The following is a 57,671-nucleotide window of genomic DNA, read 5'->3' as shown; positions in this document are numbered from 1 at the left end:
AAAATCATAACATGAGTCACTTCATCACTATCCAAAAACGAAGGAATCATTCTGACCCCACCCCAAACATTTTCCTTTATTTCAAATTCAAATTCTATTTTCTCTCCATTATCAAAACATCTATTCAATTGCTCACTTATAAATGACTGGTCTTTTTCGGCTAAAATTTCAACACAATTCTTTCCAATAAACTCTTTGGCAGGTGTATCATTAATTATATTTTTGTTTATATTTTCAATTATAAAATCTCTATTAACATAAAGAATTGTATCAGGACTGTTTTCATAAAGATGCCTAAACATTTCTGTAGCCTGTTTTTTTTCAGTTGTCAATTCGATAAACATCATGATACCACCAATTTCGCCAGTAGCTTTATGCCAAGGATGAATTTCCCATCGTTGCCACTCAGCTTTACCATCAGCACGAATTATCACATCATCATCTGATTTTTCGGTAGCCCCCTTCAAACAACGCTGATGTACATCTTTCCAACGTTGCGGAATTTCTGGAAATAACTCATAATGATTCTTACCAATTATAGATTCCTTTATTGAATAGTCCTCTAACCACTTATTACTAGATGCAATGTATCGCATATCGTTATCAAACATTGCCAATGAAACAGGACTATGTTCTACGAATAATTTCAAAAGCTCTTTATTTTCAATAAGTTCAGCCTCTATCCTTTTTCTATCGGTTATATCCCTGTAATTCACCATATAACAACCAACATTCTTGTTATCAAGTAAATTAATGACCGTGCCTTCAACCCAAACCACCTGTCCTTCTTTTCCAATAAGTCTAAATTGTTGTTCGGTTGAAACTTTGGTCAAACTATTAACTGATGCTAAAAAATGAATAGCATTTTCAAGATCATCAGGATGAAAGAAATCTAATAAAATTTTACCTTTCTTCTCTTCAAAACTGTAACCAGAGATTCTTTCTGCTACTGGACTTTGGTAAATTATTTCTAATTTCTCATTGAATAAAACAATGGCATCCGTAATGTTTTCCGTTAAGAGACGATATCTTTCTTCGCTTTGTTTTAATTCTTTTTCTGCTTTTAATCTTTCAGTAATATCGGTAGAAAGTGATAAGATGGCATTTCTATTATTGTAAACAATCTTATGAGAAAAAACATTCATATCTATTTCTTCTCCATTTTTCATTACATGTTTCCAATTACCGTTAAAAACAGTTTGATCAACATTAACAGCAAATTGAATGTAATCTTTTATGCGTTGATGTTCCTCTTTTGGTCGATAATCAAGTAAACTCATTTTCTCCCACTCCTCTTTGGAATAGCCATATTTATTGAGTACTGTATTATTTACTTCTAACACCTCTAGGTTTTCAATATCCCAAACAATAGCATAAATAGGGCTGTTATCAAATAAATAACGATACTTATCTTCGCTCTGTCTTAATTCATTTTCTGCTTTTACCTGTTCCGTAATTTCATGGCCAATGGACAACATTGCTTTTTGGCTATTATATAAAATTTTATGAGAAGTCACGTTCATAAACATTTCCTCTCCATTTTTCTTTAAATACCTGCCATTTGTGTCAAAAACAGTCTCTTCACTATTATTAATTATCTCAACAAAATCCATTGTTTTATAATGAACTTCTGTAGGACGATTATCCAGAACTGTCATGTTATCCCAATCTTCTTTGCTATAACCGTGATTATTCAGTACAGTATTATTTACTTCCAATACCTTCAAAGTTTCAGGATCCCAAATAATAATATGCCCTGGGTTATTATCGAATAAATAGCGATACTTTTCTTCAGATTCTTTAATAAGTTTTTCAGATTTTTTTCTTTCGGTGATATCGCGAATTATTGCAATATAATGGTCTCCTTCATATTTCTTTCTATTAATTTCAACCTCAATAATGGCTCCATCTTTTGTCTGTAATTTTGTTTCATCTATAAGAGTATCTCCCCTTTTAATCAAATCAATATCTTGTTGTAACAATCGCATACTGACCCATGGACAAATGTCAGAACTATCCATCGATAAAAATTCTTCCTTTGAATACCCTAGTAATTGACATGCACTTGTGTTTGCCATACGAATATTAGAATTTTCGTCAATTACAAGAATTGCATCTCCGGCTTGTTCAAATAATGAATGGTATTTACTTTCTGTTTCGACCAATTTTTTATCAAAACGGTTTCGATCTCTGATAATCGTATAATTTTTCTTTAATAAGTAAATCAGATATGGAACTGAAAAAATTAAAACTATTAATAATAAATAGGTGAATTTTTGTTTTGAGGCTTCGTAAACTTTAGAATTGCTAACAAAGATATTTTTGGATTCGTTTGTCTGAAAAAAAATCAAATCATATATTTCATTTGAAAGGGCTTGGGTATTTATATTAAGTTCACTTTGACGAATACTATTAAAAGTTTTAAAGTCGTTTCGTTCTAAACACAGTATTAATTTGTTTACAGTTTGTGAATATTTATCTAATGCTACCTCGGTTTCTGAAATTTTTGTTTTTTCAGTAATGGTCAAGTTTGTATTTTTATACTTTTCCCAATCAATTATTATATCCTCCAGATTTTTTTTCAAGTTATCACTGGCTTTTAATAAAACCATCTGTTCTTGTGATCGCATGTTTGTAATAATAAACACATCAGATATGGCACGACGCATTTTTACCATTTGTTGCACAGGAATCATCCTATCTTGATATAGTTCTTCAGAACCTTTGTTTAGTGTACTAATTTCTCTAACAGCATATGCTCCAACACAAATTGCCAGTATAGACAACACAAATGCAAAAAAAGTTAATTCTAAAGACGCTTTAAACTTGTTAATCATAAAACACATTAATTATTCATTAGTGTATTCAATACAAAAAGTATCAAACACATAAAGTTTATTAAAAACTATTATTTATGTTTTTTTTTGTCATATTTCTATACAAAAAAATTCAAATAAATGTCTTCAATTAATTATAAAAGGGTGGGGGAAATAATTCTGAAATAGAATCGTTAGCTAAAATATAATTTTATCGATAAAACAGAAAATCTTATCGATAAAATACGCTAATTTTAAAAAAAATAAGAGTTAAAACTTACAAATGTTATAGTTGCAAAAGTAAAAACTAAAAATCTTTGACGATTAGTGCTGAATTTTAGATTTATGTTCAGACAGTAAAAATATAAAAGAGGCACTGGAGTGCCTCTTTATCCATTACCATCAACAACTTTTATTTATTGCTAGGAATATTATTATTAAAATAAGATTTTCTTCTGAGTTTTATTTTAATTTAAAAAACCTTTTACAATCTCTTTCAATAGATTATCTAATTCCTGATTTGAAATTTTACCCTTTTCCACATCAAAGTTATCGTTGAAGTTTGGTAACGAAAAAACCGCTTTAATTTCTGTATTGAAGCGTGGAAAGTTATTTTGCGCAATTTCAAGAACACTAGCGCCACCTCGTGCACCAGGAGAAGTTGCCATTAACAACATTGGTTTGCCTTGAAACACTTTTGGATTTATACGTGAACACCAATCAACTGTGTTTTTGAAAGCGGCACTGTAATTTCCATTATTTTCAGCAAGTGAAACCACCAAAAAATCGGCAGTAGCAATTTTATCTATAAAAGCTTGGGCTAATGAATGATGACCAATTTCAGCTTCTTTATCCACGCTGAATAATGGCATTTCGTAATCATTTAAATCTAAAATCTCAGTTTGAGCATTTTCGAATAGACCAGCCGCATAAGTGGCTAGTTTTTTATTGATTGATTTTTTACTTGGACTTCCTGCAAAGGCTATTATTTTCATGGGTCTTTATTTAAAATTACTATTCTATTCCTAAAACTTGTTTTGCTAAATCAATCATTTTTGGAGTTCCCGTATGTTTGTTTTTTTCGTCAGATAATTTTACAGCACCTTCCCAATGACTGTTTTCGGGTTTTGTATCTGTAAGTTTGATTACCATATTCATAGCGGGTAAACCTACGTCATTACTAAAATTAGTTCCAATCCCGAACGACATTTTTATTTTTCCACGACAATAATCGGCAATGACTTTGACCTTATCAAAATTTAAAGAATCTGAGAAAACAATAATTTTCGATTTAGGATCGATTCCCATTTGTTCGTAATGTGCAATTGTCTTTTTGGCAAACTCAATTGGATCGCCACTATCATGACGAACACCATCAAAAAGTTTGGAATATTTTTTATTAAACTGCTCAAAAAATACAGCTGTAGTATAAGTATCAGTCAATGCAATTCCGAGATCACCTTCGTAAACTTTTGTCCAATTTTCGAGACTTATGGCGTTGGCAACTTTAAATCCGTATTGGGATGCATGATACATAAACCATTCGTGAGCATGCGTTCCCGATGGTTTTCGATTTTGAAGCATTGCTAAATGCACATTACTTGTTCCTAAAAAACTACTTGTGCCAAAAGCATTCAAAGTTTCGTTAACCAGACTTTGCACTTTATAGGAATGACGACGGCGAGTTCCAAATTCTAAAATTACCACTCCCAAGTCATTGTATTTTTCTATTTTTTCTTTAGTGATGCGTTTTACTTCATCATCGCTAATTCGAATTAAATTTTGAGAAGCATAAAAAAGCTCTGAAATCAAAGCCATCAAAGGAACTTCCCACAATATAGTTCGATACCAATAGCCTTCGATGGTTACTTTTAATTCACTTCCCTCCTGCTCGATTGTAACTTCGGTTGGGTCATATTGATAACCTTGCAGAAAATCCAAATATGTTGGGTCTAAATAAGGACAATTGTCTGCTAAGAATTTCTTTTCCTCGACAGTTAATTTTAAATAAACCATAGCATCAACAGCTTCACGAAGTAAAATAGCAAAGTTAGGAGGAAAAAGATGCTTGCCCCGATTGATAAATGCGTAACGAACTTTTGCGTTTGGAAAAAGCTTAATTACTGCATGTTGCATGGTCAACTTATAAAAATCATTATCTAAAATTGACTGTAGTTTAATTGAACCCATATTCATTATAAATTGATTTTTTATTCTAGCCCAAACACAAAACAATGCTTTTCAGCGATATAGTCTAAAGTAAATTTAAACTTAAAAATTGAATTTTCTATATTGAAAATACTATCAGTGAAATTAACTATAAAATTATAATAACTTATTTAATGGCTGGATAGTATAAAAAAGAAGGAGAAACGACAAATCATTTCTCCTTCTTTTTGATAGTAAAATTAAGTTATAAAGTACCTTATTTTTTAATTACTTTATTAGTTGTAATGCCTTTATCAGATATTATTTTAATAAAATAAACACCATTGCTTAATTTTTTTAAACTAATAATGTTTTGAGTTTGGCTTACGTTTTCTGAAAATAATTTTCTGCCATTCAGATCATATATTTCAGCCGTCGCATTAAATGTATTAAAGCCTTCAACATTCACAAAATCTGATGTTGGATTTGGCGAAATGTTTAATTTCACAGCATTATCAAATTGTTTTGTACTTAATGCTACGTAATTTTTGTCTAACCAGTTTGATGAATTTCCATTTAAAGCAAAATTATACAGTATTCCATCGTTGGGATTGATATAAGAATCATGCAAAGTTGTAACAGTATCATTATTTCCTGAAGCTGTCCCTTGATTAAAGCTATAAAGTGCCAATAAATTAGCTTCATTTCCATTTAATACAGCATTCATATTTGTAGTAATTTCAGCATCCGTGGCTGCTTTTTTCCAAATACGTACATCATATAAGTCTCCAGAAAACTTTTCGTCAGGAAAACCATCACATCCAATGTATACTATGCTTGATGAATTTGGCAAAGATGACATTGAACCAGTGCTGTTAGTTCCTTGTAATACGCCATCAATATAGATTTTAATTGAATTCCCATCATATACACCTGCGATATGTTGCCATACCCCTTGTTTTAATGAATTTTCTGGAGTAGTAATAGCATAAATTCCAAATCCAATAAAAAATTCATAGCCGGTTTTCAAAGCTCTCAATGCAAATTGTGTATTGGAACCATGATTACTTACAATTGCACCAGAGGTAGGATAATTTGCTAAAGCGGGTTTTACCCAGGCTTCCACAGTTAGGACATTTGAGCCGCTTAAGCTATTTGGCACAAAAAAACTTGGAACTAAAACCTCATCATCAACTCCATCAAAATTTAAAGAGTTTTGTTGACCATAAAAAGGCAGGACTAAAAATAATCCAATAAATAAGTAGATTTTCTTCATAAAATCGGGGGTTAAGGGGTTAAATTGAGGCGCAAAACTATTATTATTTTAAAAAAAAACAAAAGACAAAAAAGATAAAATATATCCTTGAAGAATATTGAAATTTACTGCCAAACAATAAAAAATTTAAAATCAATTAATTACAGATTTCAGAAAGCACAAAAAAAAACCGTCTCGTTTTTTTTTTGACGAGACGGTTGTTCATAATTCTATTTTCTATTTTCTTCTTAAACGTTGAAACGGAAATGCATTACATCACCATCTTTTACAATATACTCTTTTCCTTCAACTTTAAATTTACCTGCTTCTTTGGCTTTCGCTTCTGAACCGTAATGAACGTAGTCTTCGTATGAAATAACCTCAGCACGGATAAAACCTTTTTCAAAATCAGTATGGATAACTCCAGCAGCTTGTGGCGCAGTTGCTCCGATATTGATAGTCCAGGCACGAACTTCTTTTACACCAGCTGTGAAATAAGTTTGTTGTTTCAATAATTTGTAAGCAGCACGAATTAAAACTGATGAACCTGGCTCTGTTAACCCCATATCTTCTAGGAAAACCTGACGTTCTTCATAGCTTTCAAGTTCAGTAATATCAGCCTCAGCTCCTACAGAAAGAATGATTACTTCAGCATCTTCGTCTTTTACTAATTCACGAACTTGATCAACATATTTATTTCCACTTACCGCTGAATTTTCATCAACATTACAAACATACAAAACTGGTTTTGTAGTAATTAATTGGAAACTTTCCATCAAAACTTCTTCGTCATTGTTTTGAGGAATTACTGTTCTAGCTGATTTTGCTTGCAAAAGAGCTTCTCTGATTCGGTCTAAAAGTGCTTTTTCAGTTTGCGCTTCTTTGTTTCCGGTTTTAGCTGCACGATTTACTTTTTCCAAACGTTTTTCAACTGTCTCTAAGTCTTTTAATTGCAACTCAATATCAATCGTTTCTTTATCACGGATTGGATTTACATTTCCATCAACGTGAACAATATTATCATTGTCAAAACAACGCAAAACGTGAATAATCGCGTTGCATTCTCTGATATTTCCAAGAAATTGGTTTCCCAAACCTTCACCTTTACTAGCTCCTTTTACCAAACCTGCAATATCCACAATATCGACAGTCGCCATTTGAACACGCTCTGGTTTAACTAATTCTTCCAATTTATTGATTCTTGGATCTGGAACGTTTACAACTCCAATATTTGGTTCAATAGTACAAAACGGAAAGTTGGCACTTTGCGCTTTTGCATTCGATAAACAATTGAATAATGTTGATTTTCCAACATTTGGTAATCCTACAATTCCTGCTTTCATGGTATATATATTTACAAATAACAGTTTGCTGTTACTCGTTTTTTAGTTATTCCTTTTTTAAAGTCTGCAAATATAAGATTTAAAAATGCTTGTAAAACAATTTTTTAAGATTAATAATTTTTATTCGTTTATCAATATTTTTCGAATATATTTCAATGTTTTTGTTAAAATAGTCTTATATTTAGACAAAAATTCAATCAATACTAACAAATCAAACCAATTATGAAAAAAATTATGCAATTATTCTTTTTGTTAAACGTCACATTGATGTTGGGACAAAAAGAAGTGTCAGGAGTTGTGAAAGACAAAAGTGGCAATCCGCTGCCTAGGGTAAATGTTATTGAGAAAGGAACTAAAAATGGCGTTTCTACCGAAATGGATGGTAGCTATAAACTAAACGTAAGTGAAGGCGCAAGTTTGATTTTTAGTTATATTGGCTACAAAAGCATTACCAAAAATGTAGATGGACCAATAATCAATTTAGTTTTATCTCAAGAAGGTGAACAAGAACTCCAAGAAGTTCAGGTTGTCGGTTCCAGAAATGTTAAAAGAACAGTAACCACTTCAGCGGTACCAATTGATATGATAAATATTAAAGATGTTGTGAAGCAAAGTGGAAAAATTGAGATTAATTCCATGTTACAATATGCGGCACCTTCATTTAATGCCAGTAAACAATCTGGGTCTGATGGAGCCGACCATATTATTCCAGCTACACTTAGAGGAATGGGACCTGATCAAACATTAGTATTAATTAATGGAAAACGCAGACATCAATCTTCTCTTATTAATCTTTTTGGAACCAGAGGTCGCGGGAATACTGGAACTGATTTGAATGCCATTCCATCATCTGCCGTAAAAAGAATTGAAATTTTGCGCGATGGAGCAGCTGCTCAATATGGCTCTGATGCTATTGCTGGTGTAATCAATTTAGTGTTGAATGATAAAGTAGACGAACTAACCGGAACGGTAACTTATGGTGCTTATAATGCAAAAGCCAAAGGTGATTTTCTTCCGGGAACGCCTAATACAGAGGGTTTCAGACTAGACGAAAACGGTTATGGAAATTCATACGGAAAAGACAAATCCTTTGATGGAGGTTCTGTTTCTCTGACGGCTAATTATGGATTTGGTATTGGTGAAAAAGGCGGATTTGCCAATTTTACTACAGAATACATCAAAACCGACAAGACTTTACGACCAGCTTATGATTTTAGAAAAGGTTTTGGAGATGCAGAGGTAGAAGGTTTTAACTTTTTTGGAAATATGGTTATTCCGGTTTCTGATAAAACAGAATTTTATGCTTTTGGAGGAAGAGATTTTAGAAATACTGATGCTTATGCATTTACAAGAAATGATGGCGAAAGAGTTGTAGAATCTATCTATCCTGGCGGATACACGCCTAGAATTACCTCCAATATTATAGACAACTCTGTAGCGGCAGGGTTTAGGACTAAAACCGATAGCGGATGGAAAATAGATTTTAGTAATACATATGGCAAAAACTTTTTTCACTACTATATAAAAGGAACTATAAATGCTTCATTAGAAAATGCCTCTCCTACCGAATTTGATGCTGGGGGTCACTCATTAAGCCAAAACACTACCAATTTTGATTTTTCAAAAAACTATGATAGCGTTTTAAAAGGAATGAACTTAGCTTTTGGAGCTGAATTCAGAACTGAGACATTCGATATTTTTGCTGGCGAACAGGGGTCTTATGCCACCTATGATACAAAAGGAATACCAATAACCGATCCTGAAAATCAATCAGCACCAATTGATCCTATTTCTGGTGAACCAAGACCCGGAGGATCACAAGGATTTCCTGGTTACAGCCCTGCAAATGCTGTAAATGAAAGCAGAACTAATTTTTCCTTGTATGCTGATTCCGAATTTGATATTACCGATGATTTTCTAGTTAGTGCTGCAGCGAGATTTGAAAACTATAGCGATTTTGGCAGTACTTTAAACGGAAAATTAGCCAGTAGACTAAAATTAGGAAAGAATCTTAATCTTAGAGGATCGATAAGTACTGGATTTAGAGCTCCATCGTTGGCACAAATCTATTACAATTTAAGCTTCACAAACTTTAACTCAAGTGGCGCAACAGATGTTTTACTTTCATCCAACGATAGTCCTGTGACTAAAGCTTTTGGAATTCAAAAATTAAACGAAGAAAAAGCTGTCAATGCCTCTTTAGGGTTTGCTGCAAATTTTGGAGATTTTACAGCTACAGTTGATGGTTATTATATTGGTGTTAAAGATAGAATTGTACTTACCGGTTATTTTGATGCATCAAATTTGAATTTAGGAGTTTCAGAAGCACAATTTTTTGCAAACGGTGTTGATACAGAAACTTATGGATTGGACATAGTGTTTTCATGGAGAAAAACTTTTGGGGCATCGACTTTTGGAGCTAATTTGGTTGGAAACATCAACAATATGAAAATAACTAAAGTTTTGAATGGAGCGTTAGATGAAGAAACTTTCTTCGGTGCACGCGAAAAAGCTTTTTTACAGGCTTCAGCACCTGAAAATAAATTCAGCTTAAATCTTAATTATGCTATCAAAAAATTTGATGCTGGTTTGACTTTAACTCATTTTAGTGAAGTAGTTTTAGTAGATTATGATGGAGCTGACGATGTTTACCATCAAAAAACCATTACTGATCTGACTGCGGGTTATCAATTATCAAAAGAAATAAAACTAAGTATTGGATGTAATAACCTTTTTAATATTTATCCAACTAAACAAGATGAAATAGGTAGTACAGAAGCTGGTGGATATTGGGACGCTGTGCAAATGGGTTTCAGTGGAGCTTTTTACTACGCCAGATTAGGTTTTACTTTCTAAGAAAACACAAGCTAAAAACAAAGGACTTTCAGATGGAAGTCCTTTGTTTTATTTACTAATATCATTTATAATTTCTGTCTCTTTGGCTGTAGGAGTCAATCCAGAAACATTCCAATATTCAGTCAGGATAGAATCTTTGGCATTGAATAGTGTTTTATCTTTAAAAACCTGAGACTCTTTGTAAGTGAAATTTTGAATATTAAAATTTGTAGTTACCAAATTATTTATGACTTCAATATTTTTCACTTCATTTCCTTTATTCACTTTAAAATTAATTTCTTCATTGGAACTTATCAGATAGTAATTTCCGAGGTCACAACTGTATAATGTTTTAAACTCCGATCTGACAATATTTCTAAAACCCTTAGCTGTATTTTCCTTAAGAGATCTCAAAGTTGAGGGCGATGCTACGGCATTAACCTCAACAATTAATTTCTTTTTAACATCATAAACAATTTTAAAATCGTCTAATATTTCGGTGGTTTCTCCTTCGACAATTGGAGTTGCAGCGATATAATTATAATCTTGATTGGAAGGATTTACTTTTACAACAAAACTATATTTCTTGCGTACTTCATCATCCAACAAGGGTTTCAAAACGGAAAACATATAATATTTCTCCATCATTCCATTTAAGTTGTAGCCCAACAAATCGGATGTATCTATATCTTCAACCAAACCAAAAGATCTATTTTGTTCTAATAACAAAACCGATTTAACCTTTTTATCTTCTTTGTATAATTGAAAGTTAATAAGTCCGTCAGCGAAATAGGTGTATTCGTCATTTAATTTAAAAAACTCTCTTGAATATACTTTCAATCGAGCTGGAACATTTAATGTTTTAACGGAATTGGCAACTAATTCTTTTATTATTTCTTTTGGTTCTTTATGTGTAATAACGATATCGTCTAATCCAGTGAGTTTGCTTTTCATATAAAAAACATTTTCTTCCTGATTTAGCGAGGCCCATTTTATAATAATTGGTAAATATGATGAATGTGTTACTTTTAAATTTGATCCGCCTTTGATTTCAAATGAGATTACACCTTCTTCATTAGACATTAAAACCTGTTTGGTTTTTAAAACTAACACTATCGCATCATCTATAGGCAAATTGGAGTCTTCATCTAACAATATTACTTTTTTTTCATGGGTTTGTGAAAAAGCACTAAAACACACAATAATGTGAAGTAAAAGAAATATTTTTCTCATATAAAAAAGTTTGGAGCAATTGACCCTTATTCAAAAGGCTCTTTAAAAATATGGAAAAAAATTATAATAAGTATTTTCAAACCAAAAAAAAGCAAAAAAATAGTTAAGAAAACAAAAAAACCTGCACGTTTAATGCAGGTTTTATATTAAATACTGAAAATATATAACTATTCGTTATGTAAAAATGCTTGTCTGTTCAACAACGTTTCTTCATCTTCTACATGATTATCATCAGGTATACAACAATCCACAGGGCAAACTGCGGCACATTGTGGTTCATCATGAAAACCTTTACACTCTGTACATTTGCTTGGTACGATGTAATAAATTTCATCCGAGATTGGTGTTTGTGGCTCATCAGAATCTACTTCTGTCCCATCTGGCAAAATTACTTTTCCTCTTAATTTTGTACCATCTTTATATCTCCAATCATCTGCTCCTTCATATATAGCTGTATTTGGGCACTCTGGTTCGCAAGCCCCACAATTAATGCATTCGTCGGTTATTATAATTGCCATTTGTTCTTTTTTTATTATTCGAGGTTAAAAAACTCATGTCAAGTAACTTTTGACATTAAGACTTTTGTCTTTCGACTTATTATAGCTTATTTTTGTGCAAAATTACAATCAAAACTTTTCATAAACAAACATTATGACATTAGATACAAAAAAAAACACATTTGTTAAATTAGGAAAATTCCTGAATCAATTTAAAGACGGGAATATCACTAGAGACGAAACTGTATTTGGTAATGATTTATTTTTTGAAAAATTTATTGATTTAATTCAACTATCTCAATCTCATAATGGTTGGTACACTCCAGAACAAGTTTATTTTGCAATTAATTCATGGGCAGAAGCTTTATCAGAAGAAAATTTAACCCAATGGCTTTCTCAATATGATTTGAATAATGTGAAACCCAAAAAAGTCGCTTTGGTGCTGGCAGGAAATATTCCGCTTGTTGGTTTTCATGATTTTATTTCTGTATTAATTACTGGTCATGATGTTCTGGTAAAAACATCTTCAAACGACCAACATTTATTGCCTTTTCTGGCTAATTATTTAATTGCTTTAGAACCTGATTTCAAAAATAAAATCTCATTTGTTGAAGGAAAATTAGAAAATTTTGATGCCGTAATTGCGACCGGAAGTAATAATACTGCCCGTTATTTTGAATATTATTTCAAAGACAAACCATCAATCATTAGAAAAAATAGAAATTCGGTTGCTGTTTTAAATGGTGACGAAACCAAAGAACAATTAATTGCATTGGGCGAAGATATTTTTAGATACTTTGGATTGGGATGCCGTAATGTCTCTAAACTTTTTGTTCCAAGAGGCTATTCATTTGATGCTTTTTTTGACGCCATTTTCGAATATCAGGATATCATTCATTATGAAAAATACGCCAATAATTATGATTACAATAAAGCTGTTTTTTTGATGAGTAATTTTCAATTATTGGACAACGGATTCTTGACCATCAAAGAAGATTCGAGTTACAGCTCCCCTATTTCGAGCGTATTTTATGAATATTATGAAAACGTAGCCGATTTGCAGAATCGCTTAGATAATGATGTAGATCATATTCAATGTGTCGTAAGTAATAATATCGTAAAAAACAGTATTCCATTTGGAACTACCCAAAAGCCCAATTTATGGGATTATGCAGACAACGTGGATACAGTAGCGTTTTTATTAACAATATAATTCAATATTTTTTTTACATTATTACGAATAATTTAATGGTTATTCGTATCGTATTCCCGAAATTTGCACTTTAAAAAATTCAGCTATAAACTAAGTTTGAACAACTAAAAAAAGCAACAAAACCATGAAAAAACACAATTACAGCCCAGGACCATGTATTTTACCACAAGAAGTTTTTGAAAAATCAGCACAAGCCATTTTAAATTTTAATAATTCTGGTTTATCACTATTAGAAATTTCGCATCGTAGTAAAGATTTTGTTGCCGTAATGGAAGAAGCGAGAGAATTAGTTTTAGAACTTTTGGATTTAAAAGGAAAAGGATATAAAGCTATATTTCTTGGTGGAGGAGCTAGTTTAGAATTCCTAATGGTTCCTTATAATTTGATGAAAGAGAATGGAAAAGCAGCTTATTTAGATACAGGAACTTGGTCTTCAGCAGCAATAAAAGAAGCTAAGTTTTTTGGAGAAACTGTTATTGTTGCTTCTTCAAAAGAACAAAATTACAATCATATTCCAAAAGGATATACAATACCTGCCGATGCAGATTATTTTCACTGTACTAGCAACAACACTATTTTTGGAACACAAATGAAAGAATTTCCAGAAACCAATATCCCAATTGTTTGCGATATGAGTTCTGATATTTTTTCTAGAAAAATAGATTTTTCAAAATTTGATATCATTTACGCAGGAGCGCAAAAAAATATGGGACCTGCCGGAGCAACTTTGGTGGTTATTAAAGAAGAAATTCTTGGAAAAACAGGCCGTACTATTCCAAGTATGCTTGACTATGAAAAACATATCAAAGCAGACAGTATGTACAATACTCCTCCTGTTTTCCCAGTTTATGCGTCATTATTAACTTTACAATGGTTAAAAAAAATAGGCGGAATTGAGGCTATCGAAAAAATCAATGATGCAAAAGCTGCTCTCCTTTATGCTGAAATAGATAGAAATCCATTATTTAGAGGAACTGTTGCTATTGAAGACCGTTCTAATATGAATGCTACTTTCTTATTAAACGACGAATCACATACTGCTAAATTTGACGAATTATGGAAAGCAGCAGGAATTTCAGGATTGCCAGGACATCGTTCTGTGGGTGGTTACAGAGCTTCTATCTATAACGCTATGCCAATAGGAAGTGTACAAGTTCTTGTTGATGTTATGAAAAATTTAGAAAGCGAAGTTTAAAGTTATTTTTGTTTAATGTTTAAAGTTACTCAACTTTCCTAATGGAAGGATCCAACAACCTTAAACCTTAAACTTTAAACTTATTTAATATTTTAAACCAAAAAAATTAAATGAAGATATTAGCAAACGACGGAATTTCGAATAGCGGAATTGATGCTTTAGAAAAAGCCGGTTTTGAAGTTATTACCACAAAAGTAGCACAGGAACAAGTTGCTAATTTTATCAATAAAAACGACATAAGTGTTCTGTTGGTTCGCAGTGCAACCAAAGTTCGCAAAGACATTATTGATGCTTGTCCGGGTTTGAAGATCATTGGCCGTGGCGGCGTTGGAATGGATAATATTGACGTTGAATATGCCGAAAGCAAAAACATTCATATTATAAACACACCAGCCTCTTCATCAGAATCGGTGGCTGAATTGGTTTTTGCCCATTTGTTTACTGGTGTACGATTCCTGCATGATTCGAATAGAAATATGCCTTTGGAAGGCGATACGCATTTTAATGAACTAAAAAAAGCCTATGCGAACGGTGTTGAACTAAAAGGCAAAACACTTGGAATAATTGGCATGGGACGCATCGGAAAAGCTACTGCGAAAATGGCTATCGGTCTTGGAATGAAGGTTATTTATAGCGATACTGATGTTCCTCATAAAGATTTGAAAATCCATTTTTTTGATGGACAAACTATAAGTATTTCGCTTGTTTCTCAATCTTTAGAATCACTTTTTAAAGAATCTGATTTTATTTCGTTACACGTTCCGGCTCAAGACGATTACGTGATTGGCGAAAAAGATTTTGAACTCATGAAAGACGGAGTTGGAATCATCAACTGTGCGCGAGGAGGTGCCATTGATGAAGTTGCATTGGTTGAAGCTTTGGATAATGGCAAAGTATCATTTGCAGGTTTGGATGTTTTTGAAAATGAACCAAATCCGGAAATTACCATTTTGATGAATCCAAAAATCTCATTGTCTCCACATATCGGAGCAGCTACAGGAGAAGCTCAAGACCGAATTGGAATAGAATTAGCACATCAAATCATAGAATTACTAAAGTAAACATTTGATTTAAAACACATTAGTTAGAAATTATTAAGTTCAATAATAATTTCTAACTTTTTTTTTGACTACATTTGATAGTAACCTTAAATCAAAAAACTATGTTTGAACAATTAACCCAATTAGTACAACAATTTGGTCAGGAAGCAGTTGTGAATAACGATGCCGTTCCCAATGAACATAATGAAGCTGTAATGGAAGAAGCTGGAAACTCTATTTTTGCGAGTTTAGAAAAAATGGCTAGCAGTGGAAATGTTAATCAACTTGCAGGTTTATTAAAAGGAAACAACGTGCAAGATCCTTCAAATCCAGCGGTTCAACAAATCACACAACAGCTAAGTGGAAGTTTGGGAGAAAAATTTGGTTTGAGTAGTAGTGCTGCAGCTGGTGTTGCAGGAAGTTTGATTCCTAAAGTTCTTGGTAGTTTGGTAAACAAAGCTAACGACCCAAATGATAGTTTTCAAATTACTGATATAATTAACTCTATTTCAGGTGGTGGCGCACAAGGGTCGAGTATAATGGATGCTATTTCAAAATACGGAGCACAATTTGGCCTGGACCAAAATGCTGATGGAAAATTAGATATTTCCGATGCAATTGTTGCCACAAAAAGCAAAGGGGGAATTGGCGGATTTCTGGGGAGACTTTTTGGAAGATAGAATTTAATTCGATTTTAAAAATTTATTAATAGACATTTACACTTTTGTAAGTGTCTTTTTTTTTAGATAGATTTAAATGAATTTTACCTATTATTTAAAGCTTGTAAAGTTTTTTATCAAACATAATCCAAGATTTAAAACAGGCTCTAAATCAACAAAAAAGCGTAATTTTACTTAAAATAAATTATTGTTAATCGTTAATTTTAGAATCATGAAAAATTCAATTTACATATTCATCATTCTTTTGACAATTATCGCTTGCAGCACTTCGAAATCCCAAGTTGCAAACATTGAAAAACCAAAAGCTACAACTAGTAATGACACTATAAAAATTGTTAACGAAGAATTAGAATATGAGGTTATCATTATTGAACCTGGTTTTGATTTCTGGTTACAATCAACCGCTTATCCAAGAGGATATTATTCTCAAAGCTATTTAGAAAACAAAAATCTTTTTTACGTTTTAGAATGGAATAACCGGGTTCTTCAACCACAAAAATATTCTCCGAATTTATACGAAATGACCATCAACTATGATCCAAATATTAATTATGGCTATGAAGTAAATTATCTAATTTATAACTACATGATTTATTTTCAAAACAAATACAATCAAAGATTATACGGACGGGTTCCGCCAAGATAAAAATTGGAATCAAAGTATTTTTTGACGAAACTTTAAATGCTATAAACCACAAAACCTAGTATATTTGTAAAAAAGGAAATTGCATATTAATGAAAGGATTAAAACAACGTTGGGGAATAACATCCAATTGGCAAATAGTAATAATATTTATTGTTTTTGCTATAAACGGTTCTTTATCTGCAAAAATTTCGGGTTATGTTTTAAATTATTTTGGCTTATATAAACATAACGTTCATTGGTTTTTATACTATTTAATTTTGCTGGTTTTAGTTTTACCTCTTTATCCTTTTTTATTAATGGTGTTTGGATATATTTTTGGTCAATCCAAATTCTTCTTTCCTTTCTCGAAAAGAATGCTCAAAAGTATTGGACTAGGTTTTATTTTTAAAGAATAACAATCGAATTTCTCTTATTTTCATTTCTTTTTAAACCAATACGTATAGAGCCAAGTCAATGTAAAAGAAGGAATTATATCTGTAAACGGTAATATTTCTTCCAAAAAAGTCAAGAAACCAGCCATCCTGCCTACTCTCCCTTTGTACATTTTGGTCATCAAAAAACCAGCCAATGGTGCCCAGACTACATCGCCAAATTCACCAATTCCAGGAATTGTAAACGAAAGCATTCCGATAGCATCAAAAACGAGTCCTAAAATTAGTTTCTTATTCTTTAAATTTTCGTCTGTTGCAATTTCATTTTTATTTTCCATATTCTGAAATTTGATAATTATAAATATACAAATACTTTGTTTCTTTGTAAAAATAGTTGACATCAAGAAATACCGCCCTAAATCATAATTTATAATTGGCATAAAATGATACACGCAAAGAACATACATAAATTTTACGATCAGCTTGAAGTATTAAAAGGGGTCGATTTGCATATAAAAAAAGGGGAAATCGTTTCTATAGTTGGAGCTTCAGGAGCTGGAAAAACGACACTTTTACAAATATTAGGTACATTAGACAAACCAAGTCTTACAAAAGAAAACGAAAATCAAAATAATGCTTCCTTACATATAAACAAAGAAGACATTTTGAAAATGAATGATAAAACGTTGTCTAAATTCAGAAATTTGAATTTGGGTTTTATTTTTCAGTTTCATCAATTATTACCTGAATTTACGGCTTTGGAGAATGTTTGTATTCCAGCTTTCATCGCTAATAAATCCAAACAAGAAACCGAAAAAGAAGCCAAAAAACTATTAGAATATTTAGGACTTTCTCACAGAATTAATCATAAACCAAACGAACTTTCGGGCGGCGAACAACAACGTGTAGCTGTTGCAAGAGCCTTAATCAATAAACCTGACGTTATTTTTGCCGATGAGCCTTCTGGGAATCTAGACACCCATTCGGCAGAGAATTTGCATCAATTATTTTTTCAGCTTAGAGATGAATTTGGGCAAACGTTTGTGATTGTGACTCATAATGAAGAATTGGCTAATATGGCTGATCGAAAATTAATTATGGTAGATGGGCAGATTAGTAATCCATAGTTTTATCTAAGGAAAGTGATTCAAAACTATGTTTTTTATATGGTTAAAACCCTTCAAAAATTCCTAATCCAAATAAAGCAAAATCATATTTTACCGGGTCATTTGGATCCAGTAATCTTAAATTTGTGTCTAATTCTAACAGCGCTTTTCCATCGTTTTGTTTTCTATCTAATAAGCCTAACTTTCTGGCTACATTGCCAGAATGAACATCTAAAGGGCAAGAAAGTTTGGAGGGCGATATGTTTTTCCAAATACCCAAATCTACTCCCGAATTATCGTTTCGGACAAACCATCTCAAACACATATTAATTCGTTTAGCAACTGAACCTTTTAAAGGATCTGCAACATGTTTTCTCGTTCTGTTGAGATGAGGAATTTCAAAGAAAGCCTCGTTAAGTGCATGAATTGCTGGTTGAAGAGAATCTTCTGTTTGGTGATTTACAAAAATAGATTCCAAACCTTGGTGATTAGAATATAAATGTTTCAAAGCTTTTATAAAATATTTAAAATCCTCTGAATTAAAAGTTCGGTGGACAAAACCTTCTAATTTTTCCAGTTGGTATTCATTGTGATCCATTACAAAATCAAATGGTGAATTGCCAAGTAAATCCATCATTCTATGTCCATTTTTGGTAATCATTTTTCTGTTTCCCCACGCTATTGTTGAAGCTAAAAAACCAGCAATTTCGATATCTTCTTTCAAAGAGTATCGATGTGGCACGCTAATGGGATCAGGTTCTATAAAGTCAATGGTATTGTATTGAAGTACTTTAGAATCAAGAAAATCTTTTAATTCATTTTTAGGTATAACCATGATAAAGAGGCTGAGGGAAAATATTTTTGTACAAATATAATTCTTTGAGATTACAAATAAATACTGTGCCAAAAAACACAGTTTATATCACCTGAGCTAAACTTACTTTATATCAATTACTTTTATCCTAAATGAGACATTTTTTGATTGTTTTTTAAAAAAAATTATTGCCAAAACCTTGTTTTTCACACTATTTAACACTAAAAACCCATCAAAAACAAAATTCGTAATGTAATAAATTACAGTGCTTTAGATCAAATTTAATGAAAATTATGATTTATTTGTAACTATTAACTTTCATTTTAAAATATTTAATGTCTTTAATCGATAAAAAATGATTTTAAACGATAAATATTGTAGTTTTGCACCTGAAGTTAAAACAAAAATTATTTTTTTGCTTAATAAATTAGTAGAAAAACTAACATAGGACATTAATACATTACAAGTCTAATTTTAAAGATTTTGTGTATATAAAATTGTTGTTTTTCAATTTAATATTTATTGCAAAGATTCATTACACGAATCAAATCTCGTACCCCCAGAGATTATAAAACAGTAAAAAAAGTGACTAAACTGTCGCTTCGAAATATGAATTTAATTCATCATTTACTTATTGATTTAATTAACAAACATAACAAGTTATAATCTAAAACAGAATATAAATGCCACATCATAAAAAAATAGTTCTCGCTGAAGACAATTCGGTATTGTCTTTGCTTCTAAAATTCAGGTTAGAAAAAGAGGGCTACAAACTCCTTATTGCCAAAGACGGGAAAGAAGCAGTTGATTTTATTGAAAATCAAAATCCAGATTTGATTTTGACTGATATCATGATGCCATTCATTAGTGGATTAGAAGTAATCAGCCATGTTCGCAGTAAACTACACTCACAAACTCCAATTATTGTCTTTTCTGCAGCTGGGCAGGAAGAGATTGTGGCGCAAGCATTTAGTCTTGGCGCTACCGATTTTATGAGTAAACCATTTAGTCCTAATGAATTGGTAATTAGAACTAAAAATCTATTGCGGTAAAATTATAAGTTATAGAAAAAAAATTAAAATAAATATGAATATTATCTCTTCGAATTTTAATAATTCGTCTCACGCTATTCTATTCATATGGATTTTTAGTTTATTTTTTCTATTATCAATAATTCTTTTGATTGTTTATATTAAAATTTTAAGAACAAATATTAGAATCAAAAAAAGAAAAAAGAGGATTCTCAAAACAAAATTCGAAACTTACCTGATCACCTATTTATATTCAGAAGATGAAAATGAAGGTAACACACCCGAACAGGAAGATATTTTAAAGAAGCTAAAAAAACATTTGGACAATCCATTTGACAGGAAGCTAATGGTTTCTAGTTTTTTGAAGTTGCGAAATGAAATTTCAGGAGAAACTGTTGACTTGATTTTTAAACTTTATCATCAATTAGGGCTATCAGTTTATGCGATGAATAAACTCAAAAGTCGCAAGTGGCATAAAGTAGTTGAAGGCATTAGAGAACTTACTTTGTTTCATATTATAGAAGCCAACAATGCTATTGCAGCCTTAAAAAATCATCCGAAAAAACAAATAAATAAAGAAGTACAATTGTATTTGTTAAACATATTTAACTTCAAGGGACTTGCTTTTTTGGATACCTTAACTGCGCCTTTATCTGAATGGGATCAGATAGAATTGATGGAGGTATTGAATCGTTTTGATTCGCAAGATATTCCAGATATTAAACCTTGGCTCAAGTCTTCAAACGATTCGGTGGTCATTTTTACATTAAAGTTAGCAAAAACATATATTCAGATGGAAGCTGAGGAGGAACTGATAGCATTATTGCAACATCCGAATCTAACAGTTCGCGTAAAAGCTATTGACGTATTAAGTTATCTGAATGTTTTGAGCGCAAAAGAATTACTAAAAACAAATTTCAACACACTTCATGAGGACGAACAAATTGTTCTAATGGAGATGATGCAAAATATCTATGAAGCAACGGATATACCTTTTATAATGGAACATATTCACCATGAAAATTTTGCCATAAAATTACCACTCCTTCAAATATTAAAAAGTATAGATACAGAAATATACAATAGTATAACAAGCACTTCAACAGATCCTGAATTCATCAAAATAATTAAACATTTAGAAAATAATTAATTATGGACATTACCATTGATGATATTATTTGGCTATTCGATTTTTTATTCTTTACCTATGCCACGGTACTAATAATTTTCTATTTGTTACTGTCGGTTTTTTCTATGATAGAAGCAAAAGAATACATGAAGAAAAACACTTTTGTAAACTATAAAAAAATATTATCATCTGATTTTGCACCTTCTATATCTATAATCGCTCCAGCTTATAATGAAAGTTTAAACATTATAGAAAATGTTCGTTCTTTATTATCGAATCATTATTCAAACTACGAAGTAATTTTGGTTAATGATGGCAGTAAAGACGACAGTCTTGAAAAACTTATTGAAGCTTACGATTTGGTTAAAACCGATATTATTATCAATGAACAAATAAAAACCAAACCGCTACGAGCAGGAATTTTTAAATCAACCAATAAAGCTTTTAACAAACTTATTGTCGTTGATAAAGAAAACGGCGGCAAGTCCGATGCTTTGAATGTTGGTCTCAATGTAAGTAACAGTCTATATGTTGCCTGTATAGATGTTGATTGTTTATTGCTCGAAGATTCACTGCAAAAACTCATCAAACCTGTTCTTGAAGCCACAGATAAAGTTGTGATAGCAGCTGGAGGTGTAATACGAACAGCCAATTCGTGCATTATAAAAGATGGTAAATTGCTCGAAGTAAACATGCCAGATAGTTGGATTGTAAAAGGACAAATTTTAGAATACATACGTTCTTTTTTACTAGGCCGAATGGCTTGGGCCAGACTAAATGGTTTACTTGTTATATCGGGAGCTTTTGGTTTATTAGATAAAAAAATTGCCATCGAAGTGGGCGGCTATGACACCAAAACCGTGGGCGAAGATATGGAAATCATCGTAAGAATGAGGGCTCATATGCATGAGCAAAAAATAAAATATCAAGTTGCCTATATACCCGATCCACTTTGCTGGACGGAGGTTCCTGACAGTTATAAAATACTAAAATCGCAACGCAATCGATGGACACGTGGCACAATAGAAGTCCTAAAAAAGCACAGAAAAATAGCATTTAATCCCAAGTATGGCATCATGGGAATACTGAGCTATCCCTATTGGTTCTTTTTTGAAAGATTAGCTCCACTTATTGAAGTTCTTGGGCTATTCTATATTATTATTTTGATATTTATAGGCCATGTCAATTGGTTTTATATGTTTTCGTTTTTTACAGTTGCATATTTATTTTCTGTTTTATTTTCAATAATTGCAATTATTACAGAGGAACTTACTTATCGTCAATATCGAAAAAAAGGGATGGGTTACAAGCTCATCATGATAGCGTTTTTAGAACCTTTTACAAATCATCTTGCCATTACATATGCAGCAATTTTAGGCAATAACGATTATTATTTTAATAAGAAAAAGAAATGGGGAGTGATGGTTCGAAAGGGAATGAATGCAGCACCTGAAGCCGTTTTAACCAAAAGCGAAAAAAGAAAATTACTTTTAACCAGAATTAAAAACGAAATACTTCTTCGTTTCGATTATGTGTATCTCACCATTTCGCTTATTATTACTTTTGGACTGTCTACTTGGTACGAAACATATTCAAAGGTATCAAGTGGAATAACTATCCCTAATATTGGGTTGGAAATTGGCTACCAACTAATTAATGATTTTTGGTCGGCCATAATATTGAGTTCACTGCTTTTACCGTTATTTATCATCCTGAGTTTTATATTAAAAGCTTTTTCAGTACGAGTCATGAGGATGCTTTTTATACTGATTATACTTGTGCAATTTGCATTGGTAAAATATAGTTCGACAACACATGTCAACTTAGGAGCGGACTTATTAGGATATTCTTTCTCGGATACGTACCTCGCTGTAACAGCATCAGAAACATTTTCTCTTATGTTCTTTTTGCCATTTATAATTATTCCTTTAATATTTTTTGGAATCAATTCGGCTTTTACAAGATGGGACAATAAAAAAATAATTTTAGGAATTACAGCAACACTGTTTATGATTACGGGTAGTGTAAAACTTTTTTATTCTGACGTATCTGACTCAAAATTCGAAAATAAATTGGCGTTTCTTACCAACGAAAGTCTAAAATTTGAAAAGAATAAAGATTTAGCCAATCAAATTCAAACCATCAAATTCAAATCTGAATATCCGATGCTAAAACCGTTTGAATCAACACCAGATGTTTTAGCTCCTTATTTTAATATTACAGATGAAAAACCAAATATTGTTTTTATTGTCGTTGAAGGTTTAGGTGCCGAATTTATTGGCAAAAACGAATATGCAGGATTTACACCTTACTTAGATTCAATGATTTCGAAATCATTATATTGGGAGAACTTTTTGAGTAACGGAGGAAGGACTTACGCTGTACTTCCATCATTACTGGGTTCTTTGCCGTATGGTGAAAATGGATTTTTAGAATTAAATACTTTGCCAACACATCTTTCATTAATTAATGTACTCAAGGCTAATCAATACACAACTTCCTTTTACTCTGGTGATGATTCTAGTTTTGATAAAAAAATTAAATTTTTGGATCAAAACGGTATCGATAATGTAGTCGATAAATATAATTATGGTCGTGGATATATACAAACACCAACCAATTCCGGAGGTTTTACTTGGGGATTTCCTGATGCCGAAATTTTCAAGAAAGCACTTTCCGAAACAGATAAAATAAAATTTCCACGATTGGATATTATTCAAACCCTGACCACTCACGAACCTTTTGATTTTCCAACGAAAAAAGAGTATTTGAAAAGAATTGATAATATCATTGATTCACATCCAAATCTTAAATCCCAAAAAGAAAACATTAGTTCCTATAAAGACATTTTTGCTTGTTTGAATTATACTGATAATTCAATCAAAGACTTCATGGAAGCATATGCTAAAAGGCCTGATTATAATAACACAATCTTCATAATTACAGGAGATCACCGGTTAATTCCAATTGTCCAAAAAGATAAATTGTGTCGCTTTCATGTACCATTATATATATTTAGCCCAATGCTTAAGAAAGCTGAATCGTTTAAATCAGTTTCTTCTCACTGGGATGTTACACCAAGTTTGGTTGCCTTTTTGTTTAACAACTACAAATTCAATAAATTAGACAAAACTGCCTGGATGGGAACAGGACTTGACACTTCAAAAGAATTCAGAAATATTCATGATATCCCTTTAACTCGAAATAAGGGAACTATTGATGATTATGTTTATAAAGATTATCTTTATTCGAGTGGGGAATTGTATAAAATAAAAGACAATTTTGATACGGAAAGAATCAATGATGATATTGTTTTAAATACAATAACTAATAAATTTAATGCTTTTAAACAACTGAATATTTATTTGACAGAAAAACGCAAAATCATTCCAAAATCATTAAATTTAAGCAAACAACAAGATATACAATTTTCAAAAGAAGATCAGATCACTCTAAACAAGTTAACTAAAGGGCTAAATCCTGAACAAAAATTTGTATTAGCTAAAGATTTGTCAAACAAAAAAGATTACAAAACCACTTTATTAGTCTGTGATTTTATATTAAATGAATTACCCAATTATGCTGACGTAAGAGCTTTTAAAGCCAGAATATTAGCGCGAGAAGGTGAATATAAAAAAGCAGAAAGTGAACTGTTGATTGCAATTAAAAGATTACCATCTCATGAAGAATCTTATTTGGCTCTGATGGATTTATATTGGTGGTCTGGTCAAAATGAAAAAGCTATAGAAACAGGGAAACTAGCCTTGTCAAGAGGTCTAAAAAATCCTGAAATTGTGATAAAAATTAAAAAAATAACCAATTTAAAGAAGCAATATAAATGATGTCTACTCTTACAAAAAAAAGATGCGGGAATTTTAAAAAAATCTATATCATTCTTATTACATCTTTATTCTCAGGTTCGTTTCAAATGATTGGCCAAGAAAAAGCGTATAAAGGCGACCCTGACGTTTCTTTTAAAACGGCTCGTGATTTGGCTTTCAACAATAAAAGAAAGCAAGCTCAGGATACATTATTGCATATCTTGACTAAATATCCCGATTATCATGATGTTCGCGAATTTCTGGCTTCGACCTATGCATGGGATGGAAATAATTTAAAAGCAAGAGCCGAATTTAAATATATTTTATCCAAAACCCACACTATAAAAACCACTTGGGTAGCGGCTATCAAAAATGAAATATGGGGTGACTTTCCGTTCCAAGCACTTAAATTGTCTAAGAAAGCGTTGACTGTATTTCCAAATGACATCGAAATATTAGAATTGCAAAATAAGGTTCAAGAAACCACGATGATTTCGGCATTGACAGCTGGCGGCGTACAAACTTCATCAAGCAAAATCGTCAATAATGAAGCAATCGAAAAAACGGAATCAAATATAGAAAACAAGGTTAGAAATAATACAATTGGTATCATTTCTGAAATCGATTTTTATTCTGAGATTTATGATCCTATGATTTACAGCTCGCTAAAATATGCGCGCCAAACCAAGTACGGCAGTGTTATTGCCAAAGTAAATACAAATAGTAGTTATGACGATTTTGGTACCCAATTTGAAGTCGATTTATATCCAAAAATTGCAAAAGGAATGTATGCTTACTTAAACTTTGGCGTATCAGATTCCTCTTTATTTCCTGATTATAGATATGGTGTTGAACTTTTTAAATCCTTACCAAAAGGTTTTGAAGTTTCGCTTGGATTTAGAGGTTTGCAATATGACTCAACTACCATGATCTATACAGGTTCTGTGACTTGGTACAACGGAAACGATTATTGGTCAATACGCCCCTATTTTACTCCTGGAGATAATGGATTAAGCTCATCAGCTACGCTAACCTATCGAAAATACCGCAACGATGCCGATAATTATTTTGGAATAAATGCAGGATTTGGGATTTCTCCAGAACTAAATCAGAATTATTATTTTGCAAATGATGATAGGATTGTAAATCTAAAATCACAAAAAATAAATGCTGGTTATTATTTTTCAACCAATAATAAACAAAATGCCTGGGGCGCACAAGCTGGAATTATTCATCAGGAAATCCCATTTGATCAGGGAAACTATTTTTGGATAACAACTATTACGTTATCTTGGGATATTCGATTTAGATAATAAATCTTTGGCACAATTGTTGTCAAGGATGAATCATAATTTAAAATCCTCTTTTTTAAATACGGATTAATCAAAAAAGATCAAACATTAATAAAAATGAACACGTCAAATTTAAAAGTATTACTCGTTGAAGATGATATATTATTAATCAAAACTCTTGAATTTGTACTTAAAAAAGAAAAATATCAGGTAACAGCTTGTAACAATGGTTTAAGCGCAATAGAAAAAATTCCTGTAGTTGTACCCGACCTGATTATAACAGATATTATGTTGCCTCTTCATTCGGGTCTTGAAATTATAGCATTTACAAAAAAACTTTATAAAAACATTCCAATTATTGTGATATCATCCCTGGAAGAAGAAGAAGCTAAAGTTATTGAATCATTTAATCTGGGAGCAGATGATTTTATTTCAAAACCTTTTAATCCAAATGAATTATTAATCAGAGTTAAACGCTTATTTGCTAAAACAAAACTCAACATAATATCAAATGGAAATTCTACGATAAATATCAGTGCCTAAAACAAATTAATTCTAATACCACACAGTCACTGAACACCTCTATGTGCTAATTAATCCTAGCATACATAGAGGTTTGTTTTTTTTTAGAAGTGAAGAATAATACAATGTTAATTAAAAGCCTGTCTGAACTCTAAAGGAGAAAAATTAGTTTTACTTTTAAACAATTTGCTAAAAGATTGTGGATGTTCAAATCCCAATTTATAAGCAATTTCGCTTACGGACAATTCAGTTATAGACAGTTTTTCTTTGGCTTTTTCAATCAATTTTTCATGAATGTGTTGTTGGGTGCTTTGCCCTGTCAGCAGTTTTAGTAAACCGCTCAAATAACTTGGCGAAACATTTAGTTCATCGGCAATGTATTGAACAGTAATCAAACCTTTGGTTACCAAATCATCATTATTAAAATAATCCACTAATATTTTTTCTAATCGGTCAAGAATTTGATGATTCGTTATTTTTCGGGTGATGAATTGCCTTTGATAAAAACGCTCCGAATAATTCAGCAACGTTTCAATTTGCGAAATAATAATGCTTTGGCTGAATTTATCAATATTGGCGTGGTATTCCTGCCGAATATTCTGAACGATATTATTTAAAATTTCTTCTTCTTTTTCCGAAAGAAATAAGGCTTCATTTATCGAATAATCGAAAAATTCATACTGCTTAATTTTGTTTGCCAATGACGTATTCCATAAAAAATCAGGATGAATAAGCAACAACCAACCTGAACGCTCCAAAGATTCATCAAGATTGTTTTTTACTCTCAAAATCTGAGTGGGAGCCATAAAATACAATGTTCCTTCATCAAAATCATATTCCTGTTGGCCGTAAAACATTTTACTCACGCCTCTTTTTAACGAAATAGTGTAATATTCAAAAATCAGAGGTGTTGCTTCCCATTCGTTCGCATGTCTTAACTTCGCATAATCTACAATGCTCACCAACGGATGCTCCGGTTTGGGCAAATTATGAAATTGATGAAATTCGCTGATCGATTTTATTCTAAGTGGTTTTTGATTTGCCATACTACAAAGATAATTATAAGTAACTATTCAGTATGCTTGTTCAGTGGCTAAGCTACTGAGAAACTAAGTTTCTAAGTTTTTTTTTAAAATATTGTGTGTGTTTTTTGAATTTCAAAAATGATTATTATAGGATTTTTAATTGTCTAAAAAAATCTTTGCAACTTAATAACTTAGCTTCTCAGCAACTTACTGAATAGCAACTATGTTTAATTACAACGCTTGTCCTCCAGAAACCTCAATTTTTTGTCCATTTATCCAATACGATTCGTCAGAACATAGAAAAGCCACTACTCCACCAATATCATCCGGCAGACCAACACGCCCCAAAGCTGTAAAACCTGCAATTTGGGCATTTAGTTCTTTATTATCTTTCACTCTTCCGCCACCAAAATCAGTTTCAATTGCTCCTGGAGCAACAACATTGACACGGATTTTTCGCGGTCCTAATTCTTTTGCAAGATAACGGGTAAGAGTTTCTACAGCCGCTTTCAACGAGCCATACACTGAAGAGCCAGGCATTGTGATACGCGTCAAACCTGATGAAATGTTTACAATTCCGCCACCAGTATTCAGGAACGGTAATGCTTTTTGAGTCAAAAAGAAAACCCCTTTGTAATGTATATTGTAAATCTCATCCATTTGTTCCTCGGTGACATCTTCAAAAGGTTGATACAATCCAATACCTGCATTATTGATAAGGAAATCAAAATTAGGACTTCCTGTTTTTTCTTTTAAATGAGCAGTAACTTTATTAATGAAATCATCAAAATTCTTTGTATCACTCGTATTTAATTGCAAAGCGAATGCTTTTCTTCCTAACGATTCAATTTCAGAAACTACTTTATCTGCTTCTTCTTTGTTGGTGTTGTACGTCAGCACCACATCAATTCCTTTTTTGGCAAGTGCGATTGCCGAATTTTTTCCTAATCCTCTGCTTCCGCCTGTTATTAAAGCGATTTTATTTTGTGTACTCATTTTTGATTTGTTTAAATTGAAATTAATTTTAATTATGATAAGCTTTTGCAAAATCCTTAGCAAAATCAACAACTTTTATTTCACCTAATACTGGTTTGTTTTGGTTATAATCATCATATAATTTATAACGTCGGCTGGCGTTCATCTCTGTTAATCCTTTGGCAGCAATTGGATTAAAGCCGATGTTTATTAAATTTTTCTGAAACTCTTCATCAGGTATTTCGATCCATTTCAGATCTAGTTTTCCTATTGCTTCGCCCAAAATCTTAGCGATTTCATTTGGCGAAACCTCATCGCTTGCAATGTAACGGATGGTCCTACCAATAAAAGGTTTTTCGATCTCCTCGACAATTGCTGAAGCAATATCCAAAGGCGAAACCCAAGGTTCTTTATCATCACCTCCATAGTTTTGAATGATAGCGCCTGCATTTTTAATCGTAGGAATAAAAGCAAACATATTGTAATAAAAACCTACTGGTCGCATTGTTTTTATTGAAACACTATCTGGTAATTTTTTCAAAATATTTTCTACAAAATGATGAGCTTCCAACATTCCAACGCCTTGATCAGTGTGAGCGCCAATGCTGCTAAGATGCACTACTTTTGTCACGCCTGATTGCTGAATAGCTTTTACATAACTGTTGGCAATATTTTCCCAATAGTTTTTTGTGTCCATGCTTTGGTCAAAAAAATCAAAAGGCGGTTCCATCAAATACACAATATCTGCTCCTTTGAAAGTGGCAGTTAAAAAATTGGCATCTAAAATAGAACCAATTGCCGCTGTTGCTCCGAGAGCTTCAATTTCGTTCTGCTTTTCGGCTTTACTACTAATAACGATTACCGAATGTCCCTTTTGCAATAACTCTTCTGTGAGAGGTTTTCCAATACGTCCTAAAGACCCTGTTACTACTATTTTCATGTTTGTTGTTTTTTATTTTTGTTTATACAAAATTCAGCAACAAATAAAAATCGGCTGTATCCAAATCTACTTTTATTGTAGTCAAATTTGAGGTTTATCAAAAAGTGGGGCAATATTTAACTATAAGAACATATAGAGAATTTTAATCTTTTATCATTAAAACACAATACCTCATTACTTTACCTTAAATTCTTTTTAGTATTTTCTTTCCATTTTCATTATCAGGATTCAATTCTATGGATTTTTTATACATCGCAATTGCTTTTTCAGTTTGTCCGTATTTGAGTAAAGCTTCTCCATAACTGTCATAAACATTCCAACTATTGGGGAATAATTGTGTATTCAATTTAAAAGTCTCAAGTGCTTCCTCTTTTTTATTATTTTCTAAAAAATCATAGCCAAGTTCGTTAAACTCATTTTCATCGATAGAATAATTTTCAGTGTCCTTGATCAGGTGATCCAAATCAGCTTTTTTTAAAGCCGTTTTGGCATTAACTAATAATTTACCATACTCTTTTGCTGCGCTCTTTTTGGGTGGATTTACCGATTGTCCATTCAGAATTTTCAGGACATCAAAAGCAATAGGATCAGTTTCATTCTGTGTGTTGTCAATGATTATAATGGTTTGATCTTTTGTCAGGTTTTGCATTAAGGTAGCACGCAATCCAATCATTCCTCCACTTGCCTTTACAGTTGATCCAAATGCAGTGTCATAGAGTTTTGTCCAACCCAAAGCAAAATTACCTGTTTGATTCCCTTTATTAGGTTTACCGTTATTCAGTAATATTGGTGTATATGCTAATTTAAGAGTTCGATCATTTAATAATTTTCCTTCGTTAAGTGCGCGATCAAATTTGTATAAATCTTCTGTTGTAGAAATAATTTCGCCAAATCCTTTGAAGTTATAGGAATGCCAATAAGACGAAACGTACGAAATCGTATCCGTTCTTGAATATTGATCTAAATAAATATGTTGACGCCAATAGGTATTGGCTAAATCTTTTTTTTCGTTTGGTGTATAATGATAAAAAGTAAATTCAGGCAATATGGTTTTTGTCATTCCGGCTGGTCGAAAGATTTCGGTTTCTAAATAATCATGAAATGATTTACTTGCTACTTTTTCGATAATTAGATATAAAAAAATATAGTTGCTATTGTTGTAATCCGAATTATCACCAGGCTGATTCACAAGAGGCAATCTTAATTGAGCATATTGTGGCAGAATATTTTTGTTTGTAAAAACCGTGCTAGGGTGAACAGACCTTAGTTTGTCAAAATAATTATCATAAGGAAGAAGTCCTGAAGTATGCGAAAGCAAATGTTTTATTTTGATTGTTGGATAAGGAAAACTTGGCAAATACTTGACAACTGGATCTTCAAGCTTTAATTTGCCTTTTTCATAAAGTTGCAAAATAGCTGTTGCTGTAATTGCTTTAGTAATAGAAGCAATAGGAAAAGTAGTGTTTTTATTATTTGCCTTTTTTTCAGAAATATCAGCATATCCAAATGATTGTTCGTATATAATATTTCCCTTTTCGGCTATTAATACATTTCCATTAAACTTTTCATATTTTGCTAATGCCTTAAAAAAAGAGTCTAATGCTTTATCGCTATTTTGAGTATAAGCAGTTACAAATGGTACTGTCAATAAAATAATGAGAATCAATTTTTTCATATATTTTGTTTTGCTGTTCATTTCAGGTTTGACTTTAATTACTGTTTATTTTAAATATTGGCTGGAGAAAGTGCATACACTACATAATTTCAGATAGATATTGTAAATCAGTATTTGTTCGCTTTAAAGTTAAAAAATATTTCACTAAATACTTAAAAAACAGATGCTTACAAACAAAAACGCCTTACAGGCTATAAAATTGTGAAACTAAACTCAATTTTGATTTCCGAATAGATAATTATGAAACCTAAATCTTGTCTTCTAGCCCTGATCGCAGTGAAAATCCTTTTGTGCCGGGGTTCGGCACAAAAGATTGTAGCGTAGAGCAGGTGTGATGATTATTACGAAGCCAAAGTGTTCTGCTCCTAAAAAAACAATAAATATGAAGTTACTTTCGAGATTGTTTTGTTCTAAAAAAACACGATTTTTTAAATGCTGATTTAATAACGTACCTTTGCGCAAAATTAAACACATAATGAGTACTTTCGAACAATTCAATCTTCCAAAATCTGTCCAAAAAGCCATCACCGATTTGGGCTTTACCACTCCTACTCCAATTCAGGAAAAAACTTTTTCTGTGATAATGTCGGGACGCGATATGATGGGGATTGCACAAACGGGTACTGGTAAAACATTTGCTTATTTATTACCGCTCCTTAAATTATATAAATTCACTCCCGGACATACTCCAAAAATAGTAATCCTTGTGCCTACCCGCGAACTTGTAGTGCAGGTGGTTGAAGAAGTTGAAAAACTGACTAAATACATGTCGGTTCGCACTATTGGGATTTTTGGTGGTGTGAATATCAATACTCAAAAAACAACTGTATATCAAGGTTGTGACATTCTTGTCGGAACGCCTGGAAGGGTGATGGACTTGACTTTGGACAATGTGATTCGTTTTGAGGAAATGCAAAAGCTGGTTATCGACGAATTTGATGAAATGTTGAATTTAGGTTTTCGTACGCAATTGACCGCAATCTTGGCGATGATGCCAAAGAAACGTCAAAACATATTGTTTTCGGCTACGATGACCGATGAAGTGGATGCTATTTTGAATGATTATTTTGATTATCCAGAAGAAGTTACGCTTTCGCCATCGGGAACACCATTGGAGAATATTACACAAATCACCTATTCTGTTCCGAATTTTAATACCAAGATAAATCTTTTGAAACATTTACTGGAAACTAATGAGGACATGAGCCGCGTGTTGGTTTTTGTGAATAATAAAAAGATTTCAGATATGGTTTTCGACCAGATTGAAGAAGATTTTGAAGGTCAGTTTGGGGTGATTCACTCGAATAAATCTCAGAATTATCGTTTGAATACAATGGCTGAATTTCAAGAAGGAAATCTTCGTGGATTGATTACTACCGATATTATGGCCAGAGGTTTGGATATTTCGAATATCACGCATGTCATCAATCTTGAAATGCCTGAACTTCCTGAATTATACATGCATCGTATTGGTCGTACTGGTCGTGCTGATGCTACAGGAACTGCAATTAGTTTTGTTACTCCGAGAGAAGAAGAATCTAAAATTGCTATCGAAATCTTGATGGATACGGAATTAGATTATGAAACTTTTCCTGAAGAAGTCGAGATTTCAGATAAACTAATTGGACCTGAAAAAGACAGACAGCCTATCAAACTTTTGCTGAAAAGACCTAAACTTGAAGGTGATGGTGCTTTTCATGAAAAAAGTAAAAAGAATAAAAAAGTTAATTTGGGAGGTCCTGGTGTTACCAAGAAAAAAACGCATGGCTCTGTGAATCGAAATATGCTGAAAAATCAGGCTGCTAAGAAAAAGAAGAAAAAGTAGTTGGCAGATTGCAGAATTTAGTGATCAGATTTTAGAAAAAAATAGCTTGTGGTTTAAACCACAGGCTATTTTTTTTAATTGTAGCACTCAAGCCTCGCGAACATTGCGCTTTTTAAATAATGAATAAATTTTCTTTGCCCCCTTGCGGTTAATTAATGTTACTTTTTAGCAACTGATGGTTCACTAAAAATCAAACATACCGGGGAACATAAATCGAAGCTTTTCCCTGAATCAGTCAAGGTTCCTTTGCTTTTATTGATTTTGAAAATCACAATATTATTGGTGTATTGATGTCCTACCAATAGGAATTTTCCAGTTGGGTCAATCACAAAACTTCTCGGACCTTTACCCAATGTTGGTGTTTGTCCTCTCAATTCTAATTTTCCTTTGCTCTTAATTTTAAAAACTGAAATATTGTTAGCTTCTCCTCTATTAGATGCATATAAAAACTTTCCATTTGGAGAAATTTGAATATCGGCAGAGCTAAATTTTCCATTGAAATCTTTAGCAAGTATTGATGTTTCAAATGCCTTTGTCAGCTTACCATCTTTGTAACTGAAAGAAGTCAATGAGCCATCCAATTCTTGTAAAACATATACATACTTTCCGTTTTTACTAAATTTCAAATGTCTTGGACCACTTCCTGGAGTTACAGAAACGCTGTCTTTTAAAGTTAAAACATCAGAAGTTCCAGTCGGATTGTAATTATAAACATATACTTTATCCGTTCCTAAGTCATTACTTAACACATATTTTTTATCAGGCGAAAAATAAACCATATGAACGTGTGCTTTTTCTTGTCTGTCGGGATTTGTACCTTTTCCGTAATGCTGAACAACTTGCTTGGCTTCGGTTAAACTCCCATCTGCATTTTTTCCAAAAACAGCAATATTTCCACCCGAATAATTCGCAACAATTACATTGTTATCGTCATTAATCAAATAACACGGATCTGCCCCTTTGGAATCAACTTGATTTATCAAACTTGGTTTCCCACTTTCTTGATCAAATCTAAGAGCGCTTACGGCACTTGTATTTCCGCTTTCATTTACGGCATACATAAATTTTCCATCCTTGGAAAGTGACACATAACTGGGGCTAACAATACTATCCGAACTTTTCTTTAATCTGATTTGAGCTTTTTTGGTATTGAACTCGTAAACATAAATTCCACGGCTGCTGCACGAATTGGTATATGTACCAACGATAAGATTAAGTATGTTTTTTTGAGCCTGCATATTAGTAACAGTAATAATTAATAGAAGTAATAAGTATACTTTTTTCATAAATTAGGAATATTGGTTTTTTAGTTGAATATGAAACGCTCAAATACGACACTTAGTATTGTGGTTGTATTCATTATCAACAACGTCAGAAAAAGCTAAAATACTTATAATCTTTCAGAATCCTCTTATTCCTTTTCATTTTTTAAGAAATAATACTATTAAATTGTTTAAAATAACTTAATTATTGAAATGTTCAGATAATCGATTTTAAAATTTTAAACAAAACTAATTGATAAAAACTGTCAACAAATTTGTATTTTTGACACACAAAAAAAGTAGAATGCATTTTAAACAACCCGAAATTCTATACTTTCTATTCCTATTGATTGTTCCAATTTTGGTGCATTTATTTCAATTAAGACGTTTCAAAAAAGAATATTTCACCAATGTTCGTTTTCTTCAAGCACTTTCGATACAAACCAGAAAGAGTTCCAAAATCAAGAAATGGCTGCTTTTGACTTGTCGCCTTTTGCTATTAACTTGTATTATTTTAGCTTTTGCTCAGCCTTTTTTCGAATCCAAAGACAGTAAAAATGTTAACAACGAAATGTATATTATCCTTGACAATTCCTTCAGCATGCAGGCCAAAGGAAAAAAGGGAGAATTATTAAAGCGTGCCGTTCAGGAACTATTGGAAGAAACTCCAGAAAACGTCAATTTTTCTTTGCTTACCAATACTGATTCGTATTGGAATACCGATATCAAAACGATTCGAGCTGAATTACAAAACCTAAAATACAGTGCGACTCCTTTTCAACTTGATAATATAATTGCTAAAATAAAAGCGCATAAATCGCCCTTCAAAAAAGACATTGTTATTATTACAGACGCTGTCGGTTTGACTCCAAGTCAATTAAAAAACATGAATACAGATAACGTTCCGTATTTTATTATTCCAAAAGCAGAACAAAAAAATAATGTAGCGGTTGACAGTGTTTTTATCCGTCAAACTCTTGATGATTTTTACGAATTGAGTATCAACACAACTAATTACAGTGAAGATTTCAAACCAATTCCTATGGCTTTGTACAATCAAAATAAACTAATTGCCAAAACTATTGTTGATTACAAAAACAAGAAACAGACCATTAATTTCACGATTCCAAAACAACCTTTTCATGGTTATGTTTCGATAGAGGATAATGATTTGACGTATGACAACAAATTATTTTTCAGCATTGCAAAAGTCAAAAAGAACAACGTTATAAGTATTGGAGTTCCTGAAAAAAACAATTTCCTGAGCCGAATTTATACCAATGATGAATTCAATTACAGCTCTACAACATTAAACACATTAGATTACAACTCAATCGACAAGCAAGATGCAATTGTTTTAAATGAGCTGGACGAAATTCCACAAGCATTACAGACTACTTTAAAAGCATTTGTAAACAAAGGAGGAAACCTAATCGTGATTCCTTCGGAGACGGCTTCTGTAGCCAATTTGAATACGTTAATGAATCAGTTTGGAAACATCCAATTCAAGTCTTTAGAATCGGATGAAAAGCTGATTACCAAAATCAACTTTAGTCATCCTCTGTTTGCAGGCGTTTTTGAAAACAAAACCAATAATTTTCAATACCCGAAAGTCAAAAAAGAATTCACAATTGCATCTTCAAATCCTGCAGTTTTAACTTTTGAAGATCAATCTCCATTTTTGACAGCAATTAAAAACACCACTTCGTCGGTTTATGTTTTTTCTGGCCCAATAAACACAGAAAACTCAAATTTTCAGCAATCTCCTTTGATTGTTCCTGTTTTTTACAAAATGGCTTTAAGTAAGTTAAACAACGGAATTAACGCTAACACAATTGGAAATAACAGTTCGTATTTTGTTGCTGTTAATTTATCGAAAGATGAAATTCTGACCGTAAAAAATCAAGACGAACAATTTATTCCTGTTCAACAATTATTGAATAATAAAGTGCAATTATTTTTTAATGATTATCCAGAAAAAGCAGGCAATTACACGATTTATAACTCCCAAAAACCAATAGAAAACATTAGTTTTAATTACCCAAGAACTGAGAGTAATTTGAGCCAAGTTAACGAAAGTCTTTTATCCGATTATAAAACAAGTGATTCAATAACAACCATTTTTGACACATTACAAAGCAACCGATCTGACAATCAAATTTGGAAATGGTTTATTATCTTTGCACTACTCTTTCTAGCGTTGGAAATGGCAATTATCAAATTTGTGAAATAAAGAATCCAATTTCTAAAAAATTATAAAAACAACATGAACATCATCATCCGAAACGCCAAAATTATAGATTCTAAAAGTTCGTTTAATAACCAGACTGCCGATCTTTTAATTGTTGACGGTTTGATAAAAAAAATTGGAACGGCACTTCCCAATACTGATAATATTGAAGAACTAAAACTAGACAATCTTCATATTTCTCAAGGATGGTTCGATAGCAGTGTTTCACTTGGAGAACCAGGTTTTGAAGATAGAGAAACTATCGCAAATGGACTTGAAGTTGCCGCCAAAAGCGGTTTTACAGCCATCGCATTACAACCGAATTCTTTCCCAGTTATAGACAACCAAGCACAAGTGAATTTTGTAAAAAATAAAGCCAATGGTTTTGCTACACAACTTTTTCCAATTGGAGCTTTGACTAAAGGAAGCGAAGGAAAAGACATGGCGGAATTGTACGACATGAAAAATGCCGGAGCCGTAGCTTTTGGAGATTATACAAAAAGTTTAGACAATGCCAATCTGCTTAAAATAGCGTTGCAATATGTTCAGGATTTTGACGGATTAGTAATCGCTTTTGCTCAGGATGAAAATATTAAAGGAAATGGTGTAGCTAATGAAGGTGTCGTTTCTACTCGTTTAGGACTGAAAGGAATTCCAGACTTAGCCGAAGAATTACAAATAGCAAGAAACTTATTTTTATTAGAATACACAGAAGGTAAATTACACATCCCGACTATTTCATCAGCAAAATCAGTTCAATTAATCAAAGAAGCTAAAGCTAAAGGATTGAACGTAACTTGTAGCGTAACCGTTCATCATTTGGTATTAACCGATGAAAAATTGGAAGGTTTTGATACTCGCCATAAAGTAACTCCTCCATTAAAAACGGAAAGCGACAGACAAGCTTTGTTGAACGGAATTCTTGATGGCACAATTGATTTAATTACATCTGACCACAATCCAATTGATATCGAACACAAAAAAATGGAATTTGATTTGGCTAAAAATGGAACTATAGGATTAGAAAGTGCTTTTGGAGCTTTAATGACTGTACTTCCTTTAGAAACTATAATCGAAAAATTTACTGAAGGAAAAGCCATTTTCAGCATTCCATCAAATAGTATTAACGAAGGTGAAATTGCCAACATTACTTTATTCAACCCCGAAGGTTCAAGTATTTTTTCAAAAGAGAACATACTTTCAAAATCCAAAAATTCAGCATTCTTAGGAATCTCATTAAAAGGAAAAGCTTACGGAATTTTGAATCAAGGAAAATTAATTTTAGGATAAAACCAAACCTAACAGGTTTTTAAAACCTGTTAGGTTTAACTTCATATATATGAATAATACAATCGAAGCTGGAAAAACAGCTGCAATCACCAGTTATATTTTAGGTATTGGCGTATTTATTGCTATGTCAATGAATGCCGAAGACAAAAACACATTTGCATCTTTTCATATCCGTCAAGGATTGGGACTTACCATTACTTTTTTTTCACTCGGTTTAATCATAGGGAATTTTGACAGCCTAATGATTTCAGCTCCTATGTGGATTTTTATTTCAGTTTTATGGACTTATGGAATTTTTAGCGCTATAAAAGGCGAGACGAGACCTGTTCCATTATTAGGTACTTATTTTCAAAAATGGCTTAAATCTATAAGCTAAGAAAAATTTACAACTCATATTTCACAACTCACAATTAAAAAATGAATCTATCTTTAGAATATAAAATAAGAGAACCGAAAGTTATTCTCGACAAAAACCCATTGTTGCTTTTACTTCACGGATACGGTAGCAACGAAGCTGATTTGTTTTCATTTGCCTCTGAATTACCTGGTGAATATTACATTATTTCTGCTCGTGCTCCTTATGATCTTCAATATGGAAGTTACGCTTGGTATGCCATTAATTTTGATGCTGATCAAAATAAATTTTCGGATAATGAGCAAGCCGCAATTTCGAGAGATATAATTGCCAATTTCATTGACGAATTAGTTGCAAACTATCCTATTGATGCTAACGATGTTAATCTAGTTGGTTTCAGTCAAGGCTCTATTTTGAGTTATGCTGTAGCGCTTTCTTATCCTGAAAAAATAAACAAAGTAGTCGCAATGAGTGGCTATCTTAATTTGGAAATCGTAAAAGAAGATTACTTAAAAAATAACTTAAGTAAACTAAAAATATTCGCTTCCCATGGAACTGTTGATCAAGTAATCCCTATCGATTGGGCTCGAAAAACGCCAGGAATTTTAGAAAAATTAGGAGTAGCAATTACTTATAAAGAATATCCTGTTGGCCATGGAGTAGCACCACAAAATTTTTATGATTTTAAAAATTGGCTGATTGAAAATTAATGATCCGTTTTTAACGCATTATTGTTAAAATATGTTGCGCGGTAGAGACGTTGCAATGCAACGTCTCTACAATGGGTGATTTCATATTTTTAAACAAAAAAAAGAGAGGTTCAATGCAACCTCTCTACATTTTCACAATGTTAATATCTCAGCCTTTAGACGTTGCAATGCAATGTCTCTACTTTTGGTATATAACCGACTGAATTATTTCAAAAGAAACGCTTTCATCATCGTTGATAAAGTATTTCAATAATACTTCTCCCCAATATTCCCCATCGCTGTAATCGGCAATTATCCAGCGATGATTCAATACTTTAACTTTATTGATCAAAAATTTATTAGCACCCAATTGTTCTTGTCCTGTGTATGGATTTCCTTTTGGCGCAGCATTCAAATCCAATAATTTCTCCGTCACATAAGGAACTAAAGTTTCATAATTTCTAATTTTATCAGATTGAGCGTTTTCAAAATAATTTTGAGCGTTTTCATTTTTCTCCAATGAAAAATAGTTCACATCAGATAATTTATTAGTAATACTTTGCAAACTGTCTCTTAACTTGGTAGTTGACTTTTTATACTTATCCTGTTCAAAAGTTACCTCTTTACTCAAATACATATACGTATAAATATTAAAGACTAAAGACAGAATTAAAGCATAAAGTAGGAACGATTTTTTCATTTTAAATTAAATTGTAATTTCTAAATTATCATAGGCCAGAAAAACGTTTTCTGGAAGTCTTTTCTGGACTTCTTCATGAAAACCCAACATGTGGCTAATATGTGTAAGATAAGCCCTTTCAGGTTTCAGCAAAGCTATAAAATCAAGAGCTTCCTGCAAATTAAAATGTGTGTCATGAGGCTGTTCACGCAAAGCATTAACTACTAAGACTTTAAGACCTTTCAACTTTGCAATTTCTTCTTCATCAATCGTTTTCACATCCGTCAAATAGGCAAAATCATCGATTCTAAATCCAAAAACCTGTAAATCCCCATGCCAAACACTAACAGGAATAGCTATTTTGTTTCCAATTGCAAAAGGTCGATTATTTTTGATTTCAAAGGTTTTTACAGAAGGCGCTCCTGGATATCTATCTACGGTTTTAAAAATATAATCAAAACGTTTTTTAATATTAGACAAAACTCGTTTATGAGCATATATTGGCATCGCTCCCTGCTTGAAATTAAAAGGGCGAATATCATCCAAACCAGCAGTATGATCTGCATGTTCGTGGGTGAAAAGAATTCCATCTAATTTTCTGCAATTTGATGACAACATTTGCTGTCTGAAATCGGGTCCGCAATCGATTACGTAAGAGTGGTTTTCCCACGATATCCAAGCCGATACTCTGAGTCTTTTGTCCTTAAAATCAGTGCTTTTACAAACCTCATGATCGATTCCTATAATTGGAATTCCCTGAGACGTACCTGTACCTAAAAAATATACCTTCAATTGATGAGTTTTTTTTACAAAAATAGGATTAAATTCTCTTTCATGAGAAGCCGAATTAATTAACTTTGTAACATAATCTCCGAATTTAAACAAAAAAAATGGAAGCCAAAAAGATAAAACTAAAAGGTGATAAAGTTATAGAGCAAATTCCTTCTCTAAAGGACAAAGCACTTCGTATTAACCTAAATGAAAATATATACGGAACTTTTGCTGAAATTGGTGCTGGACAAGAAACAGTTAGACATTTTTTTAGATCTGGTGGATCTTCCGGGACAATTGCAAAAGCAATGTCTGCTTATGATAAAGACTTTAGTGATGCCGTTTATGGAGTTGAAGAAGATGGTCGTTATGTAACTGAAAGTCGCCTGAAAAAAATGTTGACTTTTGAAGGCGAATTAATCGAGGAGCGTTTAAGCAGAACAAAACATCCTAACAAAATGTTTTTTAGCTACGCCAATACAGTTGCTACTATTGACTTTGCTAAACAATTTAAAGGTCACGGTTGGGTCGGAATTCGCTATCAATTAGATCCTGCAGAAGATTATAACGAAATCATTATTCACATTCGTTTCAAAGAAACAGATTCTAGATTGCAACAAGAAACTTTAGGAGTTTTGGGAGTTAATTTAATTTATGGTGCTTTCTATAAATACAATGACCCAAAAAAATTACTACGTTACCTATATGATCACCTTGATAAAGATCAATTAGAAATAGACACTATCAACTTTTCTGGTCCACGATTTGCTGATGTTGATAATAGATTAATGAGTTTGCAATTGGTAAAAAACGGCATGACCGATGCTGTAATGTTCAATCCAGAAGGGAAAAACATCTTGCCAGCTGCCATTTTATACAAAAAAAATATACTTGCTTTCAGAGGTAGTTTCCGCCCTGTTACCAAAGTAAATATGGACATGTATAAGAAGTCGCTAAAAATGTTTTTGGAAGAAAACAAGGTAGAGAAAGAAAATACATTGGTAATTTTCGAAATTACATTATCCAATCTTCGCTCTGATGGAGAAATTGACGAAAGAGATTTCATGGATCGAGCCGAATTACTTTGTTCTTTAGGACAAACTGTAATGATTTCCAATTTCCAGGAATATTATAAAGTGGTTGAATATTTTTCTAATTATACCAAAGCTAGAATGGGTCTTGCAATGGGGGTAAATAACTTAGTTGATATATTTGACGAAAAATATTATCGCCATTTGAGCGGCGGAATACTTGAGGCCTTTGGAAAACTGTTTTACCGCGATATGAAAGTATTTTTATATCCAATGCTTGGCGAAGAAAATGAAATTATAACTTCCACAAATTTAATGGTACATCCTAGAATGAAAGAATTATACAAATTCTTTAAATTCAACGGAAAAGTAGTCGATATAGAGGATTATGATCCAGAAATTTTAGAAGTATTCTCGCGCGAAGTACTGAAAATGATTAGTGCCGGAAAACCAGGTTGGGAATCAATGTTACCTGAAGGAGTTGCGGAAATTATCAAGGAAAAAAAACTTTTTGGATACCATCCTAATACTCTTTTACAAGAAAGTAAATAAAAACAAATTGTTATAAAATAAAAAATCCAGTAAAAGATATCTAGTCTTTACTGGATTTTTATTTTAGTTAATTTCACAAAATTGATTGCAGAAACAGCTTTACTATTTCAAAATTTGATTGGCGTGAACTTTTGTTTTTACATCAGATATAATATCAGATATGATTCCGTTTTCGTCAATTACAAAAGTTGTTCTATGAATTCCATCGTATTCTCTTCCCATAAACTTTTTTGGTCCCCATACTCCAAAAGCACTAATAACTGATTTATCTTCATCGGCTAATAGTGGAAAAGGAAATTCGTATTTGTCTCTGAACTTCGCCTGAGCTTTTGCACTATCTGCGCTTACTCCCAAAAGAGCATAATTATTGGCTTGAAAACGTTCAAAATTATCTCTTAAATCGCAGGCTTCTGCAGTACAACCTGGTGTTGAAGCTTTTGGATAAAAGAAAACTACTAACTTCTTCCCTTTATAATCGGTTAATTGATGTGATTTCCCATCCTGATCAACTCCCGAAAATTGTGGTGCCTGATCTCCTATTTTTAATGTGGTCATTCTTGTTAAGATTCTAAGTTTCTAAGTCGCTAAGGTACTAAGATTATTTTGAGTTGCTAAGTTACTAAGACTCTAAGTTTCTAGGATTGCTCGTTAATATGAATCATGTTTTTTAGTTTAATTTTAAAAACTTAGTACCTTAGCGACTTAGAAACTTAGTAACTTATAGAAAAAAAATGACCAAACAAGAACGCGTAACATTTGTTATAAACACGTTGAACGAATTATACCCAACAATCCCTATTCCGTTAGACCACAAAGATCCTTATACGTTATTGATTGCTGTTTTACTTTCGGCACAATGCACAGACGTACGAGTAAATCAGATAACACCTTTGCTTTTTGCAAAGGCTGATAATCCTTATGATATGGTCAAAATGAGTGTTGAAGAAATTAAGGAAATTATTCGCCCTTGCGGTTTATCTCCGATGAAATCAAAAGGAATTCATGGTCTGTCACAAATCTTGATTGAAAAACACAACGGTATTGTTCCTCAGAGTTTTGAATTATTGGAAGAATTGCCAGCAGTTGGTCATAAAACAGCGAGTGTAGTAATGTCCCAAGCCTTTGGAGTTCCAGCCTTTCCGGTAGACACACACATCCATCGACTAATGTACCGGTGGAATCTCACTAATGGAAAAAATGTGGTTCAAACCGAAAAAGATGCTAAACGCATTTTCCCAGAAGAACTTTGGAATGATTTGCATTTACAGATTATTTGGTATGGGCGTGAATATTCTCCTGCGAGAGGTTGGAGTTTGGAGAAAGATATTATCACAAGAACAATTGGAAGAAAATCAGTTTTGGATGAATTTGCAAAAAAACAAATTGTCCTAAAATAACAAATTCCACTAATTTTTATAAAAACTAGTGAAATCTGTATGGATTCTAAACTGTTATAGATTAAAATTTCTTTTGAATCTATAAGAATTAATTAACTATAATTTCAAAAACCTTATCTTCTATTTTTACCATTTTCAAGGATTTAGAATAGTTTAATAAAAAAGAAACGACTTCTTTATCAGGCTTTATTCTTTTAATAATTTTTAATTCTTTAGAGTAATTCTTTTCCATATCAATATAAAGTTTGTTTTATATCATAACGGAAGTATAACCCTTTTATTATTAGTTGGTCAAAACAATTTGATGCTTATCAATAATTTTTCTCAAATTCATTATTGCATATCTCATTCGGCCTAATGCAGTATTGATACTTACACCTGTAGTTTCTGAAATTTCTTTGAAACTCATGTCCTGATACATACGCATAATTAAAACTTCTTTTTGATCTAATGGAAGTTCTTCAACCAATCTGCGGAGATTATCTTCGACTTGATCAGCAATAATTTGATTCTCGATAGTTAAAGAATCATCAGACATTATAGAGAAAATCGAAAACTCCTCTGTTTCTCTGAACATTGGCATTTTTTTTGATTTTCTAAAATGATCAATGATTAGATTGTGAGCAATACGCATTACCCAAGGTAAAAACTTTCCTTCTTCGTTATAGGAATTTAGTTTTAGTGTTTTGATTACTTTGATAAAAGTGTCCTGAAAAATATCATTGGAGATTTCTTTATCTGAAACTTTAGAATAAATGAATCCGTATACTTTAGATTCATGTCTTCTTATTAATGTTGCCAATGCACTTTCGTCACCGTCAATATAATCTTTTACTAATAAAGCATCCGTTTTTTGTAAATTTGCCATAGTTATCCTTTTAGATTAATTAAATGGGGATTTTTCTAAAAAGTAATTCTATACTATAGGCACAAGGGGGAATTAAGGTTATTATTTTGCCAAATTTAACAAATTATTATTAAAAGAAGCAAGAAAAAAGATAATAAATATAATTTTTTAATTTTAATTCCATAACTTATAGCCAATTACAGGTGATTTTTTTACTTTTTACCTTTATGAAAAAACACTTTTATTTAAAAAAACTTAAATAGGAAATCCCAAAATTATCAAACCATATTTTAGATTTCCACATCTATTTATTCAAAAACTGAAATCCATTTAATATTTTTATAAAACCACTTTTATTAATCTAAATGCTTAAAAACTGAAAATTTGTGATTTATTCACCGCTCTTTCTCAATTGGAAAATGATTACTTTTGTGAAAATTCATTTTCAATATGTCAACTGATATTTCCAAACTCGATCCCAAGAAAAACATCATAATAAAAGGAGCACAGGTACATAATTTAAAAAATGTAGATGTAGCTATTCCTAGAAATAAACTCGTTGTTATTACTGGACTTTCTGGCTCTGGAAAATCCAGTTTGGCATTCGACACTTTGTATGCCGAAGGACAACGTCGGTATGTAGAAAGTTTATCTTCGTACGCAAGACAATTTCTTGGACGATTGGACAAACCAAAAGTAGAATACATCAAAGGAATTGCTCCCGCTATTGCCATCGAACAAAAAGTAAATACAACCAACGCCCGTTCGACAGTAGGAACTTCAACAGAAATTTACGATTATATCAAATTATTGTTTGCCAGAATTGGCAGAACATATTCACCAATTTCAGGACAAGAAGTCAAAAAAAACACCGTTACTGATGTAATTACAGCGGTGAAATCTCTTGAACCTGATAGCAAATGGTTACTCCTCGCCCCTATTCATTTGGAAGAAGGAAGACAGTTAGAAACTAAACTAAAAGTGCTTTTGCAACAAGGTTTTGCAAGGATTTTGGTAAATAATGAAATGGTTCGTTTGGATGATTTTACTGTAGAACAGCAACATTCATTGGATCATAAAGATATTTTACTTGTTATTGATAGAATTATTGTCAAAGACGAAGAAGAATTTTACAATCGATTATCAGATGCTGTACAAACTGCTTTTTTTGAAGGAAAAGGAATTTGTTATTTGCAAGAATTAAATACAAACAAAAGGCTTTCTTTTTCTAATAATTTTGAATTGGACGGAATTACTTTCCTAGAGCCCAATGTACATTTATTTAGTTTCAATAATCCATATGGAGCTTGTCCTGTTTGTGAAGGCTATGGAAATATCATTGGAATCGACAGCGATTTGGTTGTTCCAAATACTTCGCTTTCCATTTTTGAAAATGCCATTTTTCCGTGGCGTGGCGAAAGCATGAGTTGGTATCGGGACGAATTGGTGAAACACGCCTATAAATTTGATTTTCCAATACACAAACCTTACTTTCAACTTACCGAAGAACAAAAGGATTTAATCTGGACCGGAAATAGATATTTTCAAGGACTTAACGACTTTTTCAAAGAACTTGAAGCGAAGAATTATAAGATTCAAAATCGTGTAATGCTTTCACGTTACAGAGGAAAAACCAAATGTCATGTTTGCAAAGGGAAACGCTTGAGACCTGAAGCTTCTTATGTAAAAATAAATGGCAAAACCGTTTCTGATTTAGTTGATTTACCAATACAGCATTTAGTTGATTTTTTCAAAAACATCAATCTAGATGAATACGAAAAACAAATTGCCAAACGTTTAATGGTAGAAATCAATAATCGATTGTCGTTTTTAACTGAAGTAGGTTTAAATTATTTGACATTAAACAGAAACTCATCAACGCTTTCTGGAGGAGAATCACAAAGAATTAATCTAGCGACTTCTTTAGGTAGTAGTCTTGTTGGTTCGATGTATATTCTGGATGAGCCAAGTATTGGTTTACACCCAAAAGACACTGAGAGATTGATAAAAGTACTTATTTCATTACGCGATTTAGGTAATACTGTGATTGTTGTTGAACATGATGAAGACATTATGAAAGCTGCCGACATGATTATCGACATTGGGCCAGAAGCAGGAACTCACGGTGGAAATCTTGTTGCTCAAGGCACTTATAATGAAATCCTAAAATCAAGTTCGCTAACCGCCAAATATTTGAATGGCGACCTTGAAATTACTGTTCCAAAGAAAAGAAAAACCTCGAAAAATTTCATCGAAATAAAAGGCGCCAGAGAAAATAATTTACAAAACATAGACGTTGTTTTCCCTCTTGATGTTTTAACGGTTATTACAGGAGTTTCGGGTAGTGGAAAAAGTACTTTAGTTAAGAAAATTCTTTTTCCAGCAATGCAAAAAAAGCTAGATAATGCTGGTGAAAAAGCAGGTCAATTTAGCGAATTAGCGGGTTCTTTTTCACATATAAAACATATTGAATACGTAGATCAAAATCCAATTGGAAGAAGTTCCAGATCCAATCCTGTGACTTACATCAAAGCTTATGATGATATTAGGGATTTATTTGCTAAAGAAAAACTTTCTAAAGTACGTGGATACCAAGCCAAGCATTTCTCTTTTAATGTTGATGGTGGGCGATGTGAAACCTGTAAAGGTGAAGGCTCAATAAATGTCGAAATGGTCTTTATGGCAGATGTGCAATTGCCATGTGAAACCTGTAACGGAAAACGTTTCAAAAAGGATGTTTTGGAGGTGACTGTTGATGGAAAAAACATTCACGATATTCTCACGATGACTATTGATGATTCAATTCATTTTTTCGAAAAAAACAAACAAACAAAAATCACACAAAAACTGCAACCATTGCAAGATGTTGGTTTGGGTTATGTACAACTAGGGCAATCTTCATCAACACTTTCTGGTGGTGAAGCTCAACGTATAAAACTGGCTTCATTTTTAGTCAAAGGGACAATAAAAGAAAAAGCGCTATTTGTTTTTGATGAACCTACAACCGGATTGCATTTTCATGATATCAAAAAATTAATGGCTTCATTTGATGCATTGATTGATAAAGGACATTCAATTCTGGTCATTGAACACAATCTTGATTTAATCAAATGTGCTGACTGGGTGATTGATCTTGGCCCTGAAGGAGGAGAAAATGGTGGATTATTACTTGCTGTTGGAACTCCAGAAGAAATCGTAAAAAACAAAAAATCAATTACAGCAAAATATTTAAAGGAAAAACTCTAAAAAAACAAGTCTTTACTTATCTAAATCAGAAAAGCCATGACATTTAAATTGTCATGGCTTTTCTTTTAGTATGCAAAATTTAAAATAACAATAATTTTTTTATAAGTGTTAACCTAGATAACATTTCTCTTGGAAAACAACTCCATCTTCATCAATTGCAACCAAGACTTTCTTGCCTTTGGAAGTAACTTTTGACATGTATAACCAGGGTAAAGACCACATCCCAAGAGTCACACAACATATTGCAAAATTTAGAGTATGATTAACTTTTTTGCCTTCTTTATAAAGAACTGTAAATGGCATAGCGTCATTTTGCTCAACTACAACAAAACCTTTTTGAATTTTATTCGCAATAACTTTTGTAAAAGTGTAGAGTCTTTCCTGATTGATGAACTGTTTTTTCATTTCCAATACTTTAAAATTAAACTATTTGTTTTGTAAATGTGGTTTTGCAAATTTAGACTTACTTAAATTAGTTCACAATACCAACTTTTAGTGATATTTAAATTAAACAAAACATAAAAAACTGACAAATAGCTTGTTAGAAAAAACCATCACTATAAAACTCATAAAATAATCGTTAAAACACAATAAAATAAAATATTATTATTAGTTTTCTTATATTAAAATTACTTTAAAACATTAAATCTTGGACTATTAAAACATATAATTTCTTAATTATAACTAATCTGCTTAAGAATAATGAGATTTATTTTTTCTTGACTTTCAAAAGAAACTTATCTAAAGTCTGATTTATTTCTGGCGAAATAACAAATTTATAGTTGATATAGATGTAAATAATAGTTACCAAAATTGATTTAAGAACAATCGCAATAAGAGGATTTATTGGAAACTTCCAAAAATAAAACAGCATAAAAACCACAAATGTAATTGCGATTGACTGCAATGTTTGCTTACTAAACGGATATAAATGCATGCGTTTTACTACAAAAAGTAATTTAGCAACACTATAACAAGTAATTGACAATAAAGTGGCGAATGCAGAACCAAAAATTCCAAATAAAGGAATAAAAATCATATTCAATATCACTGTCAAAACCACCAAACCAACTCCTAGAAACAACACAGCACGATAATATTTTGAATTGAAAATAATAGCATTATTATTACCCAAGATTAAGTCAAAATATTTAGAAAGACCAATCATAAAAACTACTCCAATACCTCCACTATAATCTTTTGGAACAATTTCATACAACTGATTGATATTTACAAAAATACAAAGCATCACAAATCCACCGACTATTTGAAGATTGATTGATGTCTTTTTGTATAAATCATTCAATTCGTCATGCTTGTTATCATGCATTAATTTGGCTGTAATTGGATACACAATTTGATGCATGGCACGGCTTGGGACAGAAATAACGAGAGCTATATATGTTGCAACTGAATAATAAGCGATATTCTCAATCTTCATGTATTGATTCAGCATTAATTTATCTCCATCCAAAAGTAAATTTGCCACACTTCCAGACAAAATAATATAGAAAGTATAAACCAATATATCTTTTACGTTCTCAGGAATGCCCAATTCAAAAACTGGCTTTCTTATTCTAAATGCATAAAACATAGTTGCCAAAAAAGCGACAAAATAAATACCCGCAGTAAGATAAATAAAATCAACGGCAGTAATCCATTTAAAATAAAGAGCGAAAAGGGCTAACAATGAAAAAGATCGCAGACCAACTTCTTTTATGAAATTCCCAAAAACAGAATGCATATGTACTCTAGCCCAAGCATAGAAAATTTCAAAATAAGCCATACAAAGAGCTACGAAAGGAATAAGCCAAATAAAAGTTTTTACAATGGCATTTTTTTTCGTCACAAAAAAAACAATCTCATCATAAAAAAACAAACCAATTAAAAGAATAGGAATAATTAATAAAATAGGAAACAATACCGTAAAAGATAAAAATTGATTTTTTTCCTTTTCTGATTTACATTGAGAATAAAACTTAACTAATGTATTTTGCATTCCAATGGCAAATAAAGGCATAATAACATTCGCAGCCGAAAGGATATAATTGGATAATCCATAAAACGTTTTGCCCAAAATTGGAGGGAATAAAAAAAGAGTACTTATACCCCCTATTCCAAAACCGATATATGTTATTATTGTATTTCTTAAAGATTGATTTAATACGATGCCCATTAATTGGAATTTAAAAGTGTAAGGTTTAAAAGTTTAAAGTAAATACCTTAAATCTTTGAATTTATTAATTGTGCCAATTCTTTGGTCAGGTTTTTTCTTGAATATTTTTGCAAACCTACAGCATACGATTGTAATTTGCCTTCTAAAAATTGATTGTAATACAATCTAATAGCATTTTTCAGTTTTTCTTTCTCGGTATATTCAAAAAAAGCTCCTGTATTTGTTTCTGTTATGATTTCGGCAAAATCAGAATCTTGCGGGCCAATAGCAATAATTGGTCTGTTAGAAACCATATATTCGAATAATTTACCTGGAATTATACTTTTTGTTTCTTCAGAATTGATTTCGATAAGCAATAAAACCTGAGAGTTTCGCTGATGCGAAATAGCTTCAGAATGCGATAGGTATCCCAAATTATTCAAATACGGGTCCAATTTAAATTGTCCAATAGTATCCAAAACTTCCTGACTAACCTTGCCAATTAACTTTAGTTCCAAGTGCGAAGCAAAATCTGGAATTTCATGAATTAATTCAACCAAAGATTCCCATAATATAACTGGATTTCGTTCTGAAAGAAACGAACCAATATGAGCCAGACTAAACTTTACGTCAAGTTCTACTTTTGTTACAGGTTCATTATCATAACCGTTTGTGATAACTGTAATTGGTCTATTGGTTATGGCTTCAAATTCTGTTTTAGTGGTTTTGCTGGTAACAATTATTTTATTGGCAGTATTCAAAACCCTATATTCTAGCGCTTTGTGTTTTCTTTCAGCTTTAGTTGATAATCGTAATGCTTTATGATAACCAATAGTTGTCCAAGGATCACGAAAATCGGCAAACCATGTTATCTTTAATTTTTGTTTTAAAACCATTCCAATTAAATGCAAACTATGCGGCGGTCCTGAAGTAATAACAATATCAATGTTGTTTTCAAGGATATATTTTTCTAAATATTTTATTGACGGTTTCACCCAAAAAACACGTGCATCGGGAATAAATAAATTACCACGAATCCACAATAATGTTTTTTCTAAAAAAGTTTGTTTCTTCTGATTCGGAATGATACCTGAGCTTATTTTTTGAGTTTTATTTTTTGAAAAAACTGATGCCAACTGATATGGTTCAAAAATTTTATTTTTTAAAACAATAACTTTTTCGGAAACCTCTTTTTCCAAATTAACATCCACTATTGGATAAGTAGGATTTTCAGGAACATATACTACTGGCTGAATATCAAAATCCGGCAAATATTTAGCAAATTTAAGCCAACGTTGTACTCCTGGCCCTCCTGCTGGTGGCCAATAATAAGTAACAATAAGAACTTTTTTTAATTCTGGTTTCAATTTTTTATTTTATTATTTGTTGTAGAGATGCACTGCGGTGCAACTCTACAAACTATGCATTTCTATTTTTCTTTTTTTCAAAATACACCCCACCAACCAACAGAAAGAACATTCCAATACAGCTAATTAATGTAATTATTCCTCCAGTTTTAACAACTTGTGGATCAAACATAAATTCAATCTTATGTTGACCTGCAGGAACTACTATGGCTCTGAGAGTATAATCAGCTCGCATGATTGGTGTTTCTTTGCCATCTACGAGGGCTTTCCAGCCTTTTTCATAATACATCTCAGAGAAAACAGCCAAACCTTCTTTTGAATTGTTTGAAGTATATTTTAAATCATTCGGCTTATATGAATCTAATTTTATAACGGCCGTACTATCTTTGGCGAAAGCCTTATTTTTAATAGCTTGAAATTCATTTTCATTAATTACAGCTACTTCTTTGGAATTAAATTTATCCAAAGCTTTCATTTCTTCGTCAGCAGTTTTTACAAAGTTAATTTGACTGACAAACCAAGCATTTCCATTAGCATCTGGATTAATAATTGGAGTTTCTTTTCCTTCCTTGTTTGTTTGAATCACATATTTTACATTCAACATATTAAGGATTTCTAAATTGTTTTTGGCAATTTGGTAATCAAATAATTGCTGCATGCGTTTTGGCTTAACTGCACTATAACCACCAATCGCTTTGTGAAAATAAGAAGTTCTTGCCTGCATTAAACCTTGGATATCAAACACTCGATAATTTGTTGGATCTTCCAGAATTTTTGCATCTGCTTCAGTTTGTTGGAAAGGAATTTCTACATCATGGGCGTTGACAAAATCTTTATTAGATACATAATTTTTATCTACGAAGAACAAATCGGCAACCATAAATAAACCAACCAAGATGATAGCTGTTTTTTGAGCTAATTTGTTTTTAATAAACAACCATAAAGCTCCAGCTGCTATTAGTATAAAAAATCCTGAACGTAATAAATCTGCACTATATAATGATTTTCTATCAGCTTTTAAAGCATCAACAAAACTAGGTCCGTAACTTTCGATCATATAACTGTCACCTGCTCCTGAAAAACTGAATGCACTTTTGGACAGGAACAATAAAACAATCAGTCCTAAACCAACTGCAGCAGATTGCCATAATGGTTTTAATTGTTTTTCTTTTTCTAATTTAAAGAAAGATTGCAATCCCATAATTGCTAATACAGGAAAACATAATTCCAAAATAACCTGAATAGAAGAAACGGCTCTAAACTTATTATACATAGGAATATGATCGATACAAAAATCTGTTAACGCTGGAAAGTTTTTTCCCCACGAAAGAATTAATGACACGAATGCACCTCCTAAAAATACATATTTGATTTTTCTTTCATCGGTAAACAAAGCTAAAATTCCCAAGAAGAAAACTACAGCTCCAATGTAAGCCGGTGCCGAAACAATTGGTTGATCACCCCAATAAGTTGGCATCGCAGAAACAAAATCTGCCGCTTGAGATTCAGGAACTCCTTGAGAAATCATGAATTCAAACATACTACTATCCGTACCTATATTTTCATTATTAGAACCTCCAAATAGTCTTGGCGCAATAAGATTGAAACTTTCAGCAATACCATAACTATATTCGGTTATATAATCACGAGTCATTGCTCCATCAGAAGTGCTTTTGGAACCATCAGGGTTGAAAGTTAGATCACTTTTTCCTCGAATACTAAAATTAGCATATTCAGCAGTAGCCAACAAATTACCAGCATTCGAACCAATTGCCAAAATTCCTGCTCCAAAAAGTGTTCCTATGGAAATTAAAAGTGGCTTGTATTCTTTGGCTTTAATTCCTTCATAAATAAAATATCCTGACAGAATTAGCAATAATATCAATAAATAATAAGTCATTTGGAAGTGATTAGCATTCACTTCGAGGGCAACTGCAAACATCGTGAGCAAACCTCCCCAAATATATTTTCGCTGAAAAACCATTATAAATCCGGCAACTACCATTGGCATATAAGCAATGGCATGAGCTTTGGCATTATGTCCAACTCCAAGAATAATGATCAAATAAGTTGAAAACCCAAACGCTACAGCTCCAAAAAAAGCTTTCAAAGGATCTGCTTTTAAAACCAGCATTAAAATGTAAAAACTCAAAAAATACAAGAATAAATAATCAGCTGGACGCGGCAAAAAACGCAACACATCATCAATTGCTCCTACATAATCATGCGGATATTTAGCCCCTAACTGATACGTTGGCATACCACCAAAAGCAGAATTAGTCCAATATGGTTCCTCATGATATGTTGCTCGAAAATCGTTTTGTTCTTTGGCCATACCCGTGTATTGGGCAATATCCGATTGAAAAATTTGTTTTCCCTGTAAGACTGGAAAAAAATAAAGTGTAGAAACGATAACAAAACCAAGAATGGCAAGTGCGTGCGGAAAGAACTTTTGAAGTTGCTTCATTATTTAATATTAAGATTTTGGTTTTATAAGAGATTTAACCTCAAATATACAAGATTGGTTTTGATTTTTTATAAGTACATTATTTCATTATAAATTCTAAAAGAAAATTAGAATTTAAAAAGAATTTCGCATTTAATCAATCTCTTCATAATCAACATAATCGCCCACTTTTTTGGTTTCGCGAGGATTTTTGCTGTTCGCAGTGTCGATTATTATTTCGTCATTATTAGACGTTTTTCGCCAAGAAGTTTGTTGGGAGTAATTTTGTTGGTGTTGCTGAAAATTTTGCCCCGCTTTTTCCACTACCTTTTTTACTAATAAAGGTAAAAACAATCGAGCTAAAAATTTAAAAACATAATAGAACACCATCATAAAAAATAGCATTTCTATAAAACCCGAAAAAGAGGCTGTTTGCATAATCAAATAATTTTAATGCAAAATTAATAAATCAATGTTGAACTTTGGAACAATTTGAAAATATCATTCTTAAATAAATGCTAAAAAAATACGACCTGCTTTTACAAATTTGAATAAAAAACCACATTTACAACAACTCAAAAATATAGTTTCAAATAAAACTCCAAAAAATGATAAATATCATATACAATTTAATTGTCTTTTTTTAACAAAAAAACCAAAAAATAAGAGATAATTTCACAATAAAAACCAAATTTAAAATAAAAAAAGTTAAAACAAAAACATAATAAACTGATTTTCAAACCTTAATAAAAACCCAATTCTTAAAGTAGCATTAGTTTTTATGGATTATAAACAGTAATTTTGCACCCTATTTTAAATATACATATGAATAAATTTGAACAATTAGGATTGAATGAATCGTTACTGAAGGCGATTTTAGATCTAGGATTTGAAAATCCGTCAGAAGTACAGGAAAAGGCGATTCCCCTATTATTGGAAAAAGATACAGATATGGTTGCGTTGGCTCAGACAGGGACAGGGAAAACGGCAGCTTTCGGTTTTCCGCTAATCCAAAAAATTGATGCCGACAACAGAAATACACAAGCATTAGTTTTATCGCCAACACGAGAACTTTGTTTACAGATTACCAACGAACTTAAAAACTACTCTAAATACGAAAAAGGTATTAATGTGGTAGCAGTTTACGGCGGGGCTAGTATTACAGAGCAAGCTAGAGAGATTAAAAGAGGAGCACAAATTATTGTGGCTACTCCAGGAAGAATGCAAGACATGATCAACAGAGGATTGGTTAACATCAAAAATATAGATTACTGTATTCTTGATGAGGCTGATGAGATGTTAAACATGGGATTCTACGACGACATCGTATCTATTTTATCAGATACTCCAGATCAAAAAAGTACATGGTTGTTCTCTGCAACTATGCCGCAAGAGGTTGCCAGAATTGCAAAACAATTCATGAGCGAGCCTGTAGAAATTACAGTTGGAACAAAAAACTCAGGTTCAGCAACAGTTTCTCACGAATTTTATTTAGTAAATGCTCGTGATCGTTACGAAGCTTTGAAACGTTTAGCTGATGCTAATCCAGACATTTTTTCAGTAGTTTTTTGTAGAACAAAACGTGATACACAAGCTGTTGCCGAAAAACTAATTGAAGATGGTTATAGCGCTGCTGCTTTGCATGGAGATTTATCTCAAGCACAACGTGACGGTGTAATGAAATCTTTTAGAGGTCGTCAAATTCAAATGCTTGTTGCTACTGACGTTGCTGCTCGTGGAATTGATGTTGATAACGTAACTCACGTAGTTAACTACCAATTACCTGACGAAATCGAAACGTACAATCACCGTTCTGGTCGTACTGGTCGTGCTGGTAAATTAGGAACTTCTATCGTAATTGTAACTAAAAGTGAATTGCGCAAGATTTCTTCAATCGAAAGAATCATCAAACAAAAATTTGAAGAAAAAACAATCCCTTCTGGAATTGAAATCTGTGAAATCCAATTGCTACACTTAGCCAATAAGATAAAAGATACTGAAGTAGATCACGAAATTGACAACTACCTTCCAGCAATCAATAATGTTCTTGAAGATTTATCTAAAGAGGAATTGATCAAGAAAATGGTATCTGTTGAATTCAACCGTTTTATTGCTTACTACAAGAAAAACAGAGATATTTCTAGCCAATCTTCAGGATCTGACAGACGTGAACGCGATGATAGAGCTCCAAGAGAAAATAACAATGGTGGTGCTACAAGATACTTTGTAAACATCGGTTCAAGAGATAATTTTGACTGGATGTCATTAAAAGATTACTTGAAAGAAACATTAGACTTAGGTCGCGATGACGTTTTCAAAGTAGATGTAAAAGAAGGATTCTCTTTCTTTAACACAGACCCAGAACACACTGATAAAGTAATGGAAGTATTGAACAACGTACAACTTGAAGGTCGTCGTATCAATGTAGAAATTTCTAAAAACGATGGTGGCGGAAGACGCGATCACAACGGAAGAAACTCTGGTGGTGGATTTAGAGGTGACAGAGGTTCTGCTCCAAGAAGAGAAGGAAACTTTGCTCCAAGAAGAGAAGGATCTGGTGGTGGCTTTAGAAGCGACAGAAACTCAGCTCCAAGAGAAGGCGGTTTCAGATCTGAAAGAAATTCAGGACCAAGAAGAGAAGGTGGTTCATCAGAAAGACCAGCAAGACGTTCTGAAAGTTTTGGTGATTCATCAAGACCAAGAAGACCAAGAAGAGACTAATGCAACAATTAGTATCCATACAAATCTCCCGAATTGCTCGGGAGATTTTTTTTTAGCATCAATTAAACCATTTCAAAATAATAAGTCTAAATGAATATTCTAAAATAGAAAAGTCCGAAGCTTAATCACAGATTGTTAATTTTCTTATAATTATAATCGAACAATAAAATATTTAAAGTCGTTTTACTACTTTTAAACCTTTAAAACAGTCTATGAAATATATTATACTTTTTTTATTTTTTATTGCCACTCTAAATTCAGCGGTTGCCCAAACTACTGAAACACCCCAAAAAATCTCCGGAACTATTATTAGTGATAATACCGGAACCCCTTTAGCTAATGTTAACATCATTAATATCAATCAAGTAACCGGAACAACTACAGATGTCAAAGGTCATTTTGAACTTGCAGTTACTCAAAACGACACTTTACACATCACACTTCTTGGATATCAATCCTTACGTGTTCGTGTAACCAATGACTGGATTAAAAACAAAACAACAACAATCCAACTTACCCAAAAAGCAATTCCATTAAACGAAGTGGTCATCAGCCCATATTACTTAACAGGTTATCTTGAAATTGACGCCAAATTAATCCCAGTAAAAGAAGATTACCGTTACGATATTTCGGGTTTAGGTCGAGGGTATGAAGCAGGACAATATTCCCCTGGCGCTTTTGGAAAAGTATTAGGATCCATATTCAACCCCGCCGATATGTTGTATAATTTCTTCGGCAAAAAGCCCCAGCAACTCAAAAAACTCCGAGAGATGCGAAAGGACGACACAGTGAGAACCTTATTAGAAAGCAAATACGACCGGGAAACCATTTCATTACTTTTAGGCGTATCACAAGATGAAATTGCCGAAATCTTAAACCGTTGCAGCTATTCAGATGCTTTCATAAAATCTGCCAATGACCTTCAAATCATGGATGCCATCAGCGGATGCTACGAACAATACAAAATCCTGAAGAAAAAATAATCTCCAAAATCATTTAGTTCCTCAGTTCGTTAAAAATAATTTGGGCGTGCCACCATAAAGAAAAGGAGCCTACTCAGCATTGTAGAATGCACCCAAAAGTTTAGACGAATTTATAATTAATTTTGATAATAATGAGCTCGATATTGTATCGGGCTCATTCCGTTTAAATTCAGTTTTATTCTTTCTTTATTATAATATTTTATGTATTCTTTAATTTCTGATT

Annotated in this window: 48 protein-coding genes (1 of these 48 running past the window's edge); 23 read left to right on the top strand and 25 right to left on the bottom strand. The window is 32.3% G+C overall.

What is annotated here, in order from left to right:
- From VLC96_RS01600 to ychF, 5 genes are all read right to left on the bottom strand, one after another.
- Nucleotides 1–2,837 carry part of the coding region annotated (locus VLC96_RS01600; RefSeq protein ID WP_325260295.1) for a PAS domain S-box protein on the bottom strand (this coding region is incomplete at its 3' end). Its footprint begins 648 nt before the window's first position, so 2,837 of the 3,485 annotated nt are shown.
- Nucleotides 2,838–3,283: 446 nt separating this feature from the next.
- The gene (locus VLC96_RS01595) at nucleotides 3,284–3,811 is read right to left on the bottom strand and encodes an NADPH-dependent FMN reductase (RefSeq protein WP_325260294.1); all 528 of its coding nucleotides are present in this window, start codon (nucleotides 3,809–3,811) and stop codon (nucleotides 3,284–3,286) included.
- A 19-nt stretch (nucleotides 3,812–3,830) separates the two neighbouring features.
- The gene (gene pncB, locus VLC96_RS01590; protein WP_414655557.1) at nucleotides 3,831–5,012 is read right to left on the bottom strand and encodes a nicotinate phosphoribosyltransferase; all 1,182 of its coding nucleotides are present in this window, start codon (nucleotides 5,010–5,012) and stop codon (nucleotides 3,831–3,833) included.
- 229 nt (nucleotides 5,013–5,241) lie between these two features.
- A complete protein-coding gene (locus tag VLC96_RS01585; RefSeq protein ID WP_325260293.1) occupies nucleotides 5,242–6,240 on the bottom strand; it encodes a T9SS type A sorting domain-containing protein in 999 nt (332 codons plus the stop codon).
- Nucleotides 6,241–6,467: 227 nt separating this feature from the next.
- Complete coding sequence (ychF, locus tag VLC96_RS01580) at nucleotides 6,468–7,562, bottom strand: redox-regulated ATPase YchF (protein WP_325260292.1); 1,095 nt, start codon at nucleotides 7,560–7,562, stop codon at nucleotides 6,468–6,470.
- Between the two features lie 222 nt (nucleotides 7,563–7,784).
- Here ychF and VLC96_RS01575 point away from each other — a divergent pair, with 222 nt between their 5' ends.
- Complete coding sequence (locus tag VLC96_RS01575; RefSeq protein WP_325260291.1) at nucleotides 7,785–10,418, top strand: TonB-dependent receptor; 2,634 nt, start codon at nucleotides 7,785–7,787, stop codon at nucleotides 10,416–10,418.
- Nucleotides 10,419–10,466: 48 nt separating this feature from the next.
- Here the strand turns inward: VLC96_RS01575 and VLC96_RS01570 are convergent, their stop codons facing one another.
- Together VLC96_RS01570 and VLC96_RS01565 are read right to left on the bottom strand one after the other, a co-directional pair.
- Entirely contained in the window at nucleotides 10,467–11,630 is a 1,164-nt protein-coding gene (locus VLC96_RS01570) for a hypothetical protein (RefSeq protein ID WP_325260290.1), read from the bottom strand.
- 167 nt (nucleotides 11,631–11,797) lie between these two features.
- Nucleotides 11,798–12,148 (bottom strand): 4Fe-4S dicluster domain-containing protein, encoded by a 351-nt coding sequence (locus tag VLC96_RS01565; protein ID WP_325260289.1) that lies wholly within the window; start codon nucleotides 12,146–12,148, stop codon nucleotides 11,798–11,800.
- Nucleotides 12,149–12,281: 133 nt separating this feature from the next.
- Here VLC96_RS01565 and VLC96_RS01560 point away from each other — a divergent pair, with 133 nt between their 5' ends.
- The 6 genes from VLC96_RS01560 to VLC96_RS01535 all read left to right on the top strand — a co-directional run bounded on the left by VLC96_RS01560 (nucleotide 12,282) and on the right by VLC96_RS01535 (nucleotide 17,296).
- Nucleotides 12,282–13,340 carry an acyl-CoA reductase gene (locus VLC96_RS01560; protein ID WP_325260288.1) on the top strand — a complete coding sequence of 353 codons (1,059 nt, stop codon included), beginning with the start codon at nucleotides 12,282–12,284 and terminating at the stop codon, nucleotides 13,338–13,340.
- A gap of 124 nt (nucleotides 13,341–13,464) precedes the next feature.
- Nucleotides 13,465–14,535, top strand: coding sequence for a 3-phosphoserine/phosphohydroxythreonine transaminase (gene serC, locus VLC96_RS01555; RefSeq protein ID WP_325260287.1), 1,071 nt, complete (start codon nucleotides 13,465–13,467; stop codon nucleotides 14,533–14,535).
- A gap of 110 nt (nucleotides 14,536–14,645) precedes the next feature.
- A complete protein-coding gene (locus VLC96_RS01550) occupies nucleotides 14,646–15,596 on the top strand; it encodes a D-2-hydroxyacid dehydrogenase (RefSeq protein ID WP_325260286.1) in 951 nt (316 codons plus the stop codon).
- Nucleotides 15,597–15,697: 101 nt separating this feature from the next.
- A complete protein-coding gene (locus VLC96_RS01545; RefSeq protein WP_325260285.1) occupies nucleotides 15,698–16,255 on the top strand; it encodes a DUF937 domain-containing protein in 558 nt (185 codons plus the stop codon).
- A 211-nt stretch (nucleotides 16,256–16,466) separates the two neighbouring features.
- Nucleotides 16,467–16,901 (top strand): DUF6146 family protein, encoded by a 435-nt coding sequence (locus tag VLC96_RS01540; RefSeq protein WP_325260284.1) that lies wholly within the window; start codon nucleotides 16,467–16,469, stop codon nucleotides 16,899–16,901.
- Nucleotides 16,902–16,990: 89 nt separating this feature from the next.
- Entirely contained in the window at nucleotides 16,991–17,296 is a 306-nt protein-coding gene (locus VLC96_RS01535) for a DUF6787 family protein (protein WP_325260283.1), read from the top strand.
- 20 nt (nucleotides 17,297–17,316) lie between these two features.
- Here VLC96_RS01535 and VLC96_RS01530 read toward each other — a convergent pair whose 3' ends face one another.
- The gene (locus VLC96_RS01530; protein ID WP_325260282.1) at nucleotides 17,317–17,610 is read right to left on the bottom strand and encodes a hypothetical protein; all 294 of its coding nucleotides are present in this window, start codon (nucleotides 17,608–17,610) and stop codon (nucleotides 17,317–17,319) included.
- 105 nt (nucleotides 17,611–17,715) lie between these two features.
- Here VLC96_RS01530 and VLC96_RS01525 point away from each other — a divergent pair, with 105 nt between their 5' ends.
- The gene (locus VLC96_RS01525; RefSeq protein WP_325260281.1) at nucleotides 17,716–18,399 is read left to right on the top strand and encodes an ABC transporter ATP-binding protein; all 684 of its coding nucleotides are present in this window, start codon (nucleotides 17,716–17,718) and stop codon (nucleotides 18,397–18,399) included.
- 43 nt (nucleotides 18,400–18,442) lie between these two features.
- On the opposite strand, the gene VLC96_RS01520 is transcribed toward VLC96_RS01525, so the two are convergent.
- The gene (locus VLC96_RS01520) at nucleotides 18,443–19,207 is read right to left on the bottom strand and encodes a TIGR02757 family protein (protein WP_325260297.1); all 765 of its coding nucleotides are present in this window, start codon (nucleotides 19,205–19,207) and stop codon (nucleotides 18,443–18,445) included.
- 668 nt (nucleotides 19,208–19,875) lie between these two features.
- Between VLC96_RS01520 and VLC96_RS01515 the strand changes: the two genes are divergently transcribed.
- The 5 genes from VLC96_RS01515 to VLC96_RS01495 all read left to right on the top strand — a co-directional run bounded on the left by VLC96_RS01515 (nucleotide 19,876) and on the right by VLC96_RS01495 (nucleotide 27,008).
- Nucleotides 19,876–20,244, top strand: coding sequence for a response regulator transcription factor (locus VLC96_RS01515; RefSeq protein ID WP_325260280.1), 369 nt, complete (start codon nucleotides 19,876–19,878; stop codon nucleotides 20,242–20,244).
- 34 nt (nucleotides 20,245–20,278) lie between these two features.
- Nucleotides 20,279–21,373, top strand: a complete 1,095-nt coding sequence (locus tag VLC96_RS01510; protein ID WP_325260279.1) for a HEAT repeat domain-containing protein — start codon at nucleotides 20,279–20,281, stop codon at nucleotides 21,371–21,373.
- 2 nt (nucleotides 21,374–21,375) lie between these two features.
- Nucleotides 21,376–25,194: a sulfatase-like hydrolase/transferase gene (locus VLC96_RS01505; protein ID WP_325260278.1), complete on the top strand. Its 3,819-nt coding sequence runs from the start codon at nucleotides 21,376–21,378 to the stop codon at nucleotides 25,192–25,194.
- Nucleotides 25,191–26,486, top strand: a complete 1,296-nt coding sequence (locus VLC96_RS01500) for a YaiO family outer membrane beta-barrel protein (RefSeq protein ID WP_325260277.1) — start codon at nucleotides 25,191–25,193, stop codon at nucleotides 26,484–26,486. Before VLC96_RS01505 ends, VLC96_RS01500 begins: the two co-directional genes overlap by 4 nt.
- Nucleotides 26,487–26,582: 96 nt before the next feature.
- Nucleotides 26,583–27,008 carry a response regulator transcription factor gene (locus tag VLC96_RS01495; protein WP_325260276.1) on the top strand — a complete coding sequence of 142 codons (426 nt, stop codon included), beginning with the start codon at nucleotides 26,583–26,585 and terminating at the stop codon, nucleotides 27,006–27,008.
- Between the two features lie 107 nt (nucleotides 27,009–27,115).
- Here VLC96_RS01495 and VLC96_RS01490 read toward each other — a convergent pair whose 3' ends face one another.
- The 4 genes from VLC96_RS01490 to VLC96_RS01475 all read right to left on the bottom strand — a co-directional run bounded on the left by VLC96_RS01490 (nucleotide 27,116) and on the right by VLC96_RS01475 (nucleotide 31,602).
- Complete coding sequence (locus VLC96_RS01490) at nucleotides 27,116–28,033, bottom strand: helix-turn-helix domain-containing protein (RefSeq protein ID WP_325260275.1); 918 nt, start codon at nucleotides 28,031–28,033, stop codon at nucleotides 27,116–27,118.
- Nucleotides 28,034–28,243: 210 nt separating this feature from the next.
- Nucleotides 28,244–29,008: an SDR family NAD(P)-dependent oxidoreductase gene (locus VLC96_RS01485; protein WP_325260274.1), complete on the bottom strand. Its 765-nt coding sequence runs from the start codon at nucleotides 29,006–29,008 to the stop codon at nucleotides 28,244–28,246.
- Between the two features lie 28 nt (nucleotides 29,009–29,036).
- Nucleotides 29,037–29,927, bottom strand: coding sequence for an NmrA family NAD(P)-binding protein (locus tag VLC96_RS01480; protein ID WP_325260273.1), 891 nt, complete (start codon nucleotides 29,925–29,927; stop codon nucleotides 29,037–29,039).
- 184 nt (nucleotides 29,928–30,111) lie between these two features.
- Nucleotides 30,112–31,602: a serine hydrolase gene (locus VLC96_RS01475; protein ID WP_325260272.1), complete on the bottom strand. Its 1,491-nt coding sequence runs from the start codon at nucleotides 31,600–31,602 to the stop codon at nucleotides 30,112–30,114.
- A 475-nt stretch (nucleotides 31,603–32,077) separates the two neighbouring features.
- Between VLC96_RS01475 and VLC96_RS01470 the strand changes: the two genes are divergently transcribed.
- A complete protein-coding gene (locus tag VLC96_RS01470; protein ID WP_325260271.1) occupies nucleotides 32,078–33,427 on the top strand; it encodes a DEAD/DEAH box helicase in 1,350 nt (449 codons plus the stop codon).
- A 158-nt stretch (nucleotides 33,428–33,585) separates the two neighbouring features.
- Here VLC96_RS01470 and VLC96_RS01465 read toward each other — a convergent pair whose 3' ends face one another.
- Nucleotides 33,586–34,713, bottom strand: a complete 1,128-nt coding sequence (locus VLC96_RS01465; protein ID WP_325260270.1) for a lactonase family protein — start codon at nucleotides 34,711–34,713, stop codon at nucleotides 33,586–33,588.
- Nucleotides 34,714–34,993: 280 nt separating this feature from the next.
- Here VLC96_RS01465 and VLC96_RS01460 point away from each other — a divergent pair, with 280 nt between their 5' ends.
- From VLC96_RS01460 to VLC96_RS01445, 4 genes are read left to right on the top strand one after another with little or no spacing between them, the layout of a single operon-like run.
- Nucleotides 34,994–36,922 (top strand): BatA and WFA domain-containing protein, encoded by a 1,929-nt coding sequence (locus VLC96_RS01460; RefSeq protein WP_325260269.1) that lies wholly within the window; start codon nucleotides 34,994–34,996, stop codon nucleotides 36,920–36,922.
- Nucleotides 36,923–36,955: 33 nt separating this feature from the next.
- A complete protein-coding gene (locus VLC96_RS01455; protein WP_325260268.1) occupies nucleotides 36,956–38,209 on the top strand; it encodes a dihydroorotase in 1,254 nt (417 codons plus the stop codon).
- A gap of 49 nt (nucleotides 38,210–38,258) precedes the next feature.
- The gene (locus VLC96_RS01450) at nucleotides 38,259–38,585 is read left to right on the top strand and encodes a hypothetical protein (protein ID WP_325260267.1); all 327 of its coding nucleotides are present in this window, start codon (nucleotides 38,259–38,261) and stop codon (nucleotides 38,583–38,585) included.
- Between the two features lie 41 nt (nucleotides 38,586–38,626).
- Nucleotides 38,627–39,274 (top strand): alpha/beta hydrolase, encoded by a 648-nt coding sequence (locus tag VLC96_RS01445; protein ID WP_325260266.1) that lies wholly within the window; start codon nucleotides 38,627–38,629, stop codon nucleotides 39,272–39,274.
- Nucleotides 39,275–39,452: 178 nt separating this feature from the next.
- On the opposite strand, the gene VLC96_RS01440 is transcribed toward VLC96_RS01445, so the two are convergent.
- Together VLC96_RS01440 and VLC96_RS01435 are read right to left on the bottom strand one after the other, a co-directional pair.
- Nucleotides 39,453–39,953 (bottom strand): hypothetical protein, encoded by a 501-nt coding sequence (locus VLC96_RS01440; protein WP_325260265.1) that lies wholly within the window; start codon nucleotides 39,951–39,953, stop codon nucleotides 39,453–39,455.
- A gap of 6 nt (nucleotides 39,954–39,959) precedes the next feature.
- The gene (locus VLC96_RS01435) at nucleotides 39,960–40,724 is read right to left on the bottom strand and encodes an MBL fold metallo-hydrolase (RefSeq protein ID WP_325260264.1); all 765 of its coding nucleotides are present in this window, start codon (nucleotides 40,722–40,724) and stop codon (nucleotides 39,960–39,962) included.
- Nucleotides 40,725–40,822: 98 nt separating this feature from the next.
- Here VLC96_RS01435 and VLC96_RS01430 point away from each other — a divergent pair, with 98 nt between their 5' ends.
- Entirely contained in the window at nucleotides 40,823–42,286 is a 1,464-nt protein-coding gene (locus VLC96_RS01430) for a TonB-dependent receptor (RefSeq protein WP_325260263.1), read from the top strand.
- A 102-nt stretch (nucleotides 42,287–42,388) separates the two neighbouring features.
- Here the strand turns inward: VLC96_RS01430 and bcp are convergent, their stop codons facing one another.
- Nucleotides 42,389–42,841, bottom strand: a complete 453-nt coding sequence (gene bcp, locus VLC96_RS01425; RefSeq protein WP_325260262.1) for a thioredoxin-dependent thiol peroxidase — start codon at nucleotides 42,839–42,841, stop codon at nucleotides 42,389–42,391.
- Nucleotides 42,842–43,017: 176 nt separating this feature from the next.
- Between bcp and VLC96_RS01420 the strand changes: the two genes are divergently transcribed.
- Nucleotides 43,018–43,683, top strand: a complete 666-nt coding sequence (locus VLC96_RS01420) for an endonuclease III domain-containing protein (RefSeq protein WP_325260261.1) — start codon at nucleotides 43,018–43,020, stop codon at nucleotides 43,681–43,683.
- Nucleotides 43,684–43,771: 88 nt separating this feature from the next.
- Here the strand turns inward: VLC96_RS01420 and VLC96_RS01415 are convergent, their stop codons facing one another.
- Together VLC96_RS01415 and VLC96_RS01410 are read right to left on the bottom strand one after the other, a co-directional pair.
- Nucleotides 43,772–43,915: a hypothetical protein gene (locus tag VLC96_RS01415; RefSeq protein WP_325260260.1), complete on the bottom strand. Its 144-nt coding sequence runs from the start codon at nucleotides 43,913–43,915 to the stop codon at nucleotides 43,772–43,774.
- Between the two features lie 51 nt (nucleotides 43,916–43,966).
- A complete protein-coding gene (locus tag VLC96_RS01410) occupies nucleotides 43,967–44,551 on the bottom strand; it encodes an RNA polymerase sigma factor (protein ID WP_325260259.1) in 585 nt (194 codons plus the stop codon).
- A 429-nt stretch (nucleotides 44,552–44,980) separates the two neighbouring features.
- Here VLC96_RS01410 and uvrA point away from each other — a divergent pair, with 429 nt between their 5' ends.
- Nucleotides 44,981–47,776: an excinuclease ABC subunit UvrA gene (uvrA, locus tag VLC96_RS01405; protein WP_325260258.1), complete on the top strand. Its 2,796-nt coding sequence runs from the start codon at nucleotides 44,981–44,983 to the stop codon at nucleotides 47,774–47,776.
- Between the two features lie 108 nt (nucleotides 47,777–47,884).
- Here uvrA and VLC96_RS01400 read toward each other — a convergent pair whose 3' ends face one another.
- From VLC96_RS01400 to VLC96_RS01380, 5 genes are all read right to left on the bottom strand, one after another.
- Nucleotides 47,885–48,181, bottom strand: coding sequence for a hypothetical protein (locus VLC96_RS01400; RefSeq protein WP_325260257.1), 297 nt, complete (start codon nucleotides 48,179–48,181; stop codon nucleotides 47,885–47,887).
- 304 nt (nucleotides 48,182–48,485) lie between these two features.
- The gene (locus VLC96_RS01395) at nucleotides 48,486–49,952 is read right to left on the bottom strand and encodes a lipopolysaccharide biosynthesis protein (RefSeq protein WP_325260256.1); all 1,467 of its coding nucleotides are present in this window, start codon (nucleotides 49,950–49,952) and stop codon (nucleotides 48,486–48,488) included.
- Between the two features lie 47 nt (nucleotides 49,953–49,999).
- Nucleotides 50,000–51,298, bottom strand: coding sequence for a glycosyltransferase family 4 protein (locus VLC96_RS01390; protein WP_325260255.1), 1,299 nt, complete (start codon nucleotides 51,296–51,298; stop codon nucleotides 50,000–50,002).
- A 52-nt stretch (nucleotides 51,299–51,350) separates the two neighbouring features.
- Entirely contained in the window at nucleotides 51,351–53,765 is a 2,415-nt protein-coding gene (locus VLC96_RS01385; RefSeq protein WP_325260254.1) for a YfhO family protein, read from the bottom strand.
- Nucleotides 53,766–53,897: 132 nt separating this feature from the next.
- Nucleotides 53,898–54,182: a DUF4834 family protein gene (locus VLC96_RS01380; RefSeq protein WP_325260253.1), complete on the bottom strand. Its 285-nt coding sequence runs from the start codon at nucleotides 54,180–54,182 to the stop codon at nucleotides 53,898–53,900.
- Nucleotides 54,183–54,569: 387 nt separating this feature from the next.
- Between VLC96_RS01380 and VLC96_RS01375 the strand changes: the two genes are divergently transcribed.
- A complete protein-coding gene (locus VLC96_RS01375; protein ID WP_325260252.1) occupies nucleotides 54,570–56,465 on the top strand; it encodes a DEAD/DEAH box helicase in 1,896 nt (631 codons plus the stop codon).
- A gap of 212 nt (nucleotides 56,466–56,677) precedes the next feature.
- Nucleotides 56,678–57,448, top strand: coding sequence for a carboxypeptidase-like regulatory domain-containing protein (locus VLC96_RS01370; RefSeq protein ID WP_325260251.1), 771 nt, complete (start codon nucleotides 56,678–56,680; stop codon nucleotides 57,446–57,448).
- A 116-nt stretch (nucleotides 57,449–57,564) separates the two neighbouring features.
- Here the strand turns inward: VLC96_RS01370 and VLC96_RS01365 are convergent.
- Nucleotides 57,565–57,671: IS3 family transposase (locus VLC96_RS01365; RefSeq protein WP_325260296.1), on the bottom strand; the 107-nt coding region annotated here is incomplete at its 5' end.

It is taken from the genome of Flavobacterium sp., from assembly GCF_035456085.1.
Taxonomy (GTDB): domain Bacteria; phylum Bacteroidota; class Bacteroidia; order Flavobacteriales; family Flavobacteriaceae; genus Flavobacterium.
Note: the sequence above shows the minus strand (reverse complement) of the source record. Positions and strands in the feature narration are given on the sequence as shown.

Coding starts and splice junctions, on each gene's coding strand:
- VLC96_RS01510 (WP_325260279.1), top strand. CDS start 20,279: ATGAATATTATCTCTTCGAATTTTAATAATTCGTCTCACGCTATTCTA.
- VLC96_RS01560 (WP_325260288.1), top strand. CDS start 12,282: ATGACATTAGATACAAAAAAAAACACATTTGTTAAATTAGGAAAATTC.
- VLC96_RS01375 (WP_325260252.1), top strand. CDS start 54,570: ATGAATAAATTTGAACAATTAGGATTGAATGAATCGTTACTGAAGGCG.
- VLC96_RS01490 (WP_325260275.1), bottom strand. CDS start 28,033: ATGGCAAATCAAAAACCACTTAGAATAAAATCGATCAGCGAATTTCAT.
- VLC96_RS01450 (WP_325260267.1), top strand. CDS start 38,259: ATGAATAATACAATCGAAGCTGGAAAAACAGCTGCAATCACCAGTTAT.
- VLC96_RS01530 (WP_325260282.1), bottom strand. CDS start 17,610: ATGGAAAATAAAAATGAAATTGCAACAGACGAAAATTTAAAGAATAAG.
- VLC96_RS01370 (WP_325260251.1), top strand. CDS start 56,678: ATGAAATATATTATACTTTTTTTATTTTTTATTGCCACTCTAAATTCA.
- VLC96_RS01535 (WP_325260283.1), top strand. CDS start 16,991: ATGAAAGGATTAAAACAACGTTGGGGAATAACATCCAATTGGCAAATA.
- VLC96_RS01455 (WP_325260268.1), top strand. CDS start 36,956: ATGAACATCATCATCCGAAACGCCAAAATTATAGATTCTAAAAGTTCG.
- VLC96_RS01575 (WP_325260291.1), top strand. CDS start 7,785: ATGAAAAAAATTATGCAATTATTCTTTTTGTTAAACGTCACATTGATG.
- VLC96_RS01475 (WP_325260272.1), bottom strand. CDS start 31,602: ATGAAAAAATTGATTCTCATTATTTTATTGACAGTACCATTTGTAACT.
- VLC96_RS01565 (WP_325260289.1), bottom strand. CDS start 12,148: ATGGCAATTATAATAACCGACGAATGCATTAATTGTGGGGCTTGCGAA.
- VLC96_RS01480 (WP_325260273.1), bottom strand. CDS start 29,927: ATGAAAATAGTAGTAACAGGGTCTTTAGGACGTATTGGAAAACCTCTC.
- VLC96_RS01445 (WP_325260266.1), top strand. CDS start 38,627: ATGAATCTATCTTTAGAATATAAAATAAGAGAACCGAAAGTTATTCTC.
- VLC96_RS01545 (WP_325260285.1), top strand. CDS start 15,698: ATGTTTGAACAATTAACCCAATTAGTACAACAATTTGGTCAGGAAGCA.
- ychF (WP_325260292.1), bottom strand. CDS start 7,562: ATGAAAGCAGGAATTGTAGGATTACCAAATGTTGGAAAATCAACATTA.
- VLC96_RS01415 (WP_325260260.1), bottom strand. CDS start 43,915: ATGGAAAAGAATTACTCTAAAGAATTAAAAATTATTAAAAGAATAAAG.
- VLC96_RS01410 (WP_325260259.1), bottom strand. CDS start 44,551: ATGGCAAATTTACAAAAAACGGATGCTTTATTAGTAAAAGATTATATT.
- uvrA (WP_325260258.1), top strand. CDS start 44,981: ATGTCAACTGATATTTCCAAACTCGATCCCAAGAAAAACATCATAATA.
- VLC96_RS01395 (WP_325260256.1), bottom strand. CDS start 49,952: ATGGGCATCGTATTAAATCAATCTTTAAGAAATACAATAATAACATAT.
- VLC96_RS01500 (WP_325260277.1), top strand. CDS start 25,191: ATGATGTCTACTCTTACAAAAAAAAGATGCGGGAATTTTAAAAAAATC.
- VLC96_RS01460 (WP_325260269.1), top strand. CDS start 34,994: ATGCATTTTAAACAACCCGAAATTCTATACTTTCTATTCCTATTGATT.
- VLC96_RS01385 (WP_325260254.1), bottom strand. CDS start 53,765: ATGAAGCAACTTCAAAAGTTCTTTCCGCACGCACTTGCCATTCTTGGT.
- VLC96_RS01380 (WP_325260253.1), bottom strand. CDS start 54,182: ATGCAAACAGCCTCTTTTTCGGGTTTTATAGAAATGCTATTTTTTATG.
- VLC96_RS01570 (WP_325260290.1), bottom strand. CDS start 11,630: ATGAGAAAAATATTTCTTTTACTTCACATTATTGTGTGTTTTAGTGCT.
- VLC96_RS01465 (WP_325260270.1), bottom strand. CDS start 34,713: ATGAAAAAAGTATACTTATTACTTCTATTAATTATTACTGTTACTAAT.
- VLC96_RS01595 (WP_325260294.1), bottom strand. CDS start 3,811: ATGAAAATAATAGCCTTTGCAGGAAGTCCAAGTAAAAAATCAATCAAT.
- VLC96_RS01430 (WP_325260263.1), top strand. CDS start 40,823: ATGGAAGCCAAAAAGATAAAACTAAAAGGTGATAAAGTTATAGAGCAA.
- VLC96_RS01550 (WP_325260286.1), top strand. CDS start 14,646: ATGAAGATATTAGCAAACGACGGAATTTCGAATAGCGGAATTGATGCT.
- bcp (WP_325260262.1), bottom strand. CDS start 42,841: ATGACCACATTAAAAATAGGAGATCAGGCACCACAATTTTCGGGAGTT.
- VLC96_RS01525 (WP_325260281.1), top strand. CDS start 17,716: ATGATACACGCAAAGAACATACATAAATTTTACGATCAGCTTGAAGTA.
- pncB (WP_414655557.1), bottom strand. CDS start 5,012: ATGAATATGGGTTCAATTAAACTACAGTCAATTTTAGATAATGATTTT.
- VLC96_RS01540 (WP_325260284.1), top strand. CDS start 16,467: ATGAAAAATTCAATTTACATATTCATCATTCTTTTGACAATTATCGCT.
- VLC96_RS01505 (WP_325260278.1), top strand. CDS start 21,376: ATGGACATTACCATTGATGATATTATTTGGCTATTCGATTTTTTATTC.
- VLC96_RS01515 (WP_325260280.1), top strand. CDS start 19,876: ATGCCACATCATAAAAAAATAGTTCTCGCTGAAGACAATTCGGTATTG.
- VLC96_RS01470 (WP_325260271.1), top strand. CDS start 32,078: ATGAGTACTTTCGAACAATTCAATCTTCCAAAATCTGTCCAAAAAGCC.
- VLC96_RS01495 (WP_325260276.1), top strand. CDS start 26,583: ATGAACACGTCAAATTTAAAAGTATTACTCGTTGAAGATGATATATTA.
- VLC96_RS01400 (WP_325260257.1), bottom strand. CDS start 48,181: ATGAAAAAACAGTTCATCAATCAGGAAAGACTCTACACTTTTACAAAA.
- VLC96_RS01420 (WP_325260261.1), top strand. CDS start 43,018: ATGACCAAACAAGAACGCGTAACATTTGTTATAAACACGTTGAACGAA.
- VLC96_RS01485 (WP_325260274.1), bottom strand. CDS start 29,008: ATGAGTACACAAAATAAAATCGCTTTAATAACAGGCGGAAGCAGAGGA.
- VLC96_RS01585 (WP_325260293.1), bottom strand. CDS start 6,240: ATGAAGAAAATCTACTTATTTATTGGATTATTTTTAGTCCTGCCTTTT.
- VLC96_RS01440 (WP_325260265.1), bottom strand. CDS start 39,953: ATGAAAAAATCGTTCCTACTTTATGCTTTAATTCTGTCTTTAGTCTTT.
- serC (WP_325260287.1), top strand. CDS start 13,465: ATGAAAAAACACAATTACAGCCCAGGACCATGTATTTTACCACAAGAA.